The sequence below is a fragment of the Desulfovibrio cuneatus DSM 11391 genome, assembly GCF_000430005.1.
In the GTDB taxonomy this organism is placed as follows: Bacteria; Desulfobacterota; Desulfovibrionia; order Desulfovibrionales; family Desulfovibrionaceae; genus Frigididesulfovibrio; species Frigididesulfovibrio cuneatus.
Genome location: NZ_AUCY01000016.1, coordinates 1 through 56614, shown reverse-complemented (window position 1 = coordinate 56614; position 56614 = coordinate 1). Strand labels below are relative to the sequence as shown.

The following is a 56614-nucleotide window of genomic DNA, read 5'->3' as shown; positions in this document are numbered from 1 at the left end:
CATCGTATAGCAAGCACACGGTCAGGCCTTCCCGCGCTTTCTGGGCCAAGGCCTTTTTAAAGGTTTCGCCAATGGCGTCGTTGGCAATAATAAAGGTTTGAAACAGCACATATTCTTTGGCCTGCTGTATTTTTTCCAGCATGGCGTCGTACGTTTCTTTCCCGTCTACAAGCAGGGTTACCCGGCAGTTTGCATGCACTGGGGCAAGGGAGCTGCCGTAAATAAGGGCAGCCGTTTTATTGCCCAAAGAGCGCTTGTATTCTTCGGCTTGGGCATGTTTTGCCTTTTTTCCGCCGGGTGCTGCAAGCTGTTTTTTACGGCTATAATAACGCAGGTCAGGGCCAATAACCCAATAGCACAGTAAGCCTAAAACTGGGAGCAGGGCAAGCACCACAAGCCAGGCCATGGTACTGTCCGGGTTTTTGTTTTCCAGAAAAATGATGGAGCCGACGAACAGCACATACAGAGCAATGCCTACGCGGTAATAGTGCCCGACAAATCCTACAACGTTGCTTTGCACAAGAAGAACAGCCGCCTGAATATGGTCGTGGGTAAAGAACAGGCTGGTGAAGATAACGGCACACAAAAGCCCAAGCACAAGACCGCCGATGATGAAGCGCAAAAAGTAATGGATGCGCGGGGAGTAATTGTATTGCATGCCCTGTATGGTGCCAGAAGTGCCGAGCTATGACCAGAAGAAAAGCGGGTGGCAACTAGGTGGGCGTGCAAGTTTAAAAAGTACCCTCTGGGGGCTATGCATACCACGCAACGTTGTGTTCAATGGTACTTCAATTTATTGTGGCACAATGCTTTTTTGCAGAATAACCTGAAGGGAATACAGAGGTTTTCTGTTTCTTCTTGACATTGTATACAACGATGAATACAAAAAGAAATACAAAATGGCAATTCGCCACAACGGAGGTTCACCATGGCTTCAACGTTTAAACCGTCATTGTGGGGCGCTGGAGATTTGAATGCCTTTTCCGGGCTGTTCACCAACGTCCTGTTGAATACTCTGGTCCTTACAGGTCTTGCCCTTGGGGTGGTTGGCCTGCCGGAAAACATTGTGTTCGGTCGTATTTTGCCTGCCCTGGGCATTGCCTTGCCCCTTGGCAACCTGTTTTATGCCTGGCTTGCCTGGGACCTGGCCAAACGTGAAGGGCGCGACACCGTAACGGCCCTGCCGTACGGCCCCAGTGTGCCGCAAATGTTTATTGTGGTGTTTCTGGTTATGCTACCCACCTACCTGCGCACAGGCGACCCCATTCTTTCCTGGCGGCTTGGCCTTGTGTGGGCCATGATCACCGGTATTATTGTACTGTGCGGCGTGTTTGTTGGCCCCACCATTCGTAAGTACACACCGCGTGCTGCCATGCTGGGCACCCTTGCCGGGGTTTCCGTGGCTTTCATTTCCATGCGCCCGGCTTTCCAGATGTTTCAGGAACCATGGATAGCCCTTATCTGCTTTGCCATTATCATGCTTTCCTGGATGGGCAATGTACGTATGCCCTTCAATATCCCGGGTGGCCTTATGGTGGTGCTGGTGGGCAGTGTGCTGGCCTGGGGAGCGACCTTCCTTGGCTATAGCGACATTATGGTGCCTACCAAGGTGGGCGAGGCCATGAAGCACATCAGCATTAACCTGCCTTCCTTTTCTTCCGACGTGATCAGCATTCCCTTGAGCGACTTGTGGCCGTTGCTGGTAACCGCCATTCCCCTGGGTATTTACAACTTTACTGAAGCCATGAACAACGTGGAATCTGCTGCGGCCGCAGGCGACAACTTCAACCTGCGCAAAGTGTTGCTGGCAGATGGCACCGGGGCTATTGTGGGCGTGTTCTTGGGGTCCCCCTTCCCCCCTGCTGTGTACATTGGGCACCCCGGCTGGAAAGCTGTGGGCGGGCGCATTGGTTATTCCATGGTCACAGGCATTTCCATTATGCTGGTGTGCTTCCTTGGTCTTGCCGCCTTCCTGCTTGCCATGGTGCCGCTGGTAGCCATTTTGCCCATTTTGCTGTTTATCGGCCTTATTATTGGGGCGCAGGCTTTTCAGGCCACACCGCGCAAGCATGCCCCAGCCATTATTCTGGCACTTATCCCCAATATATCTGAATGGGCCAAAGGCCAGGTGGACGGCACCCTTGCCGCTGCTGGTGCCACCGTGGAAAGCATTGGCGCAGCCAAGCTCGCTTCTGCCAACGTGTTGTATTACGGCATGGAACACCTGGGCGGCGGCGCAGTGCTGGCGGGCCTTATGCTGGGTGCCATTGCCGTGTTTGTTATTGAAAAACGGTATAACTGGGCGGCTGTGTATTCTGGCGTGGCTGCGGCCCTTTCCTTTGTGGGCTTTATTCACGGTTCCCACCTGGCGCTTAACGCCACCCCCCCTGTTACCATGGGCTATACCATGATGGCCTTGACCTTTGCTTTTATTGCCATGAAACAAAAAGAACCACTGGACTGGACACCGGTGGATAGCGAGGAAGAACATATATGAAAACGTTGTTTGTAAACGGAACCCTGATGCGCGGCCTGAAGCTGAACAAGAACCTTGATGGCGCAGAATTTCTTGGTGAATTCAAGACAAAGCCCATGTACCGCATTCACACCATTGGTGATGTGCACCCCGGTATGTATGCAGTGGAAGAAGGCGGCATTGTCGTGCCCGGTGAAATGTACTGCATGAGCGATGCAATTTGGCAGCGTGTGGAAGCAGGCGAACCCCCACACCTGTATTGCGGGCCAGTGCACCTGGAAGACGGGCGCGTGGTGGACGGCATTCTGTTCCCCAAAGAAGAAGCCGTGAAACACCCGGACATTTCCAGCTTTGGCGGCTGGCGCGAATACATGGCAACCAAGGAATAGATAGTATTGCGCAGGGAATTTTATTGACTTTTATTGGGGGACGCTGCTCAGGGCCTGTGTACCCGATCCTCCAGCCCCTCAAGGGGCATAATGCCCCTTGATCCTCCATTTGCGTTCACGTTTTCGCGAAGCGGGAACGTGAACGCTGATGCGGGTTCCAAGGGCATCATGCCCTTGGCGGAGGGGTTTGGGGAGGCAGAGCCTTCCCAAGTAAAATGCAACAATTTTAAAGGAGAACAGCAATGAAAACAATCACTGCGGAACCCTATGCGTTTGAATTTTCCCCGGCTGAAACAGCCCTGGTTATTATTGATATGCAACGTGACTTTTTGGAACCCGGCGGCTTTGGTGCCATGCTTGGCAACGACGTTTCCCTGCTGCGTTCCACCATTGAACCCAACAAGAAATTGCTGGAAGCAGCCCGTAAGCATGGCCTTTTGGTGGTGCATACCCGTGAAGGGCACAACGCCAGCCTGCTTGATTTACCCTTGAGTAAAAAAGTGCGAGGCAAAGGCCAGAAAACCATTGGCGACGCTGGCCCCATGGGGCGCATTCTGGTGCGCGGGGAAGAAGGCCAGGATATTATTCCGGAACTGTACCCCATTGCCGGGGAACACATTATTGACAAGCCCGGCAAAGGTGCTTTTTACGCCACAGACCTGGAGCATATTCTGCGCCAGCGTGGCATCAAGTACCTTATTGTCACCGGGGTCACCACGGAAGTGTGCGTGAACACCACCGTGCGTGAAGCCAACGACCGTGGCTTTGAGTGCCTGGTGGTTGCCGACGCCACAGGCTCGTATTTCCCTGAATTTCAGCGCGTTGGGCTGGAAATGATCAAGGCTCAGGGGGGCATTTTTGGCTGGGTGGCACAAAGCGCCCAAGTACTGGAAGGGTTGCAGTCATGAGAGCACACAGTATTTTCAAAAATTTTTATCGCGACTCAGTAGCGCTGATGCAGCTTTCCGCCAAAGTGGGCGGCTTGGAAGGGGTAGAGCTTGCCTCTGCCCTTATGGGTACCCCTGCCAACCAGGAAATGATGGTGGCAGCAGGGCTTCTGGATGCCCCCATGGCAGAAGTGGCCCCCAACGACCTTGTGTTTGTGGTGAAAGGCACGGAAGAAGCCACCCAGCTTGCAGTGGCGGAATTTGAACGCCTGCTCACGGCTGCGGAAACAAAAGGCGCTGCCAAGGAAGAAAAGCCCTTTGGCTCCCTTGCCGAAGCGTTAAAGGCCCGGCCTGAAGCCACCTTTGCCCTTATTTCCGTGCCCGGTGAATACGCCGGGGCAGAAGCCATGAAGGCCCTGCACCGCGGGCTGAACGTCATGCTGTTTTCTGACAACGTACCGGAATGGCAGGAAATTGCCTTGAAAAAGTACGCCTTTGAACACGGCTTGCTGGTTATGGGGCCAGACTGCGGCACAGCCATTATTGCAGGCGTGCCCCTGGCTTTTGCCAACGTGGTGGGCCGTGGCAACATTGGCGTTGTGGGGGCTTCCGGCACAGGCACGCAGGAAGTAACCACCATTGTTGACCAGCTTGGCGGCGGTGTTTCCCACGCCATTGGCACAGGCGGGCATGACCTTTCCGTGAGCGTGGGCGGGCTTACCATGCGCTCTGGCATTGCGGCCCTTGCTGAAGATGTGGAGACAAAAGTCATTGTGCTTGTTTCCAAGCCACCTGCAAAAGAAGTGGCAGAAGCCGTTCTTGCCCAGGCTTCCAGCGTGGGCAAGCCTGTGGTGGTGTGCTTTTTGGGGGCCGCCCCCGGCAGCATTACGGGCAAAAACCTCACCCAGGCCAACACCCTGGAAGAAGCCGCCCACAAGGCTATTGCCCTGGCAAACGGGCAGGCTCCTTCCTTTACCAGCGTGACTGCCAGCACCCCCCGTGTGCAGCAGCGGGCCACAGACCTGAAAAAGGTGCTTGCCCCAGGGCAGAAATATGTGCGTGGCCTGTATAGCGGCGGCACCTTTTGTTATGAAGCACTGCTTTCTTTGCAAACCATTTTGCCGGAAGTGTTTGGCAACACCCCCACGGGCAAGGCCCAAAAACTGGCAAATATCCATAAAAGCCAGGGGCACACTGTTATTGACCTGGGGGATGACGACTTTACCCGTGGCAAACCCCACCCTATGATTGACCCTTCCCAGCGTAATGAGCGCCTGCTGCATGAAGCGGCAGACCCGGAAACCGCTGTGGTGCTGCTGGATGTGGTTATTGGTTACGGGGCCAATGCAGACCCTGCCGGGGAACTGGCAGGTGCCGTGCGTGAAGCCCGCGCCATAGCCCAAAAAGGCGGCAGGGAACTGGTGTTTATCGGGTTTGTGTGTGGCACAGATAAAGACGTGCAAGGCCTTGCCAGCCAGCGTAAAAAGCTGGAAGAGGCCGGTGTGCACCTGTGCAGCAGTAATGCTGAGGCCATAGCCCTTACCGGGGCTGTGTTGGTGGGGTAATATTATGAAATCTATTCTTTCTTCAGACCTTTCCGTTATTAACCTCGGGCTGGTGCGGTTTGCAGAACCCCTGCAAGACATGGGCACCCCTGTGGCAGCCTGCCAGTGGCAACCCCCGGCAGAAGGCAACCCTGAAATTGGCTGGAAACTGGCAGAACTGGTAAACCACCCCAAGGTGGAAGAAGCCAACAAAATTGCGTTTGAACGCTACCTTGCCTCCACCCCCGTGTTGGAAGGCATTGCTACTGCCGCTGACGTTATTCCTGCCATGCAGGGCAAGAAGCTGATTCTGCATTCCGGCCCCCCCATTGCCTGGGCCGATATGTGTGGCCCGCAAAAAGGCGCTGTGTGCGGTGCTGCCGTGCTGGAAGGCTGGGCAGCCACAACGGAAGAAGCGGCAACGCTGGTGGAAAAAGGCGAAATTGCCATTGATTCCTGCAACCACCACAATGCCGTTGGCCCCATGGCAGGCATTACCAGCCCCAGCATGCCGGTGTGGGTGGTGCGCGACACCGTAAACGGCAACACCACTTTTTCCAATATGAACGAAGGGCTGGGCAAGGTACTGCGCTTTGGTGCCAACAGCGACGAGGTGCTGCACCGCCTGCGCTGGATGCGCGACGTGCTGGCCCCTGTGCTTAAGGCAACCCTGGCCCACATGGAACCGCTGGAGCTGAAACCGCTTATTGCCCAGGCCATGCACATGGGTGATGAGTGCCACAACCGTAACGTGGCAGCCACATCGCTTTTGTTCCGCAAGCTGGTGCCTGTGGCCCTGCGCCACGGGGTGGCTTCCCCCAAAGAACTGGATGAAGCCTTTGCCTTTATTGCAGGTAACGACCACTTCTTCCTGAACCTTTCCATGGCAGCCTGCAAAGCCATGCTTAATGCGGCAGCCGGGGTGCCGGGCAGTTCCATGGTCACGGTAATGGCCCGTAACGGCATCAAGTTTGGCATTCAGCTTTCCGCCTTTCCTGGCCGCTGGTTCCAGGCAGACGCCCCTTATGTTGAAGGTCTGTTCTTTCCTGGGTATTCTCAGGCAGACGCAGCCCGCGACCTGGGGGACAGTGCCATTACGGAAACTTGCGGCATTGGTGGCTTTGCCATGGCAGCCGCCCCGGCCATTGTGCAGTTTGTGGGCGGTACTTCCGACGATGCTTTGAACAACACCATAAGCATGAAACAGATAACCCTGGGGATCAACGGCAACTTTACGTTGCCCATGCTGAACTTTACCGGCACCCCGGCTGGCATAGACGCCCGCCTTGTGGCAGACACAGGCATACGCCCTGTTATTAACACTGGCATTGCCCATAAAGATGCCGGGGTTGGGCAAATTGGTGCCGGGGTAACCTGGGCCCCCATGCCGTGCTTTACCGCAGCTATTGAAGCGCTGTATGAAGAGGTGTGCAAATGAGTGCGAAACTGGCAGTTATAGCCATTGGCGGTAATGCCCTTTCCCCGGATGTGGAGCATTTAGCCATAGCCAAGCAGTATGAACGGGCCAAAGAAACAGCGGTGCATATTGCTTCCCTCATGCTGGATGGCTGGAATGTACTGCTTTCCCACGGCAACGGCCCCCAGGTGGGGCTTATTATGCGCCGTTCCGAGCTTTCCACCCCTGAAGTGCCCCCCATTCCCATGGACATTGCCGGGGCCGATACCCAGGGCGCGGTGGGCTACATGCTGTGTAAGGCCCTGCGCAATGAATTTCAGCGCAGGGGCATTGCCCGGCAGCCTGTGGCCATTGTCACCCAGATTCTGGTAAACCGGAACGACCCTGCCTTTGCGGCCCCCACCAAACCCATTGGCGGGTGGTTCAGCAAGGAAGAAGCAGACCGCCTTGCCAGGGAACTTGGCTGGAGCGTGGTGGAAGATTCCGGCCGGGGCTGGCGCCGGGTGGTGGCTTCCCCCGAGCCTGTGCGCATTATTGAAGAAGAGCCCATTTTGCACATGCTGCAAGCCGGAATGAGCGTTGTGGCCCTTGGGGGCGGTGGCATTCCTGTGGTGCAGAATGAAGAGGGCGACTTTGAAGGGGTGGAAGCCGTGGTGGACAAAGACGCTTCTGCCGCGTTGCTGGCTTCCCGCCTGAAAGCAGACATGCTTGTGCTGCCCACAGCGGTGGAAAAGGTGGCTATTCGTTTTGGCAAGCCAGACCAGCAGTGGCTGGACTCCCTGACTGTGGCACAGGCGGAAGAATACCTTGCTGCCGGGGAATTTCCCGCTGGCAGCATGGGGCCAAAAGTGCGTGCCCTGGTCAGCTTTGTGAAGGCCACAGGCGGCACCGGGCTTATTACCACTCCGGAAAAACTGCGTGAGGCAGTAGCCGGCAAGACAGGCACACACATTAGGAAGCGGTGATTTTTTCCGTTTGGCGGCGTGACCTTTTTTCGCTTGGGCTTCGTGGAGATGTGCGGGCAGCAAAGCTTCCCGCACCCTCTGCCCTTGCTCCACGGCTTGCTACGCTCGCGACTGCCGTCGGCTTTAGGGAGGTTGAGTTGAACAGAAGAGTCCAGCCCGCGTTTCAAAAAATGATTCGTGCCTTGCCAAACGAAAAAACTGACCGCTTCCCGTGCCATGTATGATGTTTTTTAGCTTAGGGGAATAATTCCATTTGTCACATTACGGGACAATAGTCGTATTTTTCAAGCACTTGCCCCTGGCACGTCACCGTTGGCGGGCAAGGGTGGGTGCTTGCCTGTTTCTTGCAATTCACCCAGGAACAGCGTATAGCTACACGCGCAGACCTAGCTGCAAGAAGGAGCATATGGGTACCCCACGTAAAAAAGTGAATTTAGGCGCGCAGGTGGAAGAAGTGTTGCGAAAGCGCATTTTGAACCTGGAATACCCGCACAACCATGTGCTGGTGGAAGAGGCCTTGTGTGCAGAGTTTGGCGTAAGCCGTAGCCCTGTGCGTGAAGCCTTGCGCATGCTGGAAGCGGCAGACCTGACCCACAAAACAAGCAGCCGCAGTTATATTGTTAAGCAAATCAGTCAGCGCGGGGTAAAAGAACTGTATGAACTGCGCCTTGCCCTTGAACGTTATGTGGTGGAGGGCTTGTGTTCCCTGCACAACACCGCACCCATTGAAGCGCTATTGGCGCACTGGCAAACGGTTTCCATGGAAGCAGAGCCAGACCGCGCCGCAGCAGACAGGGTGTTCCATGAAACCCTGGCAGAGCTTTACGGTAATAACGTTATGCTGGAAGCATTGCGCCAGATTAACGACAGGCTGCGGGTGTTCCGGGTAATGGATTTTGCCAGGGAAAACCGCCTGGGCAGCACCCAGGCCCAGCACGTGGCGTTGCTTACGGCCATTGTGCAAAAAGATGTGAGCAAGGCCCTGGAATACCTTGAGATGAATGTGAATGAAGGCATGAAGAATGCGGTGGAAACCCTGCGGCAGGCTATTTTGCGGGCGCACGAACGGGAGTGATGCCGTGGTGGTGCGTAGTTGTTTTGTATAGTTTACTCCATGCACGCATGAAGCTAAAATCACAAAGGACGCAGTGCGTCCTTTGTGATTTTAGCTGGGTTGGATTTGTTGGTTTTTCCTGCTTTTTCAGCAGGGCATTTGGCTATTGCGTCGGGTGAATAGTCAGCACAGGAATCGTTGCGCTTTTGACCACCTGCTCTGCCACAGAACCAAACAGGATGCGCTCAATGCCTTTGCGCCCGTGGGTGCCCATAATAATCATGTCTGCATCGCTGGAGTTGGCCATTTCAATAATTTCTTCCGCCGGGTCGCCAGTGACTACAACCCCCTGTGTTTTTATGTCCTTAAAGGAAGCAGGTACAAAGTTTTCCATGCTTTTTTCAGCGTTAATGAAAATTTCCTCCAGAGTGCCTTCCAGGGTGGCGGGGGACACATGCAGGTCATCATACTGGGCAAGGTCTGGCGCGGCATACACCACAATAATCTCTGCCCCAAAGGCCTTGGCTAAGCTTGCGGCGTACTCTGCAACCTGTTCACTGTACTGAGAAAAGTCCACGGCACACAAAATTTTTGCAATCTTTTTCATGGTTCTCTCCTTATGCTTCTGTGTTGTTTGTCAAAACTATTTGGTTTGGGATTTTTGGTGGCTGCTGCCCAAAACTATGCACGTAAGGGTGCAAAGTGCGAGGGTTAGCGGCACATCGTGGCGTCTGGCTGCAATAGCAGGCGCTCCCCGGCACCAGGGCCTTCACCTTCCAGCCGCACAAAACCTTCCCCCACAAACAGGTGGGCAACTTCCTTTTCTTGCTGCACAAGGCGTATGGTTCTGCCGGAAGCCTCCCAGCGGAACGTTCCCTGGTGCTTCTTGCCCTTTGCCGTGCGCAGGGTAAAGGCGTTCTCTTTGCCCAATGCTACAAATTTCAGGCCCTTGGCTTTGCGGCCTTCCGGGGCGTAACACCCGGTCACGTCCAGGGCATTCATGCTGGTGTGCTTGTCTGTTACTACAGGCTCGGCTTGCGGCTTGGGTGCACACCCGCCAAGGGTAAGCAGGAGAATCCCAAAAAGTACTGCGGTTGTGCCCATTGTGCTTACTGTGTGCTTGTTCATATATTTCCCCCACAGGCTGGTGTGTTGTTTTGCGTACAGTGTAGCAAATATATGCAGGCCCGCAAAGAAGTGTTTTTCTGTTGTGTTTCATATTTTGCATCAGGTGGCGGCTGGTTGGCCTTCCCCGGCGGAAGGCTCTATTGAAGGCACCCTTGATTTGCACAAGTACGCCGTGCGTAACGAGGCTGCTACCTTCTTTTTCCGGGCCAGTGCCCTTTTATGCATATGAAATAGGGGGAACACTTTTGTATAAAAGCATTCCCCCTTCCTTAGTCTTCTATATCTCTTTCCTATGGAAGCACTGGTGACATGGCATTTGGAAACGCGCAGTTATTTCGTTTGGCAAGGCGCGAGCTTTTTTTGAAGCAGGAGTGACAATTCCGAAGGAAAGCGGAATTAGAAACCGCCTGAAGGGCGGGAGCCGAAGGCCGAGGCCCAGGACGGGCCGAGTCAACTCTTTCGTCCATGACTGTTTCAAAAACACCTTAAAGCCGACGGCAGTCGCGAGCGTAGCAAGCCGTGGAGTGAGGGCAGAGGGTGCGAGTGGTTTTGCCACCTCGCACATCTCCACGAAGCCCGAGCAAAAAAAGTCGCAACGTCGCCAAACGGAATAAATCAGCGTTTCCCTATCGCCTGCCCGGTTTGCCCGGCATACCAAGGCGCGCCAGTTCTTTCAGGCGTTCATCCACTTTGGCATACAGCGAGCCTTTGGTGTATTTCCCGTCTTTGTTCAGCCGGCCAGCAGGTACCCCTGTGAGCAGTTCCAGGGCCTGGGTAATGTGTTCCACCGGGTAAATGCGGAATTTCCCCGCTTTTACGGCATTAATAACATCTTCATGCAGCATAAGGTGGGTAATGTTGTCGCGGGGCATAATAACCCCTTGCCCGCCCGTAAGGCCGTGGCGTTTGCACACCTCAAAATAGCCTTCAATTTTGCGGGTTACGCCGCCCACGGCCATAATTTGGCCAGACTGGCTCACCGCCCCGGTAAAGGCCAGGGAGAGGTTCACCGGTACGCCGGAAATGGCAGAAAGCAGGGCCGCAAGTTCAGCCCCGGAAGCGGAGTCCCCTTCAATGCCCACATAGTTTTGTTCAAAGCCAAGGCTGCCTGTAAGCATCAAGGGCTTGTTGTGGGCAAAGGCCCCCACCAGATAGCTTTTTAAAATCATCATGGCTTTGGTGTGAATGGGGCCGCCAAGCTGTGCGTCGCGTTCAAGGTCAACAATGCCGCCACTGCCTGCCCCAATGGTGCAGGAAATTTGGTGGGGCAGGCCAAACTCGAAGTCGCCATAGAAAGAAACCGCAAGCCCGTTTACCACCCCCACGGCATTACCGCTGGTGGCAACCTTGATGATTTTGCGGTCGTATTCTTCCATAAACGCTTCTTCCACCAAATTGGAGCGGAAGTTGCGCGCCCGCAAGGCCTGGGTAAGCACTTCCCCTGTCACCACGGGTTTGCCTTCCATAGTGGCATAAGCAGAAGCTTCTATCATAATTTCCCGTAGCTGAGGGAACTTCAGGGAAAGCTTGCTCTGGTCTTCCACCAGGCGGGAACCGTGGTCTACAATGCCTGCAAGGGCGTCCCTGTCAAAGGGCACCAGGTCTTCGTCAGTAATAATGCGTTTTAGCTGGCTGAGGTAGGACCGGATATTGGTGCTGTTGCGGGGCATGGAGTCGGAAAGGTGGGCCTTGATTTTAAACAGCCTGCTGAACCTGTCGTCCATATCCAGGAGCAGTTCATATACCTCTTCCTTGCCAATAAGAATAACCTTCAGGTTCAGGGGCACCGGGGCTGGGTGCAGGCCCTTGGTGCGGGTGCTTTCTTCTTCCGCCGTATCTTCCACGCGGGAAAGCCCGGAACGCAGGGAACGCAACAACGCTTCCCACACGCCTGTGGCTTGTAGCACATCGTCTACATGCACAACAAGGTAGCCGCCATTGGCCTTGTGCAGGCTGCCTGCCTTAATTAAGGTAAAGTCGGTAACCAGCGCCCCCATTTCTGCTTCGCGTTCAATGCACCCCATAAGGTTTGCCATGGTGGGGTGGTCTTCAAATACTATGGGGGCCCCTTCTGTGGCGGTGTTGTCCACAAACACGTTCACCCCAAAGCGGGCGCTCATGTCTTGGGCAGGCTGGCTTTCATGGTGGGGCACAGGGGCGTTGCCGCCAGGGCCTGGGCCGTGGGGCGATTCTGCGGGCATAAAGGCTTCAATATTATCCAGCACATCGGCCCGCAAGGCAATCAAGAAGGCTTTCAGTTCCGGGGTAGGGTGCTGGGCCAGCACTTTTTCCATAAGCGGGTCCAGGGTAACTGTAAGCACTTCTTCAATAATTTCGCGGTCAAGTGAACGCTCTTCTTCCAGGAAATGCTGTTCTGCCTTGGCAAGTTTGCGCAAAAAGCCCATCATGGGCTGCATCAGGCTGTCGCCTTTTTGCTTGAGCACACTGCGGCGGCTTTCGTCCAGCTTTTCAAATTCCTGTTCGTTGAGGCGCTTGCCATCTACCTGGGGGTACAGGGTCATGCTTCCTGCTTCGTCCAGGTCTAATATAAAGCCTTGTGTTCCTGCCAGCTTGTTCATTTGCTTGAAAAGCTGTTCACGCTGGTTTTGGAATTTGTCGAACAAGGAACTGCGGCGCTTGGTGAACGTGGTACGTTCCAGGCGCAGGGCAGTTTCTTTCAGAATATTGGCATGGGTTTTGTGCAGGCTTTTTTTCAGTTTGTGCCCCATGCCGGAAGGCAGGGCCATGAGCACCGGGGCGTCATCGTCGTCAAAATTATGCACATACACAAGGTCTGGGGGGGTGGTTTCCCGCTTTGCCCTGGGCATAAGGTATTCCCACAACAGGTAGCTGCGGCCAAGGTCTGCTTCCCCAGCCAGGTAAATGTTATACCCCTGGGCCTTAATGTGCAGGCCAAGCTTGAGCGCTTCCAGCACACGGTGCTGCGGGCTGTGGCGCTTGCCGTTTTTGGGTATGTCATTGCTATTGGCGTAAGGCACCCTGGCGGGGTCCAAAAAAGCCTTGAGTTTGCCGGGGGCCAATGGGCTTGGTACTGCCATTATGCTTGTGCCTCATACAGTTCTTGTAAAATTGCCTGCCCGCCCGCCTGCTTCACTTGCTGGGCAAGGGAAAGGCCAAGGGCGCGGGCCTGGGTGCGCGGGCCGCACAGGGTTTGGCGAATAATGCGTGTGCCGGTGGGGTCTGCCACCAGGCCTTCAATGGTAATGGTGCCGCTAGGGTTTTCCGTATCGTCCCCAAGGGTGGCATGGGCCGCAATGGGTACTTGGCAGCCCCCTTCCAGCCCTGCCAGAAAGCCGCGCTCCGCAGCAACGCAGTGGTGGGTGGCGGGGTGGTCTAAAAAGGCCAAAAGTTCTGCCAGTTCTGTACGGCTTTCCTTAAATTCCAGGCCAAGGGCCCCCTGCCCGCAGGCAGGTAAGAATTCTGGCGGGGCCAGCGGGGTTTGGTGGGGGGCGGAAAGGCCAAGGCGGTTCAGCCCGGCAGAGGCCATAACAATGGCGTCGAACTGCCCTTCCATCAATTTGCGCAGGCGGGTGTCTACATTGCCCCGCAGCGATTCAATAACAAGGTCTGGGCGCAGGTGCAGCAGTTGGGCTTGGCGGCGCAGGCTGCTTGTGCCCACCTTGGCCCCTTGGGGCAGGGCGGCAAGGGTGGGGTAGTGCACGCTCAGCAGGCTGTCTGTCAGGGCTTCACGCTGGGGCACAACCCCAAGGGTAAGGCCAGCAGGCAGTTCCATGGGCACGTCTTTCATGGAATGCACGGCAATGTCTGCCCTGCCGTCCAGCAGTGCTTCCTCAATTTCTTTTACAAACAGGCCTTTGCCCCCAACTTTTGCCAGGGGTACGTCCTGAATGATATCCCCTTTGGTTTTCAGTACAAGCAGTTGCACTGCAATACCATGGCGCTGGGTAATGCACCCTGCAATATGATTAGCCTGCCACAGGGCAAGGGCGCTGCCCCGTGTGGCAATGGTAAGCGAATTTTTCATGGTGGCCTGTAAGGTTATTTACACGTGGAGCAACTGCCGCCGGAACACCCGGAGCAAGCGCTGCGTGACGATTTGGGGAAGGTGACAGTTTGCCCCACGCGGGAAGGCGCAGGCATGTGCAGGCTGGCGCAGGAAGGCACCAGAGTGGTGCTTTTGCCGCACTTGGGGCAGACCGGGGCAGCCTGGCTGCCTAACACAATTTCTTCAAACCGGGTGTTACATGAATCGCACTGGTATTCAAAAATAGGCATGAGCGCCCTCCATGGATAATGCGTTGATCGTGAATGCAAGTGGATACCATTGCACAATTGAAATTGTTGCACTTTATTTGGGGAGGCTCTGCCTCCCCAAACCTCTCCCTTCTCCGTTTGGGCTTTGTTGAGATGTGTGGGCAGCAAAGCTCCCCACACCCTCAGCCCTCACTCCACGGCTCGCTATGCTCGCGACTGCCGTCGGCAATAGGGGCATGATGTCCCTTGCAGGGGGCTGGGGGACAGCGTCCCCCAATAAAAGTCAATCAAATTCATCGCGCTATACCCTCAAAAAACAAATAAAAGGCAACGGGCAGCAGCCGGGGTGGCACCATTGCGCTTATTGCGGCAGTGGCAATGGCAGGCTACCTTCCAGGTAGGGGCCAAGGGCTGCCACGTTCTGGAACAGGTAATGGTCTGCCAGCAGGCACAGCAAGTGCCCAATGGTAATGTGCAGTTCCTGCACCAGGGCGGTGTTGGCGTGGGGCACCGTAAGGCAGGCATGGCACTGCCGGGCCAGGGCTCCGCCGTCTTTTCCGGCAAGGCCTACCACAAACAGGCCTTTTTCCTTGGCGGCTGCCACGGCTGCCAGCACGTTGGGGCTGTTACCGGAAGTGGAAATGGCAAGCAGCAAGTCGCCTTGTGTGCCAAGGCCCTGCACCTGCTTGGCAAAAATTTGGTCAAAGCTGAAGTCGTTGCCAATGGAGGTGATAATGGACGAATCCGTGGTCAGGGCAACGGCAGGCAAGGGGGGGCGGTCCAACTGAAAGCGGTTCATAAACTCCGCAGCAATGTGCTGGCAGTCTGCCGCGCTGCCCCCGTTGCCGCAAAGCAGTAGCTTTTTACCCGTGGCAATGGTGTGGGCCACGTGCAGGCCTAAGGCATTAATGGTGGGCGCAGCCTGGGTAAGAAACGATTCCCGCAGGGCTGCCCCTTCACGGGCGTAATCCAAAATGGTGTTTATTGCCGTTTCGCTCATGCTGGGTACTTTTGTCTGAGGTGGTTGGGGCTGTTCAGAAGGAAGTGGTCTATTTTCCCGCAATTGCAGCTAGCAATTGGTACGGCTAAACAGCGAACCCACCTTGTATAGCGCATCTGGCAGGGCAATGCAAACCGTTCTCATGGCCCTGGCCGGGGGATTTCCCTGCCTGCAATACAACAAAAAGTTCAGGCTTCCCCTTCCTTGCGGAAAGAAGAAGCCTGAACCAAGAACAAGGCCGTACAGGATTACGCTGATAACCTACCCCGTGGCCCGGCAATACCCTGGAGTGTGGGCATTGGCCGGGGGAAGGGGCGTAATCTGTTACGGCCCCTTACCCTTGCTTTAATTCAGTAACAAGGCGGAGCATATTGCCCACCTGGCCTTTGAGTTGTTCCACGGCTTTTGTGGCGTGGCGCATGGCGTCTACGCTATTTTTAGCAATGGTGTTAATGTCTTGCACGGAATGGTTAATTTCTTCACTGGTGGCCGACTGTTGTTCACTTGCAGCCGCAATGGAGCGCACCTGGTCGGCGCTTTGTTCTGCCAGTTCGAAAATGGTTTCCAGGACCGAGCCGGACTTTTCCGCCACATCCACGACGGTGTGAATGGTTTGGGTGGTTTTTTCCACCTGCTGGCTGCTATCTGCTGTGGCCTGCTGAATGGAGCGGATAACCTTGCCCACTTCTGCCGTGGAAGACATGGTTTTTTCCGCCAGTTTGCGCACTTCGTCTGCCACCACGGCAAAACCGCGTCCGGCTTCCCCTGCGCGGGCCGCCTCAATGGCAGCGTTCAGGGCAAGCAGGTTGGTTTGGTCGGCAATGTCGGAAATAACGCTCATAATCTGGTCAATGGCCTGGGCATGGCCTGTGAGGGTTTCCATACCTCTGCGCAGTTCAATAGACTGCTGGTTCACAGCGCGCACATTATCGACCATTTGGTGCACAAACTTACTGCCAGTATCTGCATTGTTGCGTGTTTCAGCCGTAATGTTGGCGGCATGGGAAGCGCTTTTGGAAATTTCGTTCACGGTGGAAGTCATTTCTTCCATGGCAACGGCGGTTTCCATAACCCGGTTTGCCTGCTGGTGTGCGCCATCGTCTGAAAGGGCTACTTGCCTGCCAAGTTCATTGGTTGCATGGGAAAGTTCGTTGGCAATTTTTTCAATGTGTTCCGCAGCGGTGTGCATGCCCACAGAAGTGGCTTGTTCAGCCCGCTGCTTTGCCGTGTTGGCTTCTTCTGTAGCCTGGCGTGCCTGTTCTGCCTGCTTTTGGGCCTCTTCAGACTGTTCCTTGGCATATTGCAGGTTCTTTTTCAGGCTTTCCACCATGTCTTCCAGGGAGGCAGTCAGTTCACCAATTTCGTCTTTGCGGTCTGTGGCAAGGTGTTCCGTTAAATTCCCCCCTGCAACCTTACGGGCATAAGCCAGCAACGAGTTGATGGGGGTGGTAATTGATTTGCTGGTGGCAAGGGCAATGCCCACTGAAAGTAGCAGGGAAACAACGGCGGCTATTTGCGTGGCATGTTTAATGTTATCAACGGTGTCTTCCATATAGGTGGTTTGCTGGTCGGCATTTTCTTTGGTCAGGCCAATGGCAGCTTTCAGCTTTTCCCGCACTATGGGGAGGATGGAAGAAGTTTCCGTGCGATAAATGTTCAGGGCCGTTTTGGTGTCGCCACTTTTTGCCGATTCGATAATACGGCGGGCCGTGTCGTGCAGGGCAAGGTGAACGGGCTCAATTTCCTGGAAAATACGGGAAAGCCCAGGTACGTTGGCTTCAAGACCTGTTCTGCTGTCGCTGTAAAACCACTTGCCAAAGGAGCATTTATGGCCGTCTATAACAATTTTATCCGAATTATCTTTTTCACCGCTGACAAAAATGTCTACCTCCCGTACCCAGGAAAGGTGGGCCACTTCTGCGGCGAGCAAGTTGGCAACGCCATCGGTCATACTGCGTGTTTGGGTTATAAGCTTCTGAACAAACTGCAACCTGTCAAGGCTGAATCCTTGGGCAAGACCAGAAAGCAGCACAACAGAAAGAAAACTGAATACTATTTTCTTGCCGATGGATAGGTTGTTCCAAAATGATTTCATACTAATTTGCCTCCAAAATAGACTCTTTCGTGTGTGGTTGTGCCGTGGGGCAACCCAATGCTTATTGTAGACACAAAAATAGAGTTTTGCAAGGGTCTTTCGTTTTTTTTGTTCATAAAATTACGGAGCTTTTGTGTTGCACAGGGTAACATTAGTAGCGCCTTGATTGATGTATAATTGTGTATAGGAAGACACTGTGTGCGGTTACGTCGGTTCTGCTTTATGGCTACCAGTGAGCAGGCAGGCGCATTCCTTTTTTGGAGGAGTGTACCTGCTTGAGGGGCATGAATGCCAGCAAGACAAAAACTGTTGTTACACAAGTCCCTGTTTGTTGTTTTGGCTAATTGTCGTAGCCTTTATGGCAATGTGGTTACCACAGAAGGTTCAATGGTTGCCCCGCCCTGGGTGTTGTCTTTCAATAGTGCCCGCACTTCCCCGGTAAGGGGAATGGTCACGCTGGACATGCCAAGGACCTGTTGGGAGCCTGTGGCAATTAGCCGCAGGTTAAAGCGCACGTTGCGGGGGGTTATGGTGTAGGTGCCAGCCATAACAGCGGTGCTGGAAGGCTGTTCCGCTCCCACCAGTTCTGCCCGGCGGGTAAGCACCAGTTCTCCTGTGCCGGGTTCAAACAGCACATCAGCCCCTTTGCGAATTTCCTGTACTTCATAGCCAGCCTGGGTAAACCAGCGGGTCAGTTCTTCTTGCACCTGCCGGGCCAGGGGGTTGGATTCCTCAAAATTATTCACATTCACCGGGGTGGTAAGCATAAGGGAAACCCCTTTGGCGGGTGCTTCCCCCACGCCAAGGCTGGAAGCCAGTTGGCGGTCCATGTCGCGGGCGGCTGCGTCTGTAATTTGGGGAACGGTGGCAGCCTGGGCGCTTATGCCCGGCAGGGTGAACACACAAAGTGCGGTGAATAATAAGAGTACTCGCATGGCAGGCCTCGTTAGAGCGTCCTTAGGGGAAACACGTAATCCGTGTGTCCCTAACGCTGGGTTTTTATCATAAGTTCAACAGCTTCCAGTTCATGCGTAATCTGGTTACGCAATGCAGTGTCGTTGGCACCGCTTAGGGCGAATAGGAAGTGTTCTTTGGCAAGTTCAAAGCGCCCTTGGGCCACATAATCTCGCCCTGTACGTAAATTCCACAGGGAGTTGGCGTCTTGCCGGGCAATTACGGTGCGTTGTTGTTTCATCGGGTTCCCGGAACCTGATGAACAACCTACAAGGAAAAGCAGTACAAGACCAGAAGAAAGAAAACGTTTCATATGAGCACCTGCCACATCGTGGGGGGGAAGCCACGGGGGTATAGTGTTTTGTTGCCAGTCCTTAGAGCATTTACCACGTGAAATAGTCGCTTAACGGCGAGTAACGCTCGCCTATGCCTATTTCATGGCAAGGATTTGTTGTAAAAATCCTTGCAGGACAATTGATTCATTGCATTCGTAAATTGCTCTAGAGCGGGGGCGTTGCGGTGCAATGCTGTGCTGCCTGCATGCCCTTTCTTGAAAGCGGCTTAGTGGATGTCTTGCCCCTGGTCAATGGCGTTTACTGCCTGGGGCGAAATGGTTTCCTGGAAATCTCGTACTTTCAGGGAACCTTTTTCCAGCGTTTTTCCCGTGCGGGCCAGCATGCGCCGGGTAAGGCTATTGGCTGGCAGCACCATGTTGGCTGTGCGCAACACCCTGCCGTCGCCTGGGCGAATAAGGCGGGCGTTCACAAAAATATTCTGTGAATCAGCATAGTATGTGCCAGCCACCACCACAGAACCCGCAGGCACAGTGCGTTCGCCCTGGGCGCGAGTCAGGAAAAAGTCGCCTTCCCCTTCACGCATAGAAATGTCGCAACCAATGCGGTATTCCCGAATGGGGAAGCCTCGCTGGTTAAATTCATAGAACATTTGTTCAGCAATATACCGGCCAAATGAAGAGGACGACTCCATGTTGTCCTGGTTCACAAAAGAAACCGGTAAGGCTATGGCCCCGCGCAAGGCATTGCTGTTTATGCCGGAAATGAGTTGTTCCACCATTTCCCTCACTTGCAGCTTCAGTTCCCTGGCATTGGCATGGTTGGGGTTGGGGGCTTGGCGTGGGCTACCGGGAATAATAACAATGCCGCCGTTCCTGTCTGGCAGTACAATGCCGGAATCCACTTCTGTGGCTTCTGTAACAGGCACCATTCTGCCCTGTATGTTCATGGCTGGGGCGCTTTTGCCACGTATGGGAGCAGAACCATCAAGGGCGATGGTGGGTTGCTGTGAAGCAAAGCGCATGCTTTCAGGCATTGGTGGCGGGTTTGTTCCACCTGCGGCACCAGCAGGCGGAAAAAAACAGGCCCCTGCAAAAAGCATAAGTGAAAGCAGGGAAAGTGGATGTTTGGCAAACATGTCGTATTCCTTGTGGGTAAACGTGTTTTTTATCTTATCGGATGAAGTGGTGCTCTCAATAGCCGAAAATGTATGTGCCCAGGCAATAAATTGCCACTGGTAAGACGGTCAGTATACGCCGCTCCATTTTTCTTGGGGTGGCCCAAGCAAGAAACGCTGTTGCCTTACTTTGCATGGGAACCTTTGCGGAAAATATGACAGCTTGAAACCGTTGTGTGAGCGACTTGCTTGCAAAAATTTCCGGACGCAATAGGCGTTGGTCTTTTTATGCAACAAGCGGGCCAAAATGAAGGAGTAATGGTTTTCCCGGTGCAAGCGGGTGCAGAAGAAGGAAAGAGGGGAGATGGGCGTGTTGCAACGAAAACGCGGAGGATTATGGCCGTAATAGCTAAATACAGTATATAGTAGGGAGCGTGCTTTGCCCAAAGGGCATGTGTGGCGGCTGGCTGTGCGCTAAAAAATGAACTGAGACGAGCGCATTCTTGCTGTGCATGTGGCGTGAAATGTGTGCTGGTGGCAAAGCGCTGCTAAAAGCCAACTACTTTACCACCAGCGGGAATGGGAGAAACAAAAGTGTAAGGAATAAACTGGGCTCAACAAAAATCTTCTGGGCGTGAGGCAGCAACAATTTCCCTGAGCAGGGCAAGGGTTTCTTCCGCGTCGGCTGTTTCAAGCTTACGCAAGGCAAAGCCTGCATGCACAATAATATAGTCTCCCAGAACAGCAGGTTCTGGCAGCAGCATGGTGGAGGCGGTAATGTATGTTTGCCCTTCGCCTATCTGGCAGCGTGCCATATCAGGGGCGACAAATTCAGTGATTTTTACAGGAACAGCAAGGCACATAACGCCTCCTTGGGGAGTTTTGGCGGGCACATGGCAGAAAAAACTGCTACAGGGTGACTGAGCCTTACAGCAGAGGAATGGATGGGGACCTGTGCAGGCGGCAACATTTTCCGTACCCGGTTCTTTTACCACAGGAAGAAAACTTGCGCCAGATGTGCAATGGGCGTTTTTCAGAAAGATGCTTGGAGAGGAACTGTGCGCCTATGCAGCAAGAATAACAGGAATGGCTACTTCTGCAAGCACTATGAGCATGCCAAACAGGTCGCCATTATAGCCGCCATACTGCGTGGCCAGGGAGCGGGTGAACAGCACGCACCCTGATGTTACCATCAGGCAGAGCAGGGTGGCGTTGCCCCCGGTGGCCCAAAGGGCGGAGAGCATAAAAAAACAGGCACCAGTAAGGGCAGCCTGCTTTTGGGGGTGCAAGAAAAGAATGCGGCCCAGGGTTGCATCCGGGTGGGGAAAAGAGAGGGTGGCCAGCACGGCGGGCAGGCTGCGGCTCCAGCAGGGAAGCAGGAGCAGCACAACATATTGCCCGGAAAGGCACAGAGCATACACACCACACAGCATGCCGCTAATGGCAATGCAAAGCCCAAGGGCACCAAAGGCTCCCAGGCGGCTGTCTTTGAGTACGGCATGGAAGCGGGCAGGCCCACTGCCCAGCGCGTCACAAATATCTGCCAAGCCATCATAGTGCAAGCCACGGGTAAGGTAGGCCCCGGCGGCAACATACCACCAGGCCTGTAAAAAAGGGGTGTTGGAAAACAATCCAAGAAAGAAGGGGGTGGTGAGAACAGCACCCAATACCAAGCCTGCTACCGGGTAATATATGGTGCTGCGTGCCAGTTCAGCCTCTGTTCCAATCCGTGCTGGGGCAAGGCGGGTAAGGAAGCTGAGGGCAAGCAGGAAAAAATGCGTATGCTGGGCAAAGGAGAGCCTTTGCCCGGTGGGGCGGGTCAAGAGCGTTGCCTGTCTGAAATATTGAAGGCCAGGGAGTAAAGTTGATGGAAGAAATCCACGTACTCAACAAAAAAACCTTCTGGCACAACAATGCGGGCAGGAGCATAGTTTAATATGCCTTTGATACCAGCTTCCACAAGATAGTTGGCAGCACGCTGGGCACGTTCTGGCGGGGTGGTAATAATGCCAATGCTCACGTTCTGGTTGGCAACCTGTTCTTTTAAGCGACGTGTACACACCACTTCCAGTCCGGAAATTTCTTCCCCGATTTTGAAGGGGTCGCAGTCGAAGGCCCCGACAATGTTGAAGCCGTGCTGGCTGAATTCACGGTGGCTGAGCAAGGCTTTACCCAGGTTGCCCACGCCCACAAGAACGCAGTTCCATTCCACGTTAATGCCCAGGGATTCACGAATGGACTGGATAAGTCCCTTTACAGAATACCCAACACCGCGCACGCCAAATTCGCCAAAGTACGTCAGGTCTTTGCGAATTTGCGATGCATTCACATCGCATGCTTTTGCAAGGGGTTCTGAGGAAGTTACCTCAATACCATCGCGTTGGAATGTTTCCAGCACTTGCAGGTAAATAGAAAGGCGCTGAATGGTTGCGCGTGGTATGTTTTCGCTTTTCGGTGGTGTCATAATGATTGTAGGTAGAAGGCCTTGGGAAAGCCGCAAGCGGTTTTCCCAAGGCTTTAATGCATGGGGTTGGGGGGCGTTTTGCCCCCCAATGGTTCCTTAGGCGAGGGGGTTGATGAACAGCAGGATGAGGTTCACAACCAAAGAATAAATGGCAAGGGATTCAATGAAGGCGAGGCCCAGAATCAGGGTAACCATCAGTTTACCACCGGCTTCAGGGTTGCGTGCGGTGCCTTCACAGGCAGCTTTCAGGCCAATGCCCTGAGCAATGCCACAACCAGCAGCGGCAATGGCCATACCAATGGCGGCTGCCATGTAGGTGGTGCCAAGAGCGCCTGGGTCCATGGCTGCTTTGCCTTCAGCGGCAAAGGCAATACCGGCAAATGCGAAAATGCCAACAAGGGCCAGAAGGGTGGTGAACAATTTACGCATAGAATACTCCTGCGATTTATAGTGTTGTGGTCTCTTTCAGACCATTCCCCACATAAGTTTGGTTTTGGTGTACTGCCGGGGCCTTCGCTTTGGCTTGTTCACCTCACCGTGTTTTGAACGATGAGAGGGTAACTTCTCAACGTAAATCTGGTCTAGTGCGCGTGCTCCATGGCACCTTGCAGGTAAATCATGGTAAGCATAAAGAAAATGAAGGCCTGCAAGCTTTTTGCAATAAAGAACAGGAAGTACACAGGCACTGTGGAAAACACGGGGGCCATGAAGAAAAAGAGCATGAGTACGATTTCTTCGCCGCGAATGTTTCCGAAAAGACGCAGTGTAAGGGAAAGGGGGCGCGCACAGTGGCTAACCAATTCTATTGGCAGCATTAGCGGAGCCAGGGGCAGCATGGGGCCCATGAAGTGTTTGATGTATCCTGGGCCCCAGCGGCGCAGGCCAACATAGTTGTAATAAACAAAAACAGTCAAAGCCATGGCGGCAGTGGTGTTGATGTTGGCTGTGGGGGCGTCGCACCCAGGCACAAGGCCCATAATGTTCATCACCAGAATGAACAGAAAAATGGCACAAATAATGCCAAAAATTTTGCGGCCCTGTTCGCCTACCGTGGCAACAGTAAAGTCTTCCAGCCCCCCAATAACCACTTCACAGAGGTTTTGCAGGCCAGTGGGCACAAGGCGCATTCTGCCCCGGAGCATAAGCCCGACGCTGAACAGGATGGCCATGGCAAGCCATGTGTAGAAAAGGTGCTTGTTGCTTTCATTGAACCCGAAGAATTGGGAAAAGAGAAGTGGGTGCATCTGGTCCATGGGGAATTCAAGCCTCCTTAACTAGGGTTGCGGGCGAGCTGCATAAGGCCCCACACAGTAATGACAGTAACTGAGCAGGCCAGCCCGGCGGCAAGTGGCGCCACAGGGGCACCCCACCGAACAATGAGCAAGAACAGGGCAATGCCCGTAAGGCAGAGCCGGGCAGTAAAGCCAAAGAGAAAAAGCATAATAATGGCAGGGGAAAATGACCTGCTCACATTGTGCTGTGCGCTTTTTGCCAAATACCAGAAATTTGTGGTGGCTAGGGTGGCACCCACGCCAAAATAAAATGGCCAGTGGCCAAGTGGAAGCAACAGCAGCCCAAGGCCCACGCTTAAACCAGTCACAACAATGCAGGCAAAAAGCAGTTCCCGTATGGAGGGGTTGTGCACGCCGCGGGCAAACAGCTCTTTATTTATTCTTTTTTTGAGGGGTGCCAGCATTCTTGTCTTCTTCTTCCTGTGAAATGACCAGTCGTTTGGTGTCCAGGTATACGTTTTTGAAGCCGGCAATAATGCCGAATATCAAAAAAATGCCAGTTCCCCAAGGCTTTGTGTCCAGCCACTGGTCAATACCATAACCCATGAGAGCACCAACTGCTATTCCGCTGACCATATGCAGGCCAATGCTGCCTGCCCTGGAAAGAGCATTAAGGTAGCTTTTGTCGGTAATGCCGAAAAGGCGTTGGAAGAACATATCGGCATCCTGTTGCATGTAAATGAACTGAGCCCGTTCTATTACGTGCAATTGTTCACAAGTTGTCCTCTAGCATACCTTCTTTCTGTTAGTCAATAGCATGTGGTCGAAAAAATAGTATATTTTTGTTGCTGTAAACGGAAAATGCTTGACTTTTTTTGTTGTTCAGGCCTATCAATTCACGGATACATACTTATACCGGAGGAAGCGCCATGTGGAGTTTGTTTGTTTCCAAGCTTTCTTTTGCCCCAGATGCTGTGGTGGGAGTAAGCCTGATTGGCATTTACTTTGTGTGGATCATGTATATGGCTTTTAAGCGTATTTCCCGTGCGGAGCATATGCACCACTAAGCAGATACCATGCGTAAAAGTTGCGCAGGTAGGCCCCCTTGCCAAAATGTTCTTTTTGGCTGTTTGGGTAACTCCTAAATGGTATTAGCCTTTCTTGTTGTCTCGTGTAACAAGCATGGGGCAGGTGTATATTCACCCTGGGGAGTTTTTTTCTTTTTGCGCCCCTGGCAGAAAGCGTTTATACCCCACCACAGGTGTTGTGCCACAGAATTTGCGTATGTGGCTGCCTGACATTTGTGGTGCAGATGTCCCTTTGTCTTTTGTGGTTGTGTTGCAGCCTCATAGTGCGGCAAAGGCTTACGGCTTTTTTATTGCCGTGCTTTTTTTCTTGACTTTTTCACGCAACTTGAGCTACAAGCTCTTTTCGCATTTTCCGGAGGTTAACTGCATGTACGCAATCATTGAAACTGGTGGCAAGCAATACCGTGTTGAGGAAGGCACTAAACTGCAAGTGGCAAGCATTGAAGCCGAAGTGGGCAATGCTGTGACCATTGAAAAAGTGCTTATGCTCGGCGGCGGTTCGCTGTCTGTGGGTGCCCCATATGTGTCGGGTGCCAAAGTCACCGCTGAAGTGCTGGAGCACGGACGCGGCGAAAAAATTCGCGTTTTCAAAAAATGGCGCCGCAACGATTCGCGTCGGATGCAGGGCCACCGTCAGAACTACACGACCATCAAAGTCACGTCCATCACGGCGTAACTCGACCCTTTTTCAGGAGTTGAACCATGGCAACTAAAAAAGCGGGCGGCAGTTCACGTAACGGTCGCGACAGTATTGGCCAGCGCCGGGGCATCAAGCGTTTCGGTGGGCAGGCTGTATTGGCTGGAAACATCATTGTGCGCCAGTTGGGTACAAAAGTACACCCTGGCACCAACGTAGGCCTTGGCCGCGATTTTACCATTTTTGCCACCTGCGATGGCGTGGTAAAGTTTGAAAAGTATGTTCGCAAGAACCGGGTTAAAACCCGCGTTCATGTTATTCCTGTCAGTGCATAAGCGCTGATAAGCGGTACTTTTTGGGCAAAGGCGGGTTGGCCGCTTTTGCCCTTTTCTTTTTATAAGAGTGTTTCTACGCTAAAACTGTCGAAATGCTCTGTGCGGATGGTAAACCGCGCTTTGAAAAAGTATGTGGTGCAGGCCTTTCCTGCAAATCGCTTTTTTATAGCGAAAAAATCCAGAGCAGGTATATTATGCGTTTTGTGGACGAAGCCGTCATAACAGTGCGTTCAGGCAAAGGCGGGCACGGGTGTGTTTCTTTCCGCCGTGAAAAATTTGTTCCCAGGGGTGGCCCGGATGGTGGCGATGGTGGCAAGGGCGGTGACGTTATTCTGCGCGCCAGCGACCGGCTGCACTCCCTGTACGATTTTCGCCTGAAGCGCTTATATGAAGCGCAAAACGGCCAGCCGGGGCAGGGTTCACAGTGTAACGGCCGCCAGGGGGATGACCTGGTTATTGAACTGCCTGTGGGCAGCCAGGTATTTCGCTTTACGCAAGGTACCCGTTCTGAATTGCTGTGCGACCTTTCCGAAACTGGCATGGAAGCAATTATTGCCAATGGCGGGCGCGGTGGCCGGGGCAACGAATTTTTTAAGTCAGCCACCATGCGTGCTCCACGGTTTGCCCAACCAGGGGAACCATGTGAAGAGCTTACCCTTGCGGTGGAGTTGAAAATTCTTGCCGATTGCGGGCTGCTTGGCTTGCCCAATGCCGGAAAGTCCACCTTTATTGCAGCTGTTTCCGCTGCTCGCCCTAAAATAGCAAACTACCCCTTCACCACCATAGAGCCAAACTTGGGCGTTATGCTGCACGACGGCAGCTATGATAGGCGCATGATCATTGCCGACATACCCGGCCTTGTGGAAGGGGCGCACACAGGCTATGGCCTGGGGCACCGGTTTTTGAAGCATGTGGAGCGCGCACGCTTTCTTGTACACATTGCCAGTGTGGAAGATATGCCAGAAGACGATCCGTTTGCGCCCTTTGATTTGATTAATACCGAGCTTGAATTGTTCGACCCGGAACTTACCACCCGCCAGCAAATAGAAGTGGTGAATAAAATTGACCTTGCCACGCCGGAACGCCTTGCCACTTTACATGAACAGGCCGCGGCAGCAGGGCGGGAAATATTCTTTATTTCCGCTCTTACCGGGGAAGGCATTGAGCCCCTTACCGAGCGTATGTGGGAAGTGCACGCCAGCACTACGTTGCATGAACCGCGTGGTGAATATGCCGGGAAAATACCAAAACTGCCCGGCTTGGTAGGCGAAGCGGAAATAGTAAAGGATGACGATGAATTTGATGAATCCACATGCGACATCCAGGTGTTTTATACCCGCGAATTGGAATAGTCTTTGGGCCTTTGAGCCTTGCCTGTATCCGTAGCATGCCATGTAACATACAGTTTGCAGAATGGGGAGAAACCGTGTGGTTCCTCCCCGTTCTTTTTGGTTAGAGCATTTCAACTGTGAAATGCTCTGTGGACGCGCAGCGGACACTCGCGAAGCGTGTCGTTTTATTCTATTATCACCTTGGGTTATGTTGAGTTGCCCATGTGTATTACGGAAAATTAATACAACTTTTCAAAGGTAAAATGCTCTAGAAGGGCATTGACGTTGCCGGGCGCAGGTGGCACAAATGGTAACCATTTGCCAATACACAAGGGTGCTGCCATACGGCATGCACCACAAGGAGCGTTCTTATGAGGCGGTTATTTATAGTAATGGTGGGGTTGCCTGCCAGGGGCAAATCAACCCTGGCCCACCGCCTGAAAGAAGGCTTTATTGCGGAAGGCATTGCCACAGAGCTTTTTAATAATGGTGAATTGCGCAGAAAATTTCTAGGGCCGTCTTCTTCCCACCCGGAGTTTTACCGGCCTGACAACGAACTAGGCCGCAAGCAGCGTGAAGATTTGGCCGTTATGAATGCCCTGCACGCTAAAGAGTTCCTGGAATCTGGTGGTGAGGTGGCTATTCTGGATGGCACCAATGTGGGCCGCAAGCGGCGCGATCACCTGTGCGAACTGCTTACGGAAGCCCCGGTGCTATTCATTGAATGTGCCAATAATGATGATGACCTTTTGGCCACCACGGTGCAATGCAAGGCAAGGTTGCCGGAATTTTCGAGCCTTTCCCAGGAAGAAGCGGTGCGGTGCTTTATGCAGCGCATTGAATATTACTCCAGCATCTATTCCCCCCTTTCTTCCGAAGCGCACTACATGCGGGTAGATACATTGCGCAACCAGGTGCTGGCAGAAAATAATGCCGCTGAGCTTCCGTATTACCTGCACATTCGCGACGTGGTGGTTTCAGACCTTGTGCGCGGCATGTACCTTGCCCGGCACGGTGAGAGCGTGTTCAACCTTGAAGGGCGCATTGGGGGTGACCCAAGCCTGACGGAACATGGCATGGAGCAGGCCTACAACCTTGCGGAGCAGTTTCGTGGCAAGCATTTGGCTTATGTGTTTACCTCCAGTCGAAAACGTTCGCTGGAAACGGCTGCCCCGGTGCTGGCCATGCACCCGGAATGTATTCATGTGTGTTTGCCAGAGCTGGACGAAATTGATGCCGGTATTTGCGACAGTATGCGCTATGAAGACATTCGCGAGCAAATGCCCGAGGAATATCTTGCGCGGCACCATGATAAATATCATTATGTGTATCCGCAAGGGGAAGGGTACAGTACCATGTGCGAACGGGTAGAACGGGGCTTGCGAAAGGCTTTGTTTATTTCCGGTGGCAAGCCAGGTATGCTTGTTATTGGGCACCAAGCTGTAAACCGTATGATCCTTTCCTTATTTGTGTTCCGTAATACAAAAGATGTGCCGTATATTTACGTGCCACAAAACCAGTATTATTATATCGAGGCAACCCATAGACGCAAACTGTTTGAACTTGTGCGCTTTATGGCCCCACAAGGAGAAAACCATGACGATAGCGAATTCAGTACTTAACCTTACTGGCAATACCCCCTTGGTTCGGCTAAACGCCATTCCGGCTTCCCTGCCGGAGTGCGGGGCAGAAGTGTTGGCCAAGCTGGAGTTTTATAATCCTTCTTCTTCCGTAAAAGACCGCCTTGCCCTGGCCATGGTTGAGGCCGCGGAGCACGCCGGGCAGCTTGTGCCCCATGCAAACCCACCCCACATGGTGGTGGAACCTACCAGCGGTAACACAGGCATTGGCCTTGCCGTGGTAGCTGCGGTGAAGGGCTACCGACTGGTGCTGACCATGCCGGAAAGCATGAGTGAAGAGCGCAAAGCCATTTTGCGTGGCATGGGGGCAGAACTGGTGCTTACCCCCAAAGCCCACGGTATGACCGGGGCCGTAAATGAAGCCGAGCGCATTGCCGCTGCCAACCCAGGTGCCGTGTTGCTGCAGCAGTTTGCCAACCTTGCAGGCCCGCTGATGCATGAACGCACCACCGGGCAGGAAATTTGGCGTGACACCGGGGGCAAAATTGATATTTTTGTGGCTGGCATTGGTACTGGCGGCACTTTTACCGGGGTTGCCCGGGCGCTTAAGGCCCATAACCCCATGGTGCGCACCTTTGGGGTAGAGCCGGATGAATCGCCAGTACTTTCAGGTGGTTCGGCGCAGCCGCACCCCATTCAGGGCATTGGGGCAGGGTTTGTGCCCCAGGCTTTGGATGTTTCCCTGCTGGATGGCGTTATTCGTGTTTCCGGCCCGCAGGCCGTGCAGGCTGCCCGGCGGCTTATGCGTGAAGAGGGTATTTTCGCGGGCATTTCTGCCGGTGCTGCGGCCCATGCCGCCCTGCATCTTGCCTGCCAGCCGGAAAACAAGGGCAAGCGCATTGTGTTTATAGCGTGCGATACGGCAGAACGCTATCTTTCCACGGCGTTGTTTGCTGCGGCAGAATAAACGGAAGGTAGCCCAAGAACAGCGGCCTGTGGCGTTGCTGTATAAGGAACACAAGCATGAAAGAAATATCACTGCATGAACTGGCGGCCAATGCTACCAGCAGCCGTTTGGTTGCCTCTGTGGCAGAAGCCCTGTGCCGTCCTGCGGCGCATTACTCCATTCCTGTTGCTGGGCAGGGGGCGGTTTCCATGCCTTCCCTTGCAATGCTGCATGAACTTATGGACCGCCTGCGGGCTGCACTGTTTCCAGGCTATTACGGAAGCGGCAGGGTAGTGGGCGATTCCCTGCGTTACCACATGGCGGCAAACCTGGATTCCATTTTTTGCCTGCTGAAAAAGCAAATTCACCGCGGCTACTGCTTTATGTGCGACGACACCAATGTGGAGTGCCAGTGGTGCGAAGATAAAGCCCACGAAGGTGCTTTACGTTTCATGGAACAGTTGCCCGCCATACGCGACCTGTTGGCAAGCGATGTGAAAGCCGCCTATGAAGGTGACCCGGCGGCCAAGTCGCCTGCGGAAACCATTTTTTGTTATCCTTCCATTGCCGCCCTTACCCACCACCGCATTGCCCACGCCCTGTATTCCCTGGAAGTGCCCCTTATTCCCCGCATTATCAGTGAAATGGGCCACGGTAGCACAGGTATTGATATTCACCCCGGTGCCACTATTGGTGAAGAATTTTTCATAGACCACGGCACAGGGGTGGTCATTGGGGAAACCTGTGTGCTGGGCAAGCGTTGCCGCCTGTACCAGGGGGTTACCCTTGGGGCGCTTTCCTTCCAGAAGGATGAGCAAGGTGTATTGGTGAAAGGCCAACCCCGGCACCCCGTGCTGGAAGATGGTGTGACCGTGTATGCTGGTGCTACCATTCTTGGGCGCATAACCATTGGTTCAGGCAGTATCATTGGTGGTAACGTGTGGCTTACCCACGGCGTGCCCCCCCATTCACGCATTGTGCAGCAACGCTCTACCCAGCCTACTGCGGCGGAAGAGATTGTTGGTAAATCACCAAATTAGACTATTTTTCTGGAGCTGGCTTGTTTCCTTGAGGCGTTCTGAATACAGCAGCGTTTCCCAAACAGGCCTGAAAACCTTGCAATACTGCCCTATGGGGTGGAGGATATATGACCAATGCGTATGAGGCCGCTAAGGCAGAACAACGTAAAGCCCTGGAAAGCCTTTCTTATGAAGGGGTACTTGCTGCCTTGGAAAATGAGGAACAGGTTGTTATGGACGCCATGCGCGAACGCGTGCTGGTGTATACCGATAAAGCCGGGCAGGCATTAAGCGAAGGGCAAGACTATTTACCTGTGCTTACCCCTACAGACGATGACTCCATTCTGGATGTGGTGGCCATGGACATTGTGCGAGACGTGTTTGATGAGGAAATGGAAGATTTATAGCCTGAACTTCAACAATTAGTTAATAAAATAGGCCTATTGCCAGTAAATGCTGCTCTGGCTGACCAACTGTAAACACCTAGGAGTGCCTTGTGTCCATGCATCAAGTGGAATTTTTTGTGGAAGTGAGCATTGTGCAGATAGCAGAATCTAACCTGCCAGTAGCGCAAAAGCGGAACCTGGTTTTTAGCCTGCTTGAAATGCAAAGCTTTTGCGATTGCGGGTTTACCAATTTACGTGTGCTGGATTGTCTTGTGGAGTGCGAATATACCGCTATGGTGACCCCCACAGATATGCCAGACTACGAAGAGAATAAAGAGTTTTATGCGACCCTTGCGGATGTTGAAGAGTTTGAGCAAGGCGATGTGTACTTGTGCGAACCCGGCGACGATGTTCCCGAAGAGCTTGTGGGTAAAGTGTGCGTGGATAGCGGTTCGTTTGCCTGGGAAATGTTGGGGGAAGCGGGTATGCTGCATGGGGCTATGGCAGAACCCATTGAACCCCTGGGCGCCCTGGAAACCCTGCTTACCGTTATTCCTATGCTGCCAGTGGAACTGGAGCCCGAGCTTGAGGAAAGCCTGGGCGAAGGCCGCGTTTTGCTGGCCATTTTCACCGGAGCCCTGGACGAAGCAAACGATGAGCAGTTCAAGCAGATTACCGGCATGACCCGGCAAGAGTTCGATGCCCTGGCTGAAGAAGAGCTGGAAAAAGAAATGACGGAATAATTGATTTTTCTTGGGGACAGCGTCCCCCAAAGAAAATTAATTAATTCATTTACCAAAACCCCCGGTGCCTATGGGTACCGGGGGTTTTGTGGTGTGTGCCCTGCCGTTCATGGGAGAAGGGCAGGGCGCGGAAGCTGGTGTTACTACTTCTTTTGCAGCCAGGGCATCATAGCGCGCAGGTTGGCGCCCACTTTTTCAATGGGGTGCTCTGCCTGCAAGCGGCGGGTGGCTTTGAAGCTGGCCATGTTGGCTTTGTTTTCCAGAATGAAGTCACGGGCAAAGCGGCCGCTTTGAATATCGGCCAGCACTTCTTTCATGGCTTTTTTGGTTTCTGCCGTTACCACGCGGGGTCCGGTAACGTAGTCGCCGTATTCTGCTGTGTCGCTAATGGAGTGGCGCATTTTTGCCATGCCGCCTTCATACATCAGGTCTACAATGAGTTTTACTTCGTGCAGGCACTCAAAGTATGCCATTTCAGGGGCATAACCAGCTTCGGTAAGGGTTTCAAAACCGGCCTGAATAAGGGCGCACAAGCCGCCGCACAGCACTGCCTGTTCACCGAAAAGATCGGTTTCTGTTTCTTCACGGAAGGTGGTTTCAATAACGCCGGAACGAGCGCCGCCTACACCTTTGGCATAGGCCAGACCAATTTTCAGGGCGTTGCCGGTGGCATCTTGGTGAATGGCCACCAGGCAGGGCACACCGCTGCCTTCAGTAAAGGTGCGGCGCACCATGTGGCCTGGGCCTTTGGGGGCTACCAGGAACACGTCCACATCTTTCGGGGGCTCAATCTGGCTGAAGTGGATGTTAAAGCCGTGTGCAAACACCAGGCATTTGCCAGCCTTCATGTGGGGCTTGATGTCGTTGTTGTAAACATCGGCCTGGTGCTGGTCTGGCAGCAGAATCATGATGATGTCTGCTTTTTGGGCCGCTTCAGCAGCAGACATGGGTTCAAAACCATGTTCTTTTGCCAGGGCATAGTTGGCGCCACCGGGGCGCTGGCCCACAATCACGTTCACGCCAGAATCGCGCAGGTTCTGGGCATGGGCGTGGCCTTGGCTGCCGTAGCCGATAATGGCCACAACTTTGTTCTTCAAAAGTGCCAAATCAGCGTCTTTGTCGTAGTAAACTTTCATCCTGTCTCCCTAAAAGTTCAAGTGGTTAATTAAGGAAATACGATGTTCTTGTATTTGGTGGGGGCATTGTTTTCTTTTTTCAATGCGAGGCAAGACAAAAGTCTCGCCCCGTTGCAAAAAGAGGCATGCACTGTACCAAACGAAAAACAGGCGTTCCCAAAAACTCGTTACTCAGCCGTAGCCGGGGCAGGGTATACTCTTTGCAACCTGCTGCGGCAACAAAAAAACTATGCTTGCTGGCCGTCGGGCTGCATGCTGCGGCGCATGGCAAGGGTGCCGGTACGGACTATATCTTTAATGCCAAACCGGGCAAGCAAATTGATAATGGCCTGGGTTTTTTCCTGGGTGCCTGTGGCTTCCAGGGTCAGGTCGTTCAGGCTCACGTCTACTACCTTGCAGCGAAAAATGTCTGCAATACGCAGCACTTCACCCCGGCGGGCATCGTCGGCCTGTACTTTAATGAGCATCATTTCACGTTCAACGCAACTGAGTTCTGCAAAGTCCACTACCTTGATGCTGGTAATAAGCTTGCGAAGTTGCTTGATTATTTGTTCAATAATCTGCTCATCGCCAGAAGTGGTAATGGTCATGTGGGAAACGCCAGGGTCAAGGGTTGTGGCCACGTTAAGTGATTCAATGTTAAAGCCACGCCCACTAAAAAGACCTGCCACGCGGGAAAGAACACCCGGTTCGTTTTCTACAAGAACTGAAAGAACATGTCTCATGCGCGTTCCTCGTGTTTCAATATATCTGTGCGGGGAATGAACGGAAAAAATGCTGCTAAGAGCATTGTACAGCTAAAAATGCTCTGCTACTGCTTTGGTGTATCTGCCCAAAGCAGGCGTTTGCTCCATTTTGCAACGGTTACGTTTCAAAATGTATCTGACCTAAGTCAGTAGCATTTCGTCCAGGGCGGCCCCGGCAGGCACCATGGGGTACACTTTTTCTTCCCGGTCAATATGCACATCAATAATGGCAGGGTTGGGTGAAGAAAGCGCCTTGGCAAGGGTTTCCATCAGTTCAGATTCATGGACAATGCGGTACCCTTCAGCACCGTAAGCTTCTGCCAGTTTGACAAAATCTGGCTGGCCAGTCATGCAGGTGGCCATGTAGTTGCCTGCATAAAACAACTCTTGCCATTGGCGCACCATGCCAAGGTTGCAGTTGTTTAAAATAAGCACCTTAACAGGGAGTTTATTTTCAACAATGGTGGCCATTTCCTGAATGTTCATTTGAATGGAGCCATCGCCTGCCACGTTCACTACAAGGGAATCTGGTTTGGCACACTGTGCCCCCATGGCTGCTGGCAGCCCATAACCCATGGTGCCCAGCCCACCAGAGGTAAGCCAGGTGCGCGGTGTGGTAAACTGAAAGAACTGGGCGCTCCACATTTGGTTTTGGCCCACTTCGGTGGCAATAATCGTATTTTCCGGTGCAAGCTGGCTTAATGCCTCAATAACATGCTGCGGCTTGATGTTCCCGTTTTTGCTGTAGGAAAGGGGATATTCCTGGCGGAACATATTCAGGCGGTCCAGCCATTCCTTGTGGTCTGCTGTAAAGTCTGTCGTTTTTGCGCAGGCTTCCAGAACCTGGTACAGTTGTTCCAGGGTCTCACGGCAGTCTGCTACCACAGGCACGTCCACTTTCACGTTTTTACGGATGGAAGTGGGGTCTATGTCCACATGCACAATGTGGGCATTTTTGGCGAAAACGGAGAGCTTGCCAGTTACCCTGTCTGCAAAGCGGGTACCCACAGCAATAATCAGGTCTGTTTCCGTAAGGGCGCGGTTAGCATACACAGCGCCGTGCATGCCCACCATACCCATCCACAAAGGGTGGGTGCAGGGAAAGCCGCTAAGCCCCATGAGGGTGGAAACCACGGGGATGGAAAAACGTTCGGCAATTCTTTTCAGCGCGGGGCCGGCATTGGACCCCACAACCCCGCCGCCCATAAGAATGAGGGGGCGTTTTGCTTCCACCGCCAGCTCTGCCGCACGGCGAAGCTGCACAAGGTTCGGCTTGTAGTTGGGGTTGTAAGAACGCATGCGCACTTCTTCAGGCCACACAAATTCTGTTTTTGCCTGCATAAGGTCTTTGGGCAGGTCAACCAATACAGGGCCAGGCCTGCCTGTGCGGGCAAGGTAAAATGCCTGGCGAATGGTCTGGGCCAGTTTGGTCAGATCTTTTACCAGGTAGTTATGCTTGGTGCAGGGGCGGGTAATGCCTACAATGTCCACTTCCTGGAACGCATCGTTGCCAATAAGCGGGCTGGAAACCTGCCCTGTGAAAATAACCATGGGAATAGAGTCGGCATAAGCAGTGGCAATGCCTGTAACAGCATTGGTTGCACCGGGGCCAGAGGTGACAAGACACACCCCAACCTTGCCAGAGGCACGTGCGTAACCATCCGCTGCATGCACAGCCCCCTGCTCATGCCGCACAAGGATATGCTCCAAAGGAGAATCCGCAAGGGCATCGTAGATATCAATAACAGCGCCTCCAGGGTAGCCAAAAAAAGTGGTTACCCCTTCGCGGTACATGCTCTCCAAAAGGATCTGGGCTCCTGTGAGCTCCTTTGGCATGGTATCCTTCCTATGGGTTATTTATGGGCGCTGATGGCTTCCATCAGCCGGGTTTTTCGGTCCAGTTTTTGTTTCTTCAGCGTGCGTACTTCCTGCTCTTCTTGGGGGTTCAGGTAGCTTTTGCTTTCAAGCAATTGCAACTGTTTGTCAAAAAGGGCGTGTTCATCACGCAGTTGTTTAACTTCAGCGTCGTTCTCAGCCAATTTTTCAACCAGTGTCAATTCATAGGGTTCCATAATAATGCCTCCCTTGTTCGAAAGTGGGGGTCGGAATTATCGCCTCCGGCCTTCATTGCCCTTATACCTATCAGTGTCTAAGGGGTAAGGCAACTCCAATTTGGTGGGGTTTTGGCGCTAATTCGCAGCTTTTTTATCCGGCCTGTGTCACCTTGTTCCAACGTAATGCATGAGGGGCGAAGGTTTAATGTTTTTGCAATAAAAGCCACCAGGGCTTTGTTTGCCTTGTTTTCCACTGCTGGGGCGGCAATGCGCACCCGTAGCCTGCCTTCCATCACCCCGGCACATTCACTTTTTTTTGCTCCTGGCAGTGCACGCACCAAAAGGTACCACTCCTGCGGGGCAATGGGTAAAATCCAGGGGGGAAGTTCTTCCATCGGCTACAAATTAGAGCCAAGTACCAGGCTTCCCACTTCCGGCAACAGCACAGAAGTGACAAAACGGATGGCTACAATAAGGACAATGGGTGCGAAATCCAGACCAGCAAACACCACAAAGGGAAGCTTTTGGCGAATGAACGAGAACGCAGGTTCTGTTACGCGGCGCAAAAAGCGGACAATGGGGTTATAAGGGTCTGGGTTCACAAAGGAAATGAGGCAGGCCACAATGACAACAAAGGTATAGATACCCAGAAGGGTGTTTGTGGTGTCAATAAGGAAAATGATGAGTCGGCTCAGAAAGGACATGGATGCTCCTTGTCAGGTTGGGGCTAAACCCGTTGTGGCAAAGGGTGAATAGACAAATTAAAGACCATGCAACGTTGTGTTTTGCGTGCTTTTAGCGGTTATGTTCCACTCTGCCGGGCAGAGGAAGCAAGGCATCTTGCACCATTGTGCCGTTTACCCCAGGCGCACAGTGACTTGGCTGATGACATCGCTGTAATTGGCCAGGTGCAAGTCTGCTTCCAGTTTGGGGTTGCCAAAGGCCCAAAAAGGAACCCCGGCGGCGTGGGCTGCTTGCTTGTCTACAATAGAATCGCCAATAAAAACTACGTGTTCTGGCTCTGTTCGCCAGTCTTGCAGAATGTGCAGCAAGCCGTCAGGGTTTGGTTTTGGGGCGCTGTTCTGGGCTGTTTTTATGGGCCAGAAAAAATTTTCCAAACTGAAATAATGCAGCAATCCCTCCACCGTATTGGTGCGGTTGGTGAGAATGGCAAGTTGCAATTCATGGCTTTGCAGCAGGTAAAGGGCTTCAATCAGTCCTTCCTGCGGGCTGAGCATAGGAACAATGGAGCGGGCATAGTCAATTTCATTTGCCGCAGCCATGGCCTGGGGCATTAGCTCTGGCGGAATGATGTGGCGGTATGCTTCACCGGCTGAGGCCATGTGGCAAAAATCTTCTTCTGCCAGGCTCATGGGGGGCAAGTTCACGGCGTTGCGAATGGCGTTGTAGTAAGCCATGTTGGAGCGGCGCGAATCAAACAAAACGCCATCAACATCAAATATAATGCCTTTCAGCAAAGCAGGGCGGGTCATGGTATGCACCTTGTTTTCTCAGCCAGAACATGCAGGCAGTTATGCGCTGCATGGCTGGTAACAACCAGCAGTTGCCTGAGAGAGTTTTTTGCGTTGCAATGAACAAATGCGCGCCAGCGCAATCACTGCCCCTAGAGCATTTTACGTTTGAAAAGCTCTATCCATTTGCAGTAAAGCGTGCGAAGGATTTTATTATAACAAATTGTTATAATAAAATAAAACGACACGCTTCGCGGGTGTCCGCGTTGCGTCCACCGAGCAATTTCAAAGTGAACGTGCTCTCATGCATAAAAAAGGCGCTCTTCACAGATGTTATACCTTCCGGGAAGAGTGCTTGTTTGGGCAAGGAACTGATTAATGGCAATTAATGAGCTCCTTGGCTAGTATGGCAAGTTTCTTGATGAAAGGCAATCAAACTGTGAATAGAATCACACGTTTTTCTAACTGCCAGGGGCGGTCAGGAGCAGGGGCCTTTTTTCCCAATAGTTGCCAGAGGGGGGCATGGGCACATCTAAGGCCGGGCATTTCCTGTTGCCAATGGGCAAGGTGTTGCGGCAGTGGGCACGGACCAAAGCGTTCAGCCATGGGCTGGGCTATGCTGGGTTCATGGGTGATGAAAACTGCATCGAGTGGCAGGAAAGCCGCAGCCGCTTCCACCACTGCTTTCCATGCCGCCACTGTGGGGGGCCTGGTGGGGAGTGTGGCGTGTGGCAGTATGGCTGTTGTCTCGGCCAGCAGTTTTTCCTCATGCCCCAGGTTTTTGCGCAGTGAGGCATCTGCCTCGCGTACACACGCCTCCAGGCGTTCCATTTCTATAAAATAATCTTCCAGTTGCCAGGCCAGCAGCAGTACTTTTTGGCAGTCTTTCACTCTCATGTCTGCATTTTCTGCTGTACCCTGGGCAATGGGCACGTTCCCTGAGGCCATAAACGCCTCCAAGGTTCTGTCTTCTTCATAATCATTTGTGTAGGGTGGGGGCATGGCAGCCGCAAAGCGCTGTTCTGCCAAGCCAGCAGCCCCAAGGCCCTGCCCCAGTTCCAGCATTTCTGAAAGCACCAATTTTGCCGTGCGAGGGGGAAACGGAAACTCTTGCCGCAAGGGCTGTAGCGGGAGCGATTCTTCCAGGCCACATGGCAGAAGGGCCGCTGGCAGCAATACGTGCCCTAGGTTCAGGGCGCTATGCAGGCAAGGGAAGGCGTACACATAGGGGGTGGGCATGGTGTTCTCTCAAAAGCTGGTGGTTAGCCTGGGCATTTCTCACGCAGAGTGGTTCTGATGAGTGCTAAGGGGGGCAAGGATGGCGTGTTCCCCTTAGTTGCTGTGCACAGTAAAAACGAAAGCCCGCAAATAACAGTACGCTCTGTGGCAAAATCAAGCGTGTCCGGCTATCTTTTTGCTCTCTGTCAAGCCATGCCATAAAAGAGACGACAAAAAGAGGTGATTGTAAAGGCAAACGACACGTTACGCGGGGCAATTGTGTAACCAAATCAGCCCAATGCTATCTGGCTTTTTAGCCGGATAGCATTGGAGCAAGATACTCATTTCTCGGGTTGGAATACCCGTTAGTCGTCCTTTGATGTGGCGTGCTTAGCCCGGAATTTCACGGCTGGCGGAGTGTCCTGCTGTTTAATAAGCCCTGGTTTGGGGACAGCTTTTTCCGTTTGTACAGGTTCGGCAGGTTGTTCCATTGGGGGCTGTGGTGCCGGAGGTGGCGTTATGTAACGCGGGCCACCAGCCTGTGGTTGCTTGGTTTGCTGGCTGTTGTCCTGGGGGCTTGTGGGAGTTGGCTGCACAGGCCTTGGCCCATTTGTGGGTTGTGGTTCTGTGGCTTTTACGGGAACAGGCTGCCCTTTTGGTTGTACAGAAACGGGCTGGCTTTCCGTAACGGGAGCGGCCTTGGGTACCACGGGGAGTGCCTCGTTTTGCAGGGAAGAAGCGCTTGCTGCTTTACCACCCAGGCGGAAGGAAGCTGCCTGCCATGGGCCAAGGCTCAGGCTGACGCTGCTGCCAGAACCAGAAATGCCTTGGGCATTGCCAAGAAGAAGTGTGGGATTGCCAGCGGAAAGGCCAGGCACGCCCCCAAGGTTCAGGGTTTCCGTTGTGGCCTTACGGGAAAAGTTGACTACCGTAAGGACAAAGCCAGTTTTAGGCAGCTCTGTTACCAGGGCAACAGCCCCTTTGCCGTTTGTTGTTGGCCGTGCCACCAGCCTGCCTTTGGCAATGCCAAGCTCGTTGCGTTTTTGGGTAATGGCACGCAGGGATTTAAGAAAAGACTGTTTTTCCATGACCTGTATGTCTGCCGGGCCATAAAGGCTTGTGGCGCTAGGGAGCCCATAGCGGGTAACCGGGGTGCCAAAAGCAAGGGAGGTAAGGGCATAGCCCCCCCGGTTCAGGGCGGCAACATCGTTTGCCACGCTGGTGCCTTCCAAGGCTTTGGGGTTAAGGGGCAGGGTGCCCACCAGGTCTTGCCCGGAAAGCATGAGCACACCGGGTTGCATGGCTTTAAAGTGAACAAGGGCCAAGTGCCCGCTACGAATGCTTGCCTGCATGGCATCAGTCGGGGCATAGGCCTGTGCCCCAAGAGCCATGGCGGCAATACCGGGTGTGGTGGAATACAGGAAGCCGTTTTTGACTGGAGAGCCAGAAGGACTTGCCGCTGCCTTCATGGAAGCAATAACCTGGCTGCGCAGGGTGGCCGCTTCTGGCAGGGAATATTTTGTGGCAAGAAAGGCAAGATGTGGCAATGTGTAATTGATGCCTTCCTGGGCTGGGGTGGTGTGTACAAAGCGTCGTGTGTCCAGACCAAGGCGCAAGGTTTCATCTGCCATGAACCGCAGCAAGGTGGCGTCGCCAGTGAGCAGGGCATGTTCCGCTGCCGGGCTAAAGGCGCTGTCCAACACATAATCAACCCCACTGCGCATGAAGTCGCGGATATCATACAGGGTCATGTTGTCGTCTTTTAACCAGCTCCACCCACCGTAACGGCGAATTTGGCGGCTCATGGTCTGGGCGGCTGTTAAGGCCGGTTCCACAGAAAAAGCCGCTATGGCATCTGCCGTGCCCAGCATTGGCTCCAGCCCGTGCAAGGCCTCAAAGTTCATGCCAATAAGGGCTTGGCCCTGCATACCCACCTGGCTTACGGCCCCGCCGGAAAGAATGCGAACGGCTGCCTGGGAAGGGTCTTCCCAGTTCAGCACAGGTTGCTGGGGGGTCTGGTAATATCGGTACACCCAGCGGCGGGTGTTGCCGTCTAAACCGCGCACCTTGCCTGTGGCAGCCCAGCCGGTTTTTTGCATAAACAGGGCACTATCGTCGCGCATGGCTTTGGGCAGCAGGCCTTTGTCGCTTAATGCCCGCACAGCCTCTACAGGAAGGGCTTGCACATCAAACTCTTTGGCAGTGTCTGGCAATACTTTCCAGAGGTCTTGGGGAACATCCACCATGCTGTACGCACCAGGATAGTCGCGGTAGCCCCTGGCTGCTAGGAAAAAATCCGGCCCAATGCCAGTGGCGGCAGGAATGAGATCTGACCCCATGAGCATGTTGTTTTGTAGCAGTCCGTTCATAAGGCGTTTATACTGCTGCTCATTGCCTGCTACTTCGGAAAAGTCATACTGTACCGTGTCTTCCCCGGTGCGCACGCCTGGGTAGGTATTGCTCCACATGTCGCCCGCACCGCCAAGGGGGGCCACATACAGGCCTTTGGCTCCCAGTTCACGTAAAATGGAAAAGGTGGTGGTGTTGTCCAGGTGGGCAAGTGTGGAGCGCTGCCCTTCTGCCAGTAATGTAAATGGGTGTACCCGCAGCCATGTTTCTGCAAAGCCCAAAAGTTCATCCGGGCTTCCCTGGCTTGCGGCAGAACGCCAGGCCAGTTCGCTGCCCGAAACAATTTTTGCCATGCCTGCCGAACCTGCAAGCATGGCTCTTTTTTCAAGCTGCTGAATGTAACCAGGGTCTGCACGGGGAATGACAAATTCCTCACGTGCGGAGTCGTTATGATGGGCTTCTTTATCTTTACCTGCTGCAAAGCAGGTGTGGAAGGAGAAGAACAGGCTGGCAACGGAAAGAAGAAATGCGGAAAAAAAACGGGTGCTCGGCATGCAGCGTGCTCCTGTAAGGCGCAAGCATTAAAGGTGGAAATGAATTTTTAGTAATAATATAACCCAACCCAAAGGGGTGGACTGCGGCATTCATGATGTAAGTCATGTTAGCACACTCTTTTCTTGCTGGCAATGCAGCCATTTTTTCTGTGTATACGGAAGAAGAAAGAGGGCTATTTCTAATTGCCCCTGTGGCTAAAAGCACAATACCGGGGGTACTTGCGTACCCCCGGTATATAAGAACCCCCGAATCCAGAAAGAGCTATTAACCTTGAATAAGGTTCATGGCCATACGTGGCAGGGAGTTAGCCTGCGAGAGCATGGCTGTAGCAGCCTGAGACAGAATCTGGTTGCGCACGAATTCGGTCATTTCAGTGGCTACGTCCACGTCAGAGATGCGAGATTCAGCAGCCTGGAGGTTTTCAGCCTGAATTTGCAGGTTGGAAACGGTGTTTTCCAGGCGGTTTTGCATCGCACCCAGGTTGGCGCGGATTTTATCCTTGGAAATGATAGCGTTGTTCAGGCCTACCAGAGCCTTCTGGGCTTGTGCCTGTGTGGAAACGGTGTAGGCATCGTTGGTAGCCAAACCTTGGTTGCCAACGCCAAGGGCGGAAGCGGTGGAGTTGCCGATTTTGATGTAGTAGTAGTCTTCGGCAGAGTCGTTGGCGGTACCGAAGTGGACTTTCAGTTTGCCGGTGGAAACAAGGCCAGTACCGACGTGGACGTCGCCGGAAAGGTTCCCGTTGAGCAGGTGTACACCGTTAAAGTCGGTGGCGTTTGCAATTCGGGTAATTTCCGAAGCCATGGCTTGGTATTCAGATTCAATCATCAAACGCTGATCAGAGTTGTAAGTACCGGTAGCTGCCTGTTCGGCCAGCTCTTTCATACGAATGAGCTTTTCGTCGATAACGCCGAGGGCGCCGTCAGCTGTTTGGATAAGGGAAATAGCGTCGTTGGCGTTACGTACACCCTGGTTCAGGGCTGCAATGTCAGCACGCATCAGTTCGCGAACACCCAGGCCAGCGGCGTCGTCGGAAGCTTGGCCAACACGAAGGCCGGAAGAAAGGCGGCGAACAGAGGTTGCCAGGTTGGTGTAAGAAGAGCTGAGGTTACGAGCGGCGTTCATCGCCATCATATTGTGGTTAATTACCAAAGACATAATATTCCTCCTTGAATATTGCCTTGTGACAGCGGTGCACTATGCGGGGCGCTTCCTTGCGACCCTTCCGCCGGGGGGATGCCAGAAAATTCGGGTTCCCAAAATACTTGCAGTGGCAACGGTGCCGCTTCCTGCGGCATGGCCTTTTTGGCTGTTACGTGCTGCTTACCCCCTTTTATCGGGTTGGGTGGGAAACTCTTTAGGCTCTTTTGGAAAAAAGTGCGTAATTTGTATTTCCCTGGCAACACGCATAAACGTTGCCGCGGCTTGTGTGTTGCACTGCCATGCGACTGTTATTTGCTGCTTGCCTCTCTTTTATCGGGCATGGGGGGAAAGTCTTTAGGCCTTTTTGCAAAAACTGTTTCTTCATTTTGGCCGGGCTGGACAAAAAGCATGGGGTTTGCCATAGTTCCTTTGCGGCGTGTGCTGTTGCCAAGTGGCGTCCTGGTGTTTATTCTGCCCCCTGCGCAGGCAGGGTGTATGCGCTGTTTACGGTCCTTCTCCTTATAATAAGGCGGCTTCCCACAGGGAAGACGCTTCAAAAAGCACGAGTAAGGGAAATTCATTTTCCCGCTAAAATGAGTGTTTTTTGTGACTCAGGCCATGTTTTGCCTGCGTAAGCAGCGCGGAACATAATGGAAAAAGCACGCAAAACGCAGTTTTGCAATGGTCTTGTATTTTGTCGCGAGGAATGCATGAGTAACGAACCAGATAAGATTATTTATTCCATGATCCGTGTTTCCAAGCGGCACGGGCAGAAAGAGGTGTTGAAAGACATTTCTCTTTCGTATTTTTACGGCGCGAAAATTGGCGTTCTGGGCCTGAACGGCTCTGGTAAAAGCTCGCTACTGAAAATTCTGGCTGGCGTAGATTCCGCTTTTGACGGGGAAACCGTGCTTGCCCCCGGCTATACCATTGGCTACCTGGAACAGGAGCCCCTGGTGGATGAAACACGCACTGTGCGTGATGTGGTGGAAGAAGGCGTGGTAGAACTTATTGCCATACGCAATGAGTATGAAGCCATTAACGCCAAGTTTGCCGAACCCATGGAACCCGATGAAATGGATGCGCTCATTACCCGCCAGGGTGAAGTGCAGGAACTCATGGATTCCAAAGACATATGGGACCTGGACTCACGCCTGGACATGGCCATGGACGCCTTGCGCTGCCCCCCTGCGGAAGCTTCTGTCAGTGTGCTCTCCGGTGGTGAACGCCGCCGTGTGGCCCTGTGCCGCCTGCTGTTGCAAAACCCAGATATTTTGCTGCTGGACGAACCCACAAACCACCTGGATGCTGAATCGGTTGCGTGGCTTGAGCGCTTTTTGCAAAGCTTCCCTGGCACAGTCATTGCCGTTACTCACGACCGTTATTTTCTGGATAATGTGGCTGGCTGGATTTTGGAACTGGACCGCGGTCGCGGTATCCCCTGGAAGGGTAACTATTCCTCCTGGCTGGAACAAAAGCAAAAGCGCCTTTCCCAGGAAGAAAAGTCGGAGACTGACCGCCAGAAGACCCTGCAACGGGAACTGGAATGGATTCGCATGGCCCCCAAGGGCCGCCATGCCAAAAGCAAAGCCCGCATCAGCGCCTATGAAGCGTTGCTCTCTTTTGAGGCGGAACGCCGTGCCGCTGAACTGGAAATTTATATTCCGCCCGGACCGCGCCTTGGCAAGCTTGTGGCGGAAGCTGAAGGCGTGAGCAAGGCCATGGGCGACAAACTGTTGTTTGAAAACCTGGACTTTATCGTTCCACCCGGTGCGGTGGTGGGTATTATTGGGCCTAACGGGGCTGGTAAAACTACCCTGTTCAAAATGCTGGCCGGGGTAGAGCAGCCGGATTCCGGCGAGCTGCGCCTTGGGGACACAGTGAAAATTGCCTGGGGCGACCAGAACCGCGACACCCTGGTGCCCGGAAAAACTGTGTATGAAGTGGTGAGTGATGGGTATGACACTATCAAGCTGGGCAACCGGGAAGTGAACTCCCGTGCGTATTGTTCCCGCTTTAACCTGCAAGGCCAAGACCAGCAGAAAAAGGTGGAAATGCTTTCCGGTGGTGAACGTAACCGCGTGCACCTAGCCATTACGGTAAAGTCTGGCGGCAACGTACTGCTGCTTGACGAACCCACCAACGACCTGGATGTGAACACCATGCGTGCCCTGGAAGAAGCTATTGAAAACTTCGCCGGCACCGTGTTTGTTATCAGCCACGACCGTTGGTTTCTTGACCGCATTGCCACCCATATTATGGCATTTGAAGGCGATTCTTCCGTGCTGTTTTTTGATGGCAACTATTCGGAATATGAGGAAGACCGCAAGCGCCGCCTGGGCAAAGAGGCCGATAACCCCCACCGCATTAAGTTCCGCAAGTTCACACGGTAACCGTTCCGTTCTGTATTCACTTGGGGGACGCTGTCCCCCAACACCCCCTGCAAGGGACGTGACGCCCCTTGACCCCCATTTTGCGTTCTCTGTTTCGCATTGCGAAACAGAGAACGCTTATGTGGGGTTCCAAGGGCATCGTGCCCCTAATGCCGACGGCAGTCGCGAGTCTTCCTTAGACCGACGGAGTCGCGAGCGTAGCGAGCCGTGGAGTGAGGGCGGAGGGTGCGGGCGGCTTTGCTGTCCCGCGCATCTTCACACAGCCCGAACGGAGCAGGTCGGGGGCTGGGGGACAGCGTCCCCCAATAAAAAAATACAAAATTTCTGTTATGTTACAAAGGAACGCCCCTTGTTTGCACAGGTTGCCTTGTTTTCTCCGCCCTACAGCATGCTTACGTACACCTTGCCTGCCTACCTGCCCCATGAATGCTGGCAGGTGGGGCAGCGCGTTGCCGCGCCCCTTGGCAATGGCCTGCGGGCGGGCATTATTGTGGGGCTGGAAGAAAACGCCCCGGCCATGCCGGCTGGTGCCGCTGCCAAGGCAGCAGGTATGGTATTCAAGCCCCTGTTGTGGCCTATGGAACATGCACCGCTGCTTTCCCCGGCCTATCAAGAAATGGCGCGGCAATTGGCCTTGCGCCACACTACAACTCTGGGGAACATTCTGGGGCACCTGTTACCTGCCGGGTTGCGTGCCACCGGGGTAACGGTACGTTTTTTTGGGGCTGGAAAGCCCAGGGAATTGAAGCTGAACCGCCTGAAAAATGTACCAGAAGCGGAACTGGCACAGTTGGGCGCGTTATGGGCAGCAGGCCAGGCCACGGTGAGCGAGGCTAAAACAGACCCCCTGGACAGGGAAGTGTGCGCCCTGGCAGGCGACCCCCCCTGGCCTGTAAAGCCGGGGGCCAAAAAGCAAATTGCCTTGCTGGAGTTCTTATTTGCCCATGGCACCGTGCCCCGGCGCAGGCTTGTGGATGCCTTTGGCACCACAGTGACGACCACTTTGCAAACCATGGCGGAACGCGGGCTTGTGCGCATTTCCCCTGCTGGCAGTGCCCCGGTAATGCACCAGGGGGCAAACGCGGGGCAAGCTATTGGGAATAATACGAACCAGAAGGCACCTGGGGCAGAACAGCCCTTGCCCGGCGGGCAGGAGCTTGCCTTTTTGGAATACGATGCCTTAGCCCAAGATATTGGTCCTGCGGAAGAAGCTACCCTAGTGCAAGAATTTGGCCTGGAAGCCGCAGAACTTGTGCACCCTGGCGGGGATCCTTCCCTGTTGCTGCCATCTGACGTGTTGCTGCCTGCGCATTTTACCCTTACTCCGCATCAGCGTACTGTGCTTGACCCCCTTGCCGACGCCCTGGCAACGCACAAGGCAGAAACCCGCCTGCTGTTTGGGGTAACAGGCAGCGGCAAAACGGCTATTTACCTGGAGCTTGCCCGGCAGGCGCTGTTGCGGGGGCGTTCCGTGTTGCTGCTTGCGCCAGAGGTAGCCCTTGCCTACAAGCTGTGGGGCGATTTGGAACACGCCATGCCGGGGGCCACACGGTTTTTATTCCACGGCTACCAAAGCCAGGCAGCGCGTGAAGCGGCCTTCCGCGCTTTGGCCCGGCAGCAAACGCCGTGTGTGGTGGTGGGTACTCGTTCGGCCCTGTTTTTACCCATGCCCCCCCTTGGGCTTATTGTGCTGGATGAAGAGCACGACGCTTCTTTCAAGCAGGATGAAGGCTTTGTGTACCAGGCCAAAGAAGTGGCGTGGTTCCGGGCCGGGCAGGATAATGCCATGCTGTTGCTGGGGTCTGCCTCGCCAGATGTCAAAACATACCATGCCGCAACGCTGGGGCGCATTCAGGTGCATACCCTTACGGAGCGTGTGGGGGGCGGTGCCTTGCCGGAGGTGAATTTTATTACCATTGGGCGGGGCAGGGCAGACGCGGAACTGCTTGCCCAAGAAAGTAAGCTGGCTTTATGTGAAACCGTAGAGCGGGGGGAACAGGCCGTTATTTTGCTCAACAGGCGTGGCTATGCCCCGCAAATGTACTGCCTTGGCTGCGGGCAGGTGGTAAAGTGCCCGCATTGCGACATTGGCCTTGCCTACCATAAAGCCAGGGAACGCCTGTTATGCCACTACTGCGGCTATGTTGTGCCTTTTCCTTCCCCGTGCAGCAACTGCAAAGGTATGCATTTTTTACCCATGGGGGAAGGCACGGAAAAGGTGGAAGAAAGCTTGGCAACCCTGCTGCCTTCCGGCACTTCGGTGTTGCGCCTTGACAGAGACAGCACCCGCCGCCCAGGAAGCATGGAAGATATTCTGGCCCGGTTCGCCAGGGGGGAAGCCTCCGTTTTGGTCGGCACCCAGATGCTTTCCAAGGGGCACCACTTCCCCAACGTAACACTGGCCGTGGTGGCAGACGCCGACCTGGGCCTGAACCTGCCGGATTACCGTGCGGCAGAACGTACCTTTCAACTCCTGCTCCAGGCTTCCGGTAGAGCCGGGCGGGGGGTAAAGCCCGGTAAGGTGCTGGTGCAAACCCGCGACCCGGATCATTATTGCTGGCAGTTTGTAAAAGACGCAGACTTTTTGGGGTTCTACGAACGGGAAATTGCCCTGCGGGAACGGAGGCGTTACCCACCCTTTGTGCGCCTAGCTCTTATTCGCCTAAGTTACCCCATGGGAGAAGAAAAAGGGCAGGATGCCATTGCCCGCATTGGCAAAACCCTGCGGGAAGAAGGCAAAGCCCTTGGGCTGCAAGTGCTTGGGCCAGCCCCAGCCCCCATGCCCCTGTTGCAGGGCAGGCGGCGCTTTCACTGCCTGGTAAAAGCGGCAGACTGGCAACCCCTGCGCACCCTGTTTGCCAAAGCTACGGAGCAGAACCCTGGCCGGGTGTTGCGTATTACCTTGGACTTGGACCCCGTCAGTCTCATGTAATAATTCAAGCTGCGTGTTATGGGTAATCAGAGTGTTGTTGTCATGTTTTTTTGTTCCAGTTGTGGAAAAAATAGGTATGATAATACAGTGGTATTTTTCCTGTAACCTGTGGATAAGTGTACAAAATAATATATATAGTTATTTCTTGTTGTATTGTCTATCTATATGATTTTGCTTGTCATTATCAATAATGTCCTGTAACTTTCAATTGCAGATTACTGCCCACTTGGAATAGTCACGTAATAGTGAGCAGCGTTTATCTGTTTCTTTTGTATTGGGCTTTTTATGCATTCTGCGTAGGCGCGATACTTCCTTGTAACCCTTTCTCGTTCGAGATGTTTATGAAAAATCTGTTCTTGCGCTTTGCTATTTTTTGCAGCGCATTGGCAATGGCTTCCCCTGCCATGGCAGAAGGCTTTGCCCTGTATGAATATAGTGCCCGTAGCATTGCCCTTGGCGGGGCAACCATGGCCCGCAAGCCAGACCCTTCTGTGCTTGCCACAAACCCGGCAACCATTACCCGGTTGGAAGGACTTCAGTTCCAAACGGGGCTTTCCGTTATCAGCCCACGGGGCCGAATGACAGGCACAGATATGAGCGGTCAATCGTTCAACGTTCACTTGAAGGATAGCATATGGCCTGTGCCCAACTTTTATTACACGCACAAGCTTAACGACCGTGTTGCCATTGGCGTGGGGCAATTTTCCCGCTTTGGCCTTGGGTTTGAATACCCCAACAACTGGCCGGGGCGCTTTAATGTGTATGAAGTGGAACTGCAAACCCTTTCCCTGAACCCCAACGTGGCCGTGGCTGTTACAGACGAGCTTTCCGTGGCTGCCGGGGTGGAGGTTATGTATACTAACCTGAACTTGCGCAAGCGGGTTGCAGTGAACCACCCTGTGTTCGGCAAATTGGCAGAAGTGGATAGCAATATTATAGATGCCGACAGCTTTGGCTACGGCTTTAACCTTGCCACCCACTACCAGTTTAACGACCAGTGGGCCGCAGGCCTTGCCTACCGCAGTTCAGTGTATTTGAAGAACGAGGGCAGGGTGGAATATTCCCTGAAAGAGAATAAGGCAGGCGCTATGGGGCAGAAGATTTTTGACGATAACTTCCCCAATGGCGGGGCCATGGGCCGGGTGCATTTGCCGGAATCTGTTTCCGGCGGTGTTTCCTACTCCCCCACCAAAGACCTTTCTGTGGAAGTGGGCGGTATTTGGACACGCTGGAGCCGGTTTGACGCCCTGGACATTCACTTGCGTGAACAGGGAAGGGTGGCGGAAAGCCCCAAGAACTGGAAAAACACATGGCGCTTCAACACAGGGGTGGAATACCAGGCCCTGGACTGGCTGGCCTTGCGGGCTGGCTTTGTGTGGGACCAATCCCCCATGACAGAAGAATATGAAGATTACCTTGTGCCAACAGATGGCAGGCAAATTTACAGCGTGGGCGCAGGCTTTACGTATGATGCCTGGACATTCGACGTGGCCTATGCCCTGATTAATGCCAAGGGCCGTAAATACAGCGAAGCCTATGCCGACCGCAGCCTGCTGGAATCTGAAGCAAAAAGTACCTACACGGATATTGTTTCGTTCTCTATGGGGTACAAGTTTTAACGCACAGTAACTGGTAATAGTCGTTTGCCGGGTTAGGCAAGATTCTTTTGTGCAATGCAATCAAAACACCGTGTTTCCCTTGTGGGGGAAACACGGTGTTTTTCTAGGGAGCAGGGTTAACTGTTTAAGGTCATTAATTGCACCTTGGCAAGTTGTTCCAGTTCTTCGGCAAGGGGGGTCAGGGTGGTGGCGTCCGGCCCATGGGTAACAAGCCCATGCCCTTCCAGCCACACTGCCGGGTGGGTTTTGCTGGCTTGGGCCACAGCTTCGGCCAAGGCTGCTGAACCTGGGGGCAGGGCAGGCACAAAGGCCAGCTTGGCCCGGAAGGCGTCTGCCTCAAACAGGGGCAGGGTCAGGCGTTGCTCCGGTGGCAGGCGCAGGCCAAGGGCCAGCAAGTGGGGCGGGTGGGTGTGCAGTACAGCCCGTGTTGTGGGGCAGGCCTTGTAAATGGCAAGGTGCATGCCTGCTTCGGTGGAAGCGGCCTTGCCGTGCAGCAACGTGCCGTTTTCTAGTGCCACGGCGCTTACATCTTCCAGCCCCAGGTGGCTTTTGGCAGCTCCGGAGCGGGTAATAAGCACCTGTTGCGCAGTTTCTTCTGCATTCCCTGTTACTTCCAGCAGGCAACTGGCGTTGCCATTGAACCCGGCAAGCATGCCGCGCTGCCATGCCACATGGCACATATCGTTAAGGGTAGCGTACCCGCGTCCAATGGTGGTGGGGTCCCCTTGGGTAGTGTTGGCCCACGGGGAAATTTCCACCTGGGGGGCGGCGGCAGTGAAGTGGTCAAACCCATGCCGGGTGAACAGGTTCCCATGCAGGCGCACCCCGGGTGTGGCACTTGCGGTGCCCAAAAAGCGAGCCCCCGGCACGGCCTGCTGCACGGCAGGCCATAGTTCGGGTTCCACCGTGCCCACCAGGGCGTAGTCTTCCGCACCTATCAGGGCCACATGGCTGGCAGGCACCCCTGCTTCCAGGGCAAATGCCCGTACTTCCGGGTGCAGGGAGGCATCTTCCATGGTTATTTCCGCCCCTAGCGGCCCCAGCAGGCGGGGCAAGTCTTGGGCCAGCCCGTCGGAAACGTCCATAAGGGACATGCGCGAAGTGGCTTGCGCTTTTTGTGTGGTTCCAGAAATTTGATTCAAGGCCACACGGGCCAGGGTGATGCCTTCTGCCAGGCGCGGGTGCGGGGCCACGTTGGCAGCGCAAGCGGCAGGATAGTGCGCCTTTGCCGCGCAGCCCTGTTTTTCCATCATGCACAGGCCAACATGGGCAAGGCCCGGTTCACCACACAAAAAGAGAACGTCCCCTGGCTGGGCGCACTGGCGGCGCAAATAAAAGCCTTTGTCCGGGGCCACACTTTCCCCCCACACTGTCAGGGTGCAGCCAAAGCGCGGGCCGTGGCTAATGTCGCCCCCGGCCAGGGTAATGGCATATTCCGCTGCCGCCGCCGCCATGCCCTGCAAAAAGGCATCCAGCACTGTTTCCCCCATGCCACGGGGCAGGGTAAGGCACATGGCAAAACCCAAGGGCCGTGCCCCGGCTGCGGCAAGGTCGCTTACGCACCGGGCCAGGGCTTTTCTGCCAGCATCCTGCGGGGTAAAGTACCATAGGCGGAAGTGGCTTTCCTGCATGAATGCGTCAGCGGAAAGGGCAAGGCTATGGCCCGCAAAGGCAAGCTCTGCACAGTCGTGCCCGCGCCCCACCGGGGTGTGCGCCGTGCGTGAAGGAAAATGACGGTGGATAAGGGCAAGGCAGGCGTCTTCTGAAGCGATAACCCCGCCGCCGCTCCAGTGCTTTGCCACAAACTCCGTTTGCCAATTCTGTGGCCCGTGCATAGGCGCTCCTAAAAAATTGATGGGGATTTCATTTCATGCGGGGCGCTGCCCCGCACCCCGCAAGGGCTATGATAGCCCTTGACCCACATTACGGGGTTGTGTTTGCAGCGCAAACACAACCCCGAAGTATGGGTTCCAAGGGGGTTATCCCCTTGGTGGGGGAGTCTGAGGGGGCAACGCCCTCTCAGAGAAGTTATCAAATTATTCTAGCGTAATATAGGCCGCCATGATGACTTTCAGGCCGAAGCCGGGGAAGTTCACGCGGTATTTGTCTGGTGGCAGGTGCTGAATAATTTTGCCCCTGCCGAACACTTTGTGGTGGCAATAGCCGCACTGTTCCGGGCGGGTAGTGGTGCTTGAGCCACTGCCAAGGGCAAAGCCTTCTTCTTGCATGTTGTGTTCTGGTGCCACGGGTTTTGTGGGGCGCAGGGTGGGGGCTGCGGCCCCGGCAGGGCGTGGCAGAAAGGGCTTGGGCACGTGCGGCGCGGTGTGGGCTTTTTTCTGCACCAGCCCGCCGGTGTAGCTTTCCTGCCATTCGGAATACAGGCTGGGCTTCAGTTCCCGCACAAAGGGGCTGGGCACGGCAGGAATGGAGCCGCCGCTGCCTTTGTCGTACAGGGTGGCAGGTATGTACATTTCCAGCGTTTTCTTGGCGCGGGTACAAGCCACGTACATAAGGCGCCGCTCTTCTTCAAAATCTTCCGGGCGGGTAAGGGAATGGCGGGAAGGAAAGCGCTCTTCCACAAGGTCCAGAATGATTACCGCCTCCCATTCCAGCCCCTTGGCCGAGTGAATGGTGGAAAGCACCACCCCTTCCTCTTCCTTTTCTTCTTGCAGGGGGTCTTCCAGGGCCAGGTCGGAAATGAACAGGTCCAGGGCGTCGTAAGCGCTGGCAAGCTGGGCGAACTGTTCCAGCCCTTGCAGGCGGCGGGGGAAGTCGTCTGGGTAAAGTTCTTCCAGCTTGGGCTGGTAATGCTCAATAACGGCGCTACACAGAATTTTCGGGGTGCTGTTCAGGCGGCGGTGCTCATCAATAAAGTTCAGGTCTGCCAAAAGGCCGGGGAAGCGGGCCACGGCTTTTTCCACCCCGGCTTTGTCCCCTGCCAGCACAAGCTGGTAAATTTTCAGGCAGGTGCGCGTACCCACCCCTTTGTGCAGCTCTGCCATGCGGGTAAAGGCAGTGTAGTCCATGGGGTTTTGCACCAGCCGTATGTAGCTCATCATGTCTTTTACGTGGGCCGCTTCGGTGTAGCGGATGCCGCCGTACTTTTTAAAGCGCACGCCCAGTTTGTTCAGCTCCAGTTCCAGGGCATAGGAATGGAACCCCGCCCGGAACAGCACGGCAATTTGTGAAGGGGGTATGCTGCGGGAAAGCTCGATAATGCGCGAAGCCACCAACTGGGCCTGGGCGCGGTCGGAAAGGGGGCGCACCACGCGCGGCGTTTGGCCTGCACCAAGGCTGGTGAACAGGTGCTTTTTGTAGCCTTCTGTGGCTTTTTCCAGAATGGCGTTGGAAACGTCCAAAACCCCTTGGGTGGAGCGGTAGTTTTCTTCCAGCCGAATCACTTTTGTGCCGGGGTACTGGTCAGGGAAGCGCAGAATATTTTTTACATCAGCCCCGCGGAAGGCGTAAATGGACTGGGCATCGTCGCCTACCACCATAAGGTTGCCGGTAAAGGTTTCGGTCTGCTTTTCCTTGCCCGTGACAGCAGCGGGGGAAAGCCCCGCCACCAGCCCGGCAATGCGGGCCTGCACGGGGTTTGTGTCCTGGTATTCGTCCAGCATAATATACTGGTGCTTGCGGCGGCAATAAGCCAGGGCGTCTTCATTTTCCAGCAGCAGGCGCTCAAATTCAAACAGCAGGTCGTCGTAATCCAAAAGCCCTTTGGTGCGCTTGAACTCGGCATACGTGCGGCCCAGCATTTCAATGGCATCTGTGTGGGGCAGCAGGTGGAACGATTCGCGCCGCAGCACTTCTTCCACCGTCATTTCCTTGTTGCGCGTTTTGCTCAAAATGCCGTTAATGGTCTGGTTTTTGGGGAACGACTTGTCGCCCTTGCCCGCTTTTGTTTCTTCGCGGCAGTGTTGCAGGGCAGCAATAATGTCGTGGCCATCCATAACCGTAAGGTTGCGGGCCATGCCGGAAGGCTGGAACAAACGCAGCACGGAATAGGCATAGGCATGGAAGGTGCCGCCTTGCACCCCGGCAAGGCCGTGGGCGGCCCCGCTTACGGCGTGGGTGCGGGGCTGTGGCTGGTAGCCTGCGGCGTAATCGCCTGCGTAATCCGTGGTAGTACCGGCATGCAGCGGCGGTGTTTCCTGATATTCTGAAAGCGCGGGCATGCCCCGCTGGCAAAGCAGGGCGCGGGCGCGGTCAATCATTTCCTGTGCGGCCTTGCGGGTGAAGGTAAGCAACAGAATGGAGGAAGCAGGCACGCCAGATTCCACCAGCCGTACCAGCCTGTATACAATGGTGCGTGTTTTGCCGCTGCCAGCCCCGGCAATAACCAGCACCGGGCCTTCCAGGGTGGTGGCGGCCTCGTATTGCGCGGGGTTCAGTTCGTTTTGGTAGTCTATTCCTGTTTGCATAGCCATGCGATACCGTTCAGGGCGCAGTTTGTCCAGCCTTTTGACGGGCCAACCTTTTTGGCGTATTCTTTACGGCGTGAGCAGGTGCGTGCTGCCCGGTTAATAATAATGCCGCCCATTGCTGCTGCCCATATTGGCTGCGTATACTGCTGGCGTAATGCCCAAAACGCACTGCCCGTGAACTTCAAGGAGAAACACAGGAGAACATATGGTTTTTTTAACCTCGGAACTGTTTGTTCAGTGTATGTACAGCCCCGACCTTTCCTATGAAACCCTGCATGAGCGTGAAGACGCCCTTACCGCCATGCTGCATACGCTGTTTGCCCGGTTTAATGCCCGTGCCATAAGCTTTACCCCAGATGAAGACGCCCTGCAGGCCCAGTGCGAGGTGCCCGCCCATGCGGAAGACGAATGCCACGAGTTTTGTGAGGCCCTTGCCCCGCTGCTGGAAGAAGGCATTGAAGGACGGCTGCTGTTTGTGCGTAAAGACCTGGAACTGATAAGCCTGTACAGCATTGCCAACGGTGCGTGGCGTGAATGCTGCCTTACCCCGCCACCAGCCGGGGAAATTGGCACGACACTGCGTAAAAAGAACTTGGGCGTGAAAGGGTAGCCACAACGCCGCTGCCAGCTTTTTTTGAATGACGCGCGCAAACGGTGCAATGCACACTCAATAACTTGTAGCAAACGCTAAAACTGCGCGGTTATACGGAAAGAATGCTTTCTTTGCACATGAGGCAACGAACCCCTGCCCCGTGCAAAACTCTCGATTTTTAGTTGTGCAACGGCCAAGAGTGGGTTACTACTCTCCTGCCAACAAAGCACAACACCCGCCCGGGTGGTGGAATTGGTAGACACAAGGGACTTAAAATCCCTCGGTTGGAAACGACTGTGCCGGTTCAAGCCCGGCCCTGGGCACCAAGTGAGAGAAAGAGAAAGCGACTTTAGCCGAAGAGGGTGAAAGTCGCTTTTTTTTGTAGGGGTGGGGTGCTGGTCTAACCGGGGTCTAACTTTTGTGTTTTTTTGTGGTATCTACTAACATATATGATACTCTACGGTTTATTCGGGAGGGTGCAGCTCATGATTATACAGGCATATGGTGAAGAAGACTTTCGAAGATTAAAGGGAGTAAACCTTGCTAAGAGTTTTTTCCCTCAACCGCAAGCAGAAATGGACACTCTGAAACAAGTCTCTACTGCTTTTCGACAACTTGAATCAAATAAAACCATTCTTCCAGGGCAATATCAACAAAGTAAAGAAAAATTGAATAAAGACAAGCTTCAAACTCATCAGAAATAGAAGAAATAATGAGCAAAAAGTTTGCAGAAATCAATGAATTCAGGTTGTTCAAAAAATAACATTATTCTCTGAAGTCTACCACTCCCAACGGAAGGTAGTCCTCCCAAAAACTAGTAGTCGATTACGAAATGATATAGAAGTTATGGCATTGGCAACAATTTAAACCTACGGAAACTCATATGACTGAAAGTCAGACGAAAGAACAAATACAGAATATTATTAATAGATATTTATTGCGGAATGCTCCACAACCAGCAGGGGTTCGATCAATCGCTGAGAGCGTTGCAATAGGAACGGATATTGGAGGGCATAGGACAGAGAACCAAGATAGAGTTCTACTTGCGTATAGATTAAATGCTGATAATTCAGAAACGTTTTCCATTATTCTTTGTGATGGAATGGGCGGAATGGAAAGCGGTGCTCAGTGTGCAAGTCTAAGTATCGCAATATTTATAGCAAGACTCTTTTTTTATGACTCAGTGAATACAACATTGTCTTCAAGATTAGATTTTTCTGTTAGGGAAGCAGATCGAATCGTATTCTCCAATCACTTTGGCAAAGGTGGTGCAACCTTGTCTTCTGTTACCTTTGATACAAAATATGGTTTTTGTGGAGTAAATGTTGGAGACAGTAGAATATACGCTTGTGAATTTGATAAAGTTAATCAATTAACAACAGATGACACGTTGGCAGGTATAAGAAAAGATAAGACATCTTATTTTCCAGATGATAAAAACTTACTTCAATTTATCGGCATGGGTAAGGATATTAATCCCCATATAATAGAGATCAACAGTAATGACAATATCAGTTCTTTTCTTATAACTAGTGATGGAAGTCACTTCGTTGGCGATGACGCTCTTGCTAAAATAGTAGTAAATTCAAAAAAATCAGAAACAGTAGTCAGAAGACTTATTGAGCTATCTCGAATGTATGGCGGTAGTGATAATTCTTCAATTGCCTTTATGCAAATTTCATCCGATTTTAAACAGCAACTGAATCCTGATAGGGACGTCCTATATATCTTCACACCGTATAGCGAGCTGCAGATAGTTTGTTGTCCTGATAGAAAAATCAAAGATGAGAATATGGATTGTAAGCCCAACATAGATATTAATACTCAACCTAAAAAAAAATCAAGAAAACAAAAAAATAAACCAGACAAAAAGCTCACTCCTACAATAGAAATAAGTTTTGGAGATAGCAATGGTTAATCAAAGATATAAAAAGCTTAAAGAGGCACCACAGGGCGGACTTGCTAATGTTGATATTTATAAAGATACACATTTAGATCGAAAGGTTGTAATAAAAACCCTGCAAGACAATGCAAACATAGATCGTTTATATGATGAAATAAATGCTTTGTTAGCAATACGTTCTAAACACGTAGTACAAGTGTATGACATCTTAACCCTTCAAGATGGGTCACTAGGTATTGTCGAAGAATTTATTGATGGTAATAGTTTGGATTGTTTTACAAAATCGTTATCATCAGATGAGTATCTTAAAATAATATGGCAAATTGCCTCAGGAATTTTAGATATCCATAATAATGGAATCATACATCGTGACATAAAGCCAAATAATATTAAAATTGATAATGAAAATATTATTAAGAGGCGGATTCAAGTCGTAAGTGCAACACCTCCGGTGTTGGATAAAAAAGCAAGGTGCGGTAATACCTTAGCTCTCTATCCACCACAGATGAGGGAACTATGCACTACACGCACCTTGCCAAGGAAGAACGCTATTACATTTTCTGTAGTCTGAAAAGCGGAAAATCCATGAGAACTATAGCACGTGAATTGAACCGCAGCACCGCTACAGTTAGTCGTGAGTATGCCCGCAACAAGGGGTTGCGCGGTTATCGCTACCAGCAGGCTGAAAGGAAAAGCCAAGAAAGGCAGGCTCATAAAGGAAAGACTCAGATATCACCTACAACATGGCTGGCAGTAGAG

At 53.4% G+C, this 56614-nt stretch carries 55 protein-coding genes and 1 tRNA gene (1 of these 56 cut by a window edge); 26 read left to right on the top strand and 30 right to left on the bottom strand.

Translation table 11 applies throughout. The features are described from left to right. Positions 1-658 carry the 5' end (the start) of a cardiolipin synthase gene (gene cls / locus G497_RS0104590; protein ID WP_027187265.1) on the bottom strand. The gene continues 917 nt to the left of window position 1, outside the view, so only the first 658 of its 1575 coding nucleotides appear in the window; it begins with the start codon at positions 656-658; its stop codon lies beyond the left edge, outside the window. Between the two features lie 270 nt (positions 659-928). Here cls and G497_RS0104585 point away from each other — a divergent pair, with 270 nt between their 5' ends. From G497_RS0104585 to G497_RS0104550, 7 genes are all read left to right on the top strand, one after another. Next, positions 929-2497, top strand: coding sequence for a SulP family inorganic anion transporter (locus G497_RS0104585; RefSeq protein WP_027187264.1), 1569 nt, complete (start codon positions 929-931; stop codon positions 2495-2497). Continuing rightward, positions 2494-2865: an allophanate hydrolase-related protein gene (locus G497_RS0104580; protein WP_027187263.1), complete on the top strand. Its 372-nt coding sequence runs from the start codon at positions 2494-2496 to the stop codon at positions 2863-2865. The genes G497_RS0104585 and G497_RS0104580 overlap by 4 nt, the downstream gene beginning before the upstream one ends. Before the next feature lie 242 nt (positions 2866-3107). Then, on the top strand, positions 3108-3773 hold the full coding sequence (locus G497_RS0104570) for a cysteine hydrolase family protein (protein ID WP_027187262.1): 666 nt from the start codon (positions 3108-3110) through the stop codon (positions 3771-3773). Beyond that, positions 3770-5317 carry an acyl-CoA synthetase FdrA gene (fdrA, locus tag G497_RS0104565; RefSeq protein WP_027187261.1) on the top strand — a complete coding sequence of 516 codons (1548 nt, stop codon included), beginning with the start codon at positions 3770-3772 and terminating at the stop codon, positions 5315-5317. Before G497_RS0104570 ends, fdrA begins: the two co-directional genes overlap by 4 nt. A gap of 4 nt (positions 5318-5321) precedes the next feature. Further along, on the top strand, positions 5322-6734 hold the full coding sequence (locus tag G497_RS0104560; RefSeq protein WP_027187260.1) for a YlbE family protein: 1413 nt from the start codon (positions 5322-5324) through the stop codon (positions 6732-6734). Next, the gene (locus G497_RS0104555; protein ID WP_027187259.1) at positions 6731-7678 is read left to right on the top strand and encodes a carbamate kinase; all 948 of its coding nucleotides are present in this window, start codon (positions 6731-6733) and stop codon (positions 7676-7678) included. The genes G497_RS0104560 and G497_RS0104555 overlap by 4 nt, the downstream gene beginning before the upstream one ends. 406 nt (positions 7679-8084) lie before the next feature. Then, entirely contained in the window at positions 8085-8753 is a 669-nt protein-coding gene (locus tag G497_RS0104550) for a GntR family transcriptional regulator (RefSeq protein WP_027187258.1), read from the top strand. 142 nt (positions 8754-8895) lie between these two features. Here the strand turns inward: G497_RS0104550 and G497_RS0104545 are convergent, their stop codons facing one another. After that, the gene (locus G497_RS0104545; RefSeq protein WP_027187257.1) at positions 8896-9339 is read right to left on the bottom strand and encodes a universal stress protein; all 444 of its coding nucleotides are present in this window, start codon (positions 9337-9339) and stop codon (positions 8896-8898) included. Between the two features lie 104 nt (positions 9340-9443). Continuing rightward, positions 9444-9860 carry a hypothetical protein gene (locus G497_RS0104540; RefSeq protein ID WP_156907928.1) on the bottom strand — a complete coding sequence of 139 codons (417 nt, stop codon included), beginning with the start codon at positions 9858-9860 and terminating at the stop codon, positions 9444-9446. Positions 9861-9942: 82 nt separating this feature from the next. Here G497_RS0104540 and G497_RS20060 point away from each other — a divergent pair, with 82 nt between their 5' ends. Beyond that, the gene (locus tag G497_RS20060; RefSeq protein ID WP_156907926.1) at positions 9943-10089 is read left to right on the top strand and encodes a LexA family protein; all 147 of its coding nucleotides are present in this window, start codon (positions 9943-9945) and stop codon (positions 10087-10089) included. A gap of 397 nt (positions 10090-10486) precedes the next feature. On the opposite strand, the gene G497_RS0104530 is transcribed toward G497_RS20060, so the two are convergent. From G497_RS0104530 to G497_RS0104450, 15 genes are all read right to left on the bottom strand, one after another. Further along, positions 10487-12919: a Lon protease family protein gene (locus G497_RS0104530; RefSeq protein WP_027187254.1), complete on the bottom strand. Its 2433-nt coding sequence runs from the start codon at positions 12917-12919 to the stop codon at positions 10487-10489. Next, positions 12919-13866: a hydroxymethylbilane synthase gene (gene hemC / locus G497_RS0104525; RefSeq protein ID WP_027187253.1), complete on the bottom strand. Its 948-nt coding sequence runs from the start codon at positions 13864-13866 to the stop codon at positions 12919-12921. Before hemC ends, G497_RS0104530 begins: the two co-directional genes overlap by 1 nt. Positions 13867-13880: 14 nt before the next feature. Then, complete coding sequence (locus G497_RS0104520; RefSeq protein WP_027187252.1) at positions 13881-14117, bottom strand: FmdB family zinc ribbon protein; 237 nt, start codon at positions 14115-14117, stop codon at positions 13881-13883. Positions 14118-14457: 340 nt separating this feature from the next. Continuing rightward, a complete protein-coding gene (locus G497_RS0104515; RefSeq protein ID WP_027187251.1) occupies positions 14458-15096 on the bottom strand; it encodes a D-sedoheptulose 7-phosphate isomerase in 639 nt (212 codons plus the stop codon). Positions 15097-15430: 334 nt separating this feature from the next. Then, positions 15431-17191: a methyl-accepting chemotaxis protein gene (locus G497_RS16755; protein ID WP_051257841.1), complete on the bottom strand. Its 1761-nt coding sequence runs from the start codon at positions 17189-17191 to the stop codon at positions 15431-15433. A 356-nt stretch (positions 17192-17547) separates the two neighbouring features. After that, positions 17548-18126, bottom strand: a complete 579-nt coding sequence (locus G497_RS0104500; protein WP_027187250.1) for a FlgO family outer membrane protein — start codon at positions 18124-18126, stop codon at positions 17548-17550. A gap of 50 nt (positions 18127-18176) precedes the next feature. Continuing rightward, on the bottom strand, positions 18177-18458 hold the full coding sequence (locus G497_RS16750) for an outer membrane protein assembly factor BamD (protein WP_034636630.1): 282 nt from the start codon (positions 18456-18458) through the stop codon (positions 18177-18179). A gap of 248 nt (positions 18459-18706) precedes the next feature. Continuing rightward, entirely contained in the window at positions 18707-19576 is an 870-nt protein-coding gene (locus G497_RS16745; protein WP_051257840.1) for a FlgO family outer membrane protein, read from the bottom strand. A 593-nt stretch (positions 19577-20169) separates the two neighbouring features. Continuing rightward, positions 20170-20418 (bottom strand): HypC/HybG/HupF family hydrogenase formation chaperone, encoded by a 249-nt coding sequence (locus G497_RS0104480; protein ID WP_027187249.1) that lies wholly within the window; start codon positions 20416-20418, stop codon positions 20170-20172. Between the two features lie 201 nt (positions 20419-20619). Further along, positions 20620-21378 carry an adenosylcobinamide-GDP ribazoletransferase gene (locus tag G497_RS16740; protein WP_051257839.1) on the bottom strand — a complete coding sequence of 253 codons (759 nt, stop codon included), beginning with the start codon at positions 21376-21378 and terminating at the stop codon, positions 20620-20622. Then, positions 21375-22019 carry a redox-sensing transcriptional repressor Rex gene (locus tag G497_RS0104470; protein ID WP_027187248.1) on the bottom strand — a complete coding sequence of 215 codons (645 nt, stop codon included), beginning with the start codon at positions 22017-22019 and terminating at the stop codon, positions 21375-21377. Before G497_RS0104470 ends, G497_RS16740 begins: the two co-directional genes overlap by 4 nt. 96 nt (positions 22020-22115) lie before the next feature. Continuing rightward, on the bottom strand, positions 22116-22448 hold the full coding sequence (locus G497_RS0104465; RefSeq protein WP_027187247.1) for an ATP synthase F0 subunit C: 333 nt from the start codon (positions 22446-22448) through the stop codon (positions 22116-22118). Positions 22449-22600: 152 nt separating this feature from the next. Next, positions 22601-23263: a F0F1 ATP synthase subunit A gene (gene atpB / locus G497_RS0104460; RefSeq protein WP_027187246.1), complete on the bottom strand. Its 663-nt coding sequence runs from the start codon at positions 23261-23263 to the stop codon at positions 22601-22603. A gap of 26 nt (positions 23264-23289) precedes the next feature. Continuing rightward, a complete protein-coding gene (locus G497_RS0104455; RefSeq protein WP_027187245.1) occupies positions 23290-23715 on the bottom strand; it encodes an ATP synthase subunit I in 426 nt (141 codons plus the stop codon). Beyond that, positions 23684-23968 (bottom strand): AtpZ/AtpI family protein, encoded by a 285-nt coding sequence (locus G497_RS0104450; RefSeq protein ID WP_027187291.1) that lies wholly within the window; start codon positions 23966-23968, stop codon positions 23684-23686. Before G497_RS0104450 ends, G497_RS0104455 begins: the two co-directional genes overlap by 32 nt. 212 nt (positions 23969-24180) lie before the next feature. On the opposite strand from G497_RS0104450, the gene G497_RS20325 reads away from it, so the two are divergent. The 9 genes from G497_RS20325 (at position 24181) to G497_RS0104405 (ending at position 31316) form a co-directional block, all read left to right on the top strand. Next, entirely contained in the window at positions 24181-24318 is a 138-nt protein-coding gene (locus G497_RS20325; protein ID WP_169726969.1) for a hypothetical protein, read from the top strand. A 388-nt stretch (positions 24319-24706) separates the two neighbouring features. Continuing rightward, complete coding sequence (gene rplU / locus G497_RS0104440) at positions 24707-25015, top strand: 50S ribosomal protein L21 (protein WP_027187244.1); 309 nt, start codon at positions 24707-24709, stop codon at positions 25013-25015. 26 nt (positions 25016-25041) lie between these two features. Beyond that, a complete protein-coding gene (gene rpmA / locus G497_RS0104435) occupies positions 25042-25311 on the top strand; it encodes a 50S ribosomal protein L27 (RefSeq protein ID WP_027187243.1) in 270 nt (89 codons plus the stop codon). A 194-nt stretch (positions 25312-25505) separates the two neighbouring features. Then, entirely contained in the window at positions 25506-26663 is a 1158-nt protein-coding gene (obgE, locus tag G497_RS0104430) for a GTPase ObgE (RefSeq protein WP_027187242.1), read from the top strand. 350 nt (positions 26664-27013) lie between these two features. Beyond that, complete coding sequence (locus tag G497_RS16735) at positions 27014-28264, top strand: bifunctional nucleoside/nucleotide kinase/histidine phosphatase family protein (protein WP_051257836.1); 1251 nt, start codon at positions 27014-27016, stop codon at positions 28262-28264. Further along, positions 28239-29189: a cysteine synthase A gene (gene cysK, locus G497_RS0104420; protein ID WP_027187241.1), complete on the top strand. Its 951-nt coding sequence runs from the start codon at positions 28239-28241 to the stop codon at positions 29187-29189. The genes G497_RS16735 and cysK overlap by 26 nt, the downstream gene beginning before the upstream one ends. Positions 29190-29245: 56 nt before the next feature. Further along, on the top strand, positions 29246-30208 hold the full coding sequence (gene epsC / locus G497_RS0104415; RefSeq protein WP_027187240.1) for a serine O-acetyltransferase EpsC: 963 nt from the start codon (positions 29246-29248) through the stop codon (positions 30206-30208). Positions 30209-30315: 107 nt separating this feature from the next. Then, positions 30316-30594 (top strand): hypothetical protein, encoded by a 279-nt coding sequence (locus G497_RS0104410; RefSeq protein WP_027187239.1) that lies wholly within the window; start codon positions 30316-30318, stop codon positions 30592-30594. An 89-nt stretch (positions 30595-30683) separates the two neighbouring features. Next, entirely contained in the window at positions 30684-31316 is a 633-nt protein-coding gene (locus G497_RS0104405; protein WP_027187238.1) for a hypothetical protein, read from the top strand. Between the two features lie 143 nt (positions 31317-31459). On the opposite strand, the gene ilvC is transcribed toward G497_RS0104405, so the two are convergent. The 10 genes from ilvC to G497_RS0104345 form a co-directional block, all read right to left on the bottom strand. Then, the gene (gene ilvC, locus G497_RS0104400; RefSeq protein WP_027187237.1) at positions 31460-32452 is read right to left on the bottom strand and encodes a ketol-acid reductoisomerase; all 993 of its coding nucleotides are present in this window, start codon (positions 32450-32452) and stop codon (positions 31460-31462) included. A gap of 227 nt (positions 32453-32679) precedes the next feature. Continuing rightward, positions 32680-33177 carry an acetolactate synthase small subunit gene (gene ilvN, locus G497_RS0104395; RefSeq protein ID WP_027187236.1) on the bottom strand — a complete coding sequence of 166 codons (498 nt, stop codon included), beginning with the start codon at positions 33175-33177 and terminating at the stop codon, positions 32680-32682. A 162-nt stretch (positions 33178-33339) separates the two neighbouring features. Beyond that, positions 33340-35034, bottom strand: coding sequence for a biosynthetic-type acetolactate synthase large subunit (gene ilvB / locus G497_RS0104390; RefSeq protein ID WP_027187235.1), 1695 nt, complete (start codon positions 35032-35034; stop codon positions 33340-33342). A 17-nt stretch (positions 35035-35051) separates the two neighbouring features. Next, positions 35052-35270 (bottom strand): hypothetical protein, encoded by a 219-nt coding sequence (locus G497_RS0104385; protein ID WP_027187234.1) that lies wholly within the window; start codon positions 35268-35270, stop codon positions 35052-35054. A gap of 77 nt (positions 35271-35347) precedes the next feature. Further along, entirely contained in the window at positions 35348-35647 is a 300-nt protein-coding gene (locus tag G497_RS0104380) for a DUF167 domain-containing protein (protein WP_027187233.1), read from the bottom strand. A 3-nt stretch (positions 35648-35650) separates the two neighbouring features. Then, complete coding sequence (locus G497_RS0104375; RefSeq protein ID WP_027187232.1) at positions 35651-35956, bottom strand: YggT family protein; 306 nt, start codon at positions 35954-35956, stop codon at positions 35651-35653. A gap of 153 nt (positions 35957-36109) precedes the next feature. After that, positions 36110-36745, bottom strand: coding sequence for an HAD family hydrolase (locus tag G497_RS0104370; protein ID WP_034636623.1), 636 nt, complete (start codon positions 36743-36745; stop codon positions 36110-36112). A gap of 411 nt (positions 36746-37156) precedes the next feature. Then, entirely contained in the window at positions 37157-37963 is an 807-nt protein-coding gene (locus G497_RS0104360; protein ID WP_027187229.1) for a hypothetical protein, read from the bottom strand. A 344-nt stretch (positions 37964-38307) separates the two neighbouring features. Then, positions 38308-40845 carry a hypothetical protein gene (locus G497_RS16730; protein ID WP_051257835.1) on the bottom strand — a complete coding sequence of 846 codons (2538 nt, stop codon included), beginning with the start codon at positions 40843-40845 and terminating at the stop codon, positions 38308-38310. A gap of 265 nt (positions 40846-41110) precedes the next feature. Further along, the gene (locus G497_RS0104345; RefSeq protein WP_027187228.1) at positions 41111-42004 is read right to left on the bottom strand and encodes a flagellin N-terminal helical domain-containing protein; all 894 of its coding nucleotides are present in this window, start codon (positions 42002-42004) and stop codon (positions 41111-41113) included. A 695-nt stretch (positions 42005-42699) separates the two neighbouring features. Here G497_RS0104345 and ettA point away from each other — a divergent pair. From ettA to G497_RS0104325, 3 genes are all read left to right on the top strand, one after another. Continuing rightward, positions 42700-44382, top strand: a complete 1683-nt coding sequence (gene ettA / locus G497_RS0104335) for an energy-dependent translational throttle protein EttA (protein WP_027187227.1) — start codon at positions 42700-42702, stop codon at positions 44380-44382. A gap of 349 nt (positions 44383-44731) precedes the next feature. Next, positions 44732-47314 carry a replication restart helicase PriA gene (priA, locus tag G497_RS0104330; protein WP_027187226.1) on the top strand — a complete coding sequence of 861 codons (2583 nt, stop codon included), beginning with the start codon at positions 44732-44734 and terminating at the stop codon, positions 47312-47314. 341 nt (positions 47315-47655) lie between these two features. Further along, positions 47656-48933 carry an OmpP1/FadL family transporter gene (locus tag G497_RS0104325; protein ID WP_169726968.1) on the top strand — a complete coding sequence of 426 codons (1278 nt, stop codon included), beginning with the start codon at positions 47656-47658 and terminating at the stop codon, positions 48931-48933. A 116-nt stretch (positions 48934-49049) separates the two neighbouring features. Here the strand turns inward: G497_RS0104325 and G497_RS18970 are convergent, their stop codons facing one another. Next, positions 49050-50768, bottom strand: coding sequence for a class II aldolase/adducin family protein (locus tag G497_RS18970; protein ID WP_051257833.1), 1719 nt, complete (start codon positions 50766-50768; stop codon positions 49050-49052). Positions 50769-50969: 201 nt separating this feature from the next. Further along, positions 50970-53363 carry an ATP-dependent helicase gene (locus tag G497_RS0104315; RefSeq protein ID WP_245576343.1) on the bottom strand — a complete coding sequence of 798 codons (2394 nt, stop codon included), beginning with the start codon at positions 53361-53363 and terminating at the stop codon, positions 50970-50972. A 202-nt stretch (positions 53364-53565) separates the two neighbouring features. On the opposite strand from G497_RS0104315, the gene G497_RS18965 reads away from it, so the two are divergent. The 6 genes from G497_RS18965 to G497_RS20755 all read left to right on the top strand — a co-directional run. Continuing rightward, positions 53566-53970 carry a hypothetical protein gene (locus G497_RS18965; RefSeq protein ID WP_051257832.1) on the top strand — a complete coding sequence of 135 codons (405 nt, stop codon included), beginning with the start codon at positions 53566-53568 and terminating at the stop codon, positions 53968-53970. Between the two features lie 219 nt (positions 53971-54189). Further along, positions 54190-54278: transfer RNA gene (locus G497_RS0104300), tRNA-Leu, on the top strand. A 159-nt stretch (positions 54279-54437) separates the two neighbouring features. Next, positions 54438-54656 (top strand): hypothetical protein, encoded by a 219-nt coding sequence (locus tag G497_RS20055; RefSeq protein ID WP_156907925.1) that lies wholly within the window; start codon positions 54438-54440, stop codon positions 54654-54656. Between the two features lie 179 nt (positions 54657-54835). Next, on the top strand, positions 54836-55870 hold the full coding sequence (locus G497_RS0104290; RefSeq protein ID WP_027187223.1) for a PP2C family protein-serine/threonine phosphatase: 1035 nt from the start codon (positions 54836-54838) through the stop codon (positions 55868-55870). After that, complete coding sequence (locus tag G497_RS16715) at positions 55863-56426, top strand: protein kinase domain-containing protein (protein ID WP_051257831.1); 564 nt, start codon at positions 55863-55865, stop codon at positions 56424-56426. The genes G497_RS0104290 and G497_RS16715 overlap by 8 nt, the downstream gene beginning before the upstream one ends. Continuing rightward, positions 56372-56614, top strand: a 243-nt coding sequence (locus tag G497_RS20755) for a helix-turn-helix domain-containing protein (RefSeq protein WP_156907923.1), incomplete at its 3' end; no start/stop codon positions are given. The genes G497_RS16715 and G497_RS20755, both read left to right, overlap by 55 nt.

What these genes read in the sequence shown, in the direction of transcription:
- G497_RS20055 (WP_156907925.1), top strand. Translation starts at nt 54,438, where the DNA reads ATGATTATACAGGCATATGGTGAAGAAGACTTTCGAAGATTAAAGGGA.
- G497_RS0104480 (WP_027187249.1), bottom strand. Translation starts at nt 20,418, where the DNA reads ATGTGCCTTGCTGTTCCTGTAAAAATCACTGAATTTGTCGCCCCTGAT.
- G497_RS0104500 (WP_027187250.1), bottom strand. Translation starts at nt 18,126, where the DNA reads ATGCGAGTACTCTTATTATTCACCGCACTTTGTGTGTTCACCCTGCCG.
- fdrA (WP_027187261.1), top strand. Translation starts at nt 3,770, where the DNA reads ATGAGAGCACACAGTATTTTCAAAAATTTTTATCGCGACTCAGTAGCG.
- G497_RS0104545 (WP_027187257.1), bottom strand. Translation starts at nt 9,339, where the DNA reads ATGAAAAAGATTGCAAAAATTTTGTGTGCCGTGGACTTTTCTCAGTAC.
- cysK (WP_027187241.1), top strand. Translation starts at nt 28,239, where the DNA reads ATGACGATAGCGAATTCAGTACTTAACCTTACTGGCAATACCCCCTTG.
- G497_RS16735 (WP_051257836.1), top strand. Translation starts at nt 27,014, where the DNA reads ATGAGGCGGTTATTTATAGTAATGGTGGGGTTGCCTGCCAGGGGCAAA.
- G497_RS0104540 (WP_156907928.1), bottom strand. Translation starts at nt 9,860, where the DNA reads ATGAACAAGCACACAGTAAGCACAATGGGCACAACCGCAGTACTTTTT.
- G497_RS0104550 (WP_027187258.1), top strand. Translation starts at nt 8,085, where the DNA reads ATGGGTACCCCACGTAAAAAAGTGAATTTAGGCGCGCAGGTGGAAGAA.
- atpB (WP_027187246.1), bottom strand. Translation starts at nt 23,263, where the DNA reads ATGCACCCACTTCTCTTTTCCCAATTCTTCGGGTTCAATGAAAGCAAC.
- rpmA (WP_027187243.1), top strand. Translation starts at nt 25,042, where the DNA reads ATGGCAACTAAAAAAGCGGGCGGCAGTTCACGTAACGGTCGCGACAGT.
- ilvB (WP_027187235.1), bottom strand. Translation starts at nt 35,034, where the DNA reads ATGCCAAAGGAGCTCACAGGAGCCCAGATCCTTTTGGAGAGCATGTAC.
- G497_RS0104570 (WP_027187262.1), top strand. Translation starts at nt 3,108, where the DNA reads ATGAAAACAATCACTGCGGAACCCTATGCGTTTGAATTTTCCCCGGCT.
- G497_RS18965 (WP_051257832.1), top strand. Translation starts at nt 53,566, where the DNA reads ATGGTTTTTTTAACCTCGGAACTGTTTGTTCAGTGTATGTACAGCCCC.
- G497_RS0104455 (WP_027187245.1), bottom strand. Translation starts at nt 23,715, where the DNA reads ATGCTGGCACCCCTCAAAAAAAGAATAAATAAAGAGCTGTTTGCCCGC.
- G497_RS0104325 (WP_169726968.1), top strand. Translation starts at nt 47,656, where the DNA reads ATGAAAAATCTGTTCTTGCGCTTTGCTATTTTTTGCAGCGCATTGGCA.
- G497_RS0104555 (WP_027187259.1), top strand. Translation starts at nt 6,731, where the DNA reads ATGAGTGCGAAACTGGCAGTTATAGCCATTGGCGGTAATGCCCTTTCC.
- G497_RS16715 (WP_051257831.1), top strand. Translation starts at nt 55,863, where the DNA reads ATGGTTAATCAAAGATATAAAAAGCTTAAAGAGGCACCACAGGGCGGA.
- G497_RS0104345 (WP_027187228.1), bottom strand. Translation starts at nt 42,004, where the DNA reads ATGTCTTTGGTAATTAACCACAATATGATGGCGATGAACGCCGCTCGT.
- G497_RS0104450 (WP_027187291.1), bottom strand. Translation starts at nt 23,968, where the DNA reads ATGTTCTTCCAACGCCTTTTCGGCATTACCGACAAAAGCTACCTTAAT.
- G497_RS16755 (WP_051257841.1), bottom strand. Translation starts at nt 17,191, where the DNA reads ATGAAATCATTTTGGAACAACCTATCCATCGGCAAGAAAATAGTATTC.
- G497_RS16730 (WP_051257835.1), bottom strand. Translation starts at nt 40,845, where the DNA reads ATGCCGAGCACCCGTTTTTTTTCCGCATTTCTTCTTTCCGTTGCCAGC.
- G497_RS0104410 (WP_027187239.1), top strand. Translation starts at nt 30,316, where the DNA reads ATGACCAATGCGTATGAGGCCGCTAAGGCAGAACAACGTAAAGCCCTG.
- G497_RS16750 (WP_034636630.1), bottom strand. Translation starts at nt 18,458, where the DNA reads ATGAAACGTTTTCTTTCTTCTGGTCTTGTACTGCTTTTCCTTGTAGGT.
- ettA (WP_027187227.1), top strand. Translation starts at nt 42,700, where the DNA reads ATGAGTAACGAACCAGATAAGATTATTTATTCCATGATCCGTGTTTCC.
- G497_RS0104380 (WP_027187233.1), bottom strand. Translation starts at nt 35,647, where the DNA reads ATGGAAGAACTTCCCCCCTGGATTTTACCCATTGCCCCGCAGGAGTGG.
- G497_RS16745 (WP_051257840.1), bottom strand. Translation starts at nt 19,576, where the DNA reads ATGTTTGCCAAACATCCACTTTCCCTGCTTTCACTTATGCTTTTTGCA.
- ilvN (WP_027187236.1), bottom strand. Translation starts at nt 33,177, where the DNA reads ATGAGACATGTTCTTTCAGTTCTTGTAGAAAACGAACCGGGTGTTCTT.
- G497_RS0104520 (WP_027187252.1), bottom strand. Translation starts at nt 14,117, where the DNA reads ATGCCTATTTTTGAATACCAGTGCGATTCATGTAACACCCGGTTTGAA.
- obgE (WP_027187242.1), top strand. Translation starts at nt 25,506, where the DNA reads ATGCGTTTTGTGGACGAAGCCGTCATAACAGTGCGTTCAGGCAAAGGC.
- G497_RS0104465 (WP_027187247.1), bottom strand. Translation starts at nt 22,448, where the DNA reads ATGCGTAAATTGTTCACCACCCTTCTGGCCCTTGTTGGCATTTTCGCA.
- hemC (WP_027187253.1), bottom strand. Translation starts at nt 13,866, where the DNA reads ATGAAAAATTCGCTTACCATTGCCACACGGGGCAGCGCCCTTGCCCTG.
- ilvC (WP_027187237.1), bottom strand. Translation starts at nt 32,452, where the DNA reads ATGAAAGTTTACTACGACAAAGACGCTGATTTGGCACTTTTGAAGAAC.
- G497_RS18970 (WP_051257833.1), bottom strand. Translation starts at nt 50,768, where the DNA reads ATGCACGGGCCACAGAATTGGCAAACGGAGTTTGTGGCAAAGCACTGG.
- G497_RS0104580 (WP_027187263.1), top strand. Translation starts at nt 2,494, where the DNA reads ATGAAAACGTTGTTTGTAAACGGAACCCTGATGCGCGGCCTGAAGCTG.
- G497_RS0104530 (WP_027187254.1), bottom strand. Translation starts at nt 12,919, where the DNA reads ATGGCAGTACCAAGCCCATTGGCCCCCGGCAAACTCAAGGCTTTTTTG.
- epsC (WP_027187240.1), top strand. Translation starts at nt 29,246, where the DNA reads ATGAAAGAAATATCACTGCATGAACTGGCGGCCAATGCTACCAGCAGC.
- G497_RS0104560 (WP_027187260.1), top strand. Translation starts at nt 5,322, where the DNA reads ATGAAATCTATTCTTTCTTCAGACCTTTCCGTTATTAACCTCGGGCTG.
- G497_RS0104290 (WP_027187223.1), top strand. Translation starts at nt 54,836, where the DNA reads ATGACTGAAAGTCAGACGAAAGAACAAATACAGAATATTATTAATAGA.
- G497_RS0104385 (WP_027187234.1), bottom strand. Translation starts at nt 35,270, where the DNA reads ATGGAACCCTATGAATTGACACTGGTTGAAAAATTGGCTGAGAACGAC.
- rplU (WP_027187244.1), top strand. Translation starts at nt 24,707, where the DNA reads ATGTACGCAATCATTGAAACTGGTGGCAAGCAATACCGTGTTGAGGAA.
- G497_RS20325 (WP_169726969.1), top strand. Translation starts at nt 24,181, where the DNA reads ATGTGGAGTTTGTTTGTTTCCAAGCTTTCTTTTGCCCCAGATGCTGTG.
- G497_RS0104370 (WP_034636623.1), bottom strand. Translation starts at nt 36,745, where the DNA reads ATGACCCGCCCTGCTTTGCTGAAAGGCATTATATTTGATGTTGATGGC.
- G497_RS0104360 (WP_027187229.1), bottom strand. Translation starts at nt 37,963, where the DNA reads ATGCCCACCCCCTATGTGTACGCCTTCCCTTGCCTGCATAGCGCCCTG.
- G497_RS0104585 (WP_027187264.1), top strand. Translation starts at nt 929, where the DNA reads ATGGCTTCAACGTTTAAACCGTCATTGTGGGGCGCTGGAGATTTGAAT.
- G497_RS0104375 (WP_027187232.1), bottom strand. Translation starts at nt 35,956, where the DNA reads ATGTCCTTTCTGAGCCGACTCATCATTTTCCTTATTGACACCACAAAC.
- G497_RS0104315 (WP_245576343.1), bottom strand. Translation starts at nt 53,363, where the DNA reads ATGGCTATGCAAACAGGAATAGACTACCAAAACGAACTGAACCCCGCG.
- G497_RS0104470 (WP_027187248.1), bottom strand. Translation starts at nt 22,019, where the DNA reads ATGACACCACCGAAAAGCGAAAACATACCACGCGCAACCATTCAGCGC.
- G497_RS0104515 (WP_027187251.1), bottom strand. Translation starts at nt 15,096, where the DNA reads ATGAGCGAAACGGCAATAAACACCATTTTGGATTACGCCCGTGAAGGG.